Here is a 57,671-nt window from a genome sequence, read left to right as displayed (position 1 = left end):
GGTGCTAAAGGTCGTTTGAACTTTATCCATACTGAAAAGCATCTGTTTATTGATGATACTTACAATGCCAATCCGACTTCCATGCGTGCAGCGGCAGAAGTGCTTGCTCAGCAGGAAGGTGTCAAGGTGATGGTGATTGGCGATATTGGTGAATTGGGTGCAAGTGCAGCCCAGCAACACTATATGCTGGGCCGTGACCTGGTTTCGGTACAGGGCGTTCACTTCGTGGTTGCCGTGGGTGAATTTGCGCCGGCCACACAAGAAGGCGCGCGCAGTACCCAGTATGGCAAAAAATTGCAGGCCTTTTTGACTCAGGCACAAGCTCTTCCTTTCTTACTTGGTTTAATTGAAACACATCAACCTCAATCCATGAGTTTCCTGTTTAAAGGTTCTCGCTATACCCACATGGAAACATTGATGGCTGATTTGATGGAGAAAATTTAATGCTGTTATGGCTATTTGAACAACTGGCGGGCTATAACAGCTCGTTTCAGGTGGTTCGTTATTTAACACTACGTGCTTTGCTCAGTGTATTAACTGCATTGACTATTGGACTGGTTTTGGGTCCAGTGATGATCCGTAAGCTACAAGCACTCAAATATGGCCAAGCAGTCAGTTCGTTTGCTCCTGAAGGTCATGCCAAAAAAATGGGTACACCGACCATGGGCGGGATTTTGATCCTACTCTCGATTGGGATATCAACTTTGCTTTGGGCCGATTTATCTAATCCTTATGTCTGGATTGTGCTTGGGGTGATGGTGATCTTTGGTGCCGTAGGTTGGGCAGATGACTGGATTAAAGTCCGTTATAAAGACAATGCCGGCTTGCCTGCACGGAAAAAATTCTTCTGGACTTCAGTCGGATCATTAGGCGCCGGTATTGCGCTGTATGTAATTGCTACTCAGCAGGCCAATCCTATACATACCGCGAATATGCTGGATTTATTAATTCCGTTCTTTAAAAATCTGTCTATTCCATTCTCGGTTATTCCTTTGGGAATTGGTTTTATTATCTTTACTTATTTGGTGATTAACGGTGCCTCCAATGCGGTCAACCTGACCGATGGTCTGGATGGTCTGGCAATTATGCCAATCGTTCTGGTTGCAGCAGGTTTGGGCGTGTTTGCCTACCTTGCAGGGGATGTTCGTTTTGCCAATTATCTACACATGCCTTATGTGAAATATTCCTCTGAATTGGTGGTGATCTGTGCTGCCATGATTGGTGCGGGCTTGGCCTTCCTTTGGTATAACGCCCATCCTGCCCAAGTGTTCATGGGTGATGTCGGTGCCTTATCCTTAGGTGCGATGCTGGGTACCATTGCAGTCATGGTTCGTCAGGAAATCGTATTTGCGATTATGGGTGGGGTTTTTGTGGTAGAAGCCATTTCGGTGTTCCTGCAGATCGGCTCGCTACGTATGCGCAACAAGCGGGTTTTCCTGATGGCGCCGCTGCATCATCATTACGAGAAAAAAGGCTGGCGTGAAACCCAGGTGGTGATTCGTTTCTGGATTATCACAATTATGCTGGTAGTTTTAGGCTTAATGACCTTAAAATTGCGTTAAGCAAATATTCGAAAGAGCCGGCATTTGCTCCCACATCTGCCGGCTTTTTTATCGCCTGATTTCAGGCACTGGAGAAAAATATGAATCTGCTGATGTGTCCTGTCTGTCATGAAGCATTGAAACTGACCGAAAAAACATGGCACTGTGTGAATAACCACAGTTATGACGTGGCAAAACAAGGCTATGTGAACCTGCATGTGGTGCAGCATAAGCACAGTAAAAATCCGGGTGATACGCCTGAATCGGTACAGGCGCGTCGTGCATTTTTAAGTGCAGGTTTTTATGCGCCTTTACAACAGGCAGTGGTTGAAAAAATTCGCGATTTACGCATTGAAAATCTGCTGGATATCGGTTGTGGTGAAGGTTATTACACCAATGCCATGCAGGCGGAAGTGCTGCAATGTGTGGGGGTGGATATTGCGAAAAATGCAGTTCAGGTTGCAGCCAAGCTGAATAAAAATGTGACCTGGGTGGTTGGAACAGGTGCAACATTACCTGTTTTAGATGCATCGATCGACTTGTGTACCAGCTTGTTTAGCCCCATTCCAAAACAGGAAATATTGCGTGTACTTAAGCCGCATGCCTATTTGATGGTGGTCACGCCTGCAACAGAGCATTTATATGCCATGCGCGAGGCGCTTTTTGAAGAAGTGAACCCGCATGAACCGCATAAGTTTGTAGCTCAATTGGAAGATGTATTTGAGCTGGTGGAGGAGAGCATCGTGGAAGCGCCCTTTATTTTGCAACAGGAAGATTTAAAGCATCTGATTGCCATGACGCCTTATGCCTATAAAGCCAAGCCAGAACGTCGTCAGGCATTAGAACAACTAAAACAATTTGAGTTAAAAGCCCAATTCCAGATTTATTTATTCAAAAAGAAATAGATTGAGTAAATAATAAAAAAGCCCTCAACTGAGGGCTTTTTTAATGCTATTCAAATACATCAATCAGATTATCCAGTGCATCCGGTTTGTTGTTTTGTTTTTGCATGTTTGGAGCGGTGGCATTATTCGGAACCAGGATTTCCTCTCCAGGAAGATCATCAAAGTCACTTTCTGGTGCCCGTGCTGGAGCAACAGGTGCCGGACGATACAATGGACGAGCCAATGGGGGAGATGAACGATCTGTCGGTTCACCTACAATAATTGTCTGGTTGTGGTTGGTGGGTGCTTTGGCATTTTTGTCAAAATGAACCCAAGCTGCTGGCGTGCCTTTTAAGGCATTGCCCATAAAGTTGGTCCAGATCGGCAAGGCGGCAACACCACCATACTCACGGCGACCCAAGGTGGTAGGCTGGTCAAAACCGACCCAGGCAACCGTCACCAGTTTGCCATTAAAACCGGCAAACCAGGCATCTTTGGCATCATTGGTGGTTCCGGTTTTACCACCAAGGTCATCACGGCCAATTCTTAGTGCGGCACGTCCGGTACCATGCTGAATCACATCACGTAGAATATTGGCCATGTCATATGCAGAGCTTGATTTCAAGACACGCTGTGCCTGACGATACTGGCTTTTTGCTTCATCCAGTTCAAGTTTGGCCAGTTCTTTTTCTTCTGCTAAGGTCTGATTGGTGACGTTAATTACTTCATCATCAGGTGTCACCGGTTCTGCAGATTCAGTTTCTTCATCAGTTTGGTTGATGCAGGAAATACATGCATAGTCTGGGTTACTTTGATAAATCACTTTGCCATAAGCATCTTCAATACGGTCAATAAAGTGCGGCTGAATACGGTAACCGCCATTGGCGAAGGTGGCATAGCCTGTGGCCATTTGAATCGGAAGAACTTGTGGTGTACCTAAAGCAATGGTGTAATTTCGAGGGATCTGATTTTCATGCAAACCGAAATCCATCAGTAATTGTCGGGTACGCTCAATGCCGACTGTTTGCAGCAGGCGAACCGACACTGTATTTCGTGATAAATACAAGGCGCGACGTAATGGAATCATGCCAAGATAACGACCATCCGAGTTTTTCGGTGACCATTTTCCAATCGTGATCGGACTGTCATTGACCATGCTGTAGGGGGTCATACCACGCTCAAGTGCCAATGCATAAACAAAGGGCTTGATGGTAGAACCTGGCTGACGCCAACCTTGCAAGGCACGGTTAAATTTGGACTGGTAAAAATTATATCCACCGACAATGGCTTCAATTGCGCCGTTGTTGGGATTTAATGCAATGAGCTGACCTTGGGCTTTAGGAATTTGTACCAGTGCCCAAGAGGTTTTATTGTCATTCGGGCGTAATCGAATAATATCGTTTACTTTAACAATTTGGGAAGCTGTGCGTGGAGCAGGCCCTACGCTGTTGGCATTTCTGTAAGGAGAAGCCCAAGACATGCCCGACCACGGTACAGTCACGCTAGAGCCATCTTGCATCAATGCTTCAAAAGCATTTTTATCGACTTTAATCACCTTGGCAGGATAGGTATTTGCATACGCCATGAATTCGCTCAAGGGTTTGTCATGTGCTTCAGCACCTCTCCAGCCATGTCGGCGGTCATAGGCTTCGAGACCTTCTTGTACCGATTGTTCTGCGAAGGCCTGACGTTGGCTATTGATGGTGGTATAGACTTTATATCCAGAATCAATTGCTTGTTCACCAAACTTTTCCATCAATTCTGAACGTACCATTTCGCCCACATAGGGAAATTTATTATTGATGCCACGTTCAGGCATATCGAGGTTAATCGGTTCGGCAATAGCCTGTTTATACTGAGCCTGATTGATATAACCTAGCTGTAGCATACGACCCAGAATCCAGTTGCGACGTTCCAGGGCGCGGGTAGGATTGACCACAGGATTGTATTTTGAGGGTGCTTTGGGCAGCCCTGCAATCATGGCCATTTGAGCAATACTGAGCTGATCCAGATTTTTGTTGTAGTAAATTTTTGCAGCTGCAGCAATGCCGTAGGCATTTTTACCCAAGAAAATTTTATTCACATATAAGGTGAGAATTTCTTCCTTGGTCAGGTTCTGTTCAATTTTACGTGCTAAGAAAATTTCAGTCAGTTTACGTTTTAGGGTGCGCTCTGGTGTCAAATAATAATTTTTGGCTACCTGCATAGTGATAGTAGAACCACCGGTTTGTACATTGGAACCGGTAATGGTTTCACTGACCGCACGTCCTAAACCTTTGAAACTAATACCGCTATGTTCAAAGAAGGATGAATCCTCAGCAGCAAGAAAGGCCGAAATAAAGGGTTTTGGAATCTGTTTGTATTCCACAGGAACGGATAATTTTCCGCCATACTCAGCAATAAGCTCATTATCGACACTATATACTTGTAAGGGTTTTAATAACGGCGCCTTTTTTAAGGTGGTCATTTTAGGTAGGGATGGGGCAATATAGAGATACATGCCATAAAATCCCATCGGAATTGAGACCAAAACTATAATTATGATCAAAAAAAATGGATGAACATGGCCCGAACGTGATAGCTTTTTCATAACAAGTAAGTTTTAATAAGAGCTAATGGCAAACTAATTAGCGGTCAGTATAGCCTTTACACATGCAGATTGTTAGATGAGTTATTGTATCTGTATAAAATTATAGACCAACACTGATTAGTAGGTTACTTTTATTGGGGATAAAAAAATAATAGGAATTATATTGTGCTCAGGTTATATCGTAAGCCGAATAAGGGGTTAGTAGGAGTAGATATTAGTTCTACTTCTGTTAAATTGTTGGAACTTTCTGTTAAGAGCGGTAACAGGTACTGGGTTGAGAGCTATGCGCTGGTTCCCTTACCTGAAGGTAGTGTTGTTGAAAAAAATATTTTAAATCCAGAAGCAGTCGGAGATGCACTAGAGCGAGCCCTTAATCTTGCCAATACGCAATCTACAGCTGCAGCCCTTGCCATCCCAACTTCACTGGTGATTACCAAAACCATTGAAATGGATGCAGATATGACGGATGACGAACGTGAAGTTCAGATCCGTATGGATGCAGAGCAATACATTCCGTTTCCTCTGGATGAAGCCAGTCTGGATTTTGAAGTATTGCCGGATCGTTTGGCTAATCCGAATCGGGTCAATGTGCTGTTAGTAGCAACGCGTCTTGAGAATGTAGAGGCTCGTGCTGAAGTACTGGAGCTGGCTAATCTGACGCCAAAAACGGCAGATGTTGAAAGTTTTGCTATAGAAAATGCCTATAAAGTATTTTCCGATACTTTGCCTATGGGCGTGAATACGGTCGGTATTTTAGATATTGGTCATACCATGACCACCTTATCTGTGATGCAAAATAATAAAGTGATTTATACGCGGGAGCAGGTGTTTGGTGGTAAGCAGCTGACTCAAGAAATTCAAAATCGTTATGGTTTGTCTTTTGAAGAAGCTGGTCGTGCCAAGAAAAGTCGTTCATTACCGGATGACTATGATGTAGAGGTTTTAGAACCCTTCTTGGAAGCCGTGGTTCAACAAGCGGCAAGATCATTGCAATTCTTCTTCTCATCTTCACAATTTAATGAGATTGACCATATTTTATTGGCTGGGGGAAATGCCAATATTCCAGGGCTCGCGAAATTACTACAACAAAAATTGGGTTATCGCGTGACTATTGCCAACCCATTCTTGCAAATGGGGTTTTCTCCACAAATTGATATTAAAAAAATAGAAAACGATGCTTCCTCTCTCATGGTGGCATGTGGTTTGGCATTGAGGAGTTTTGATTAATGGCAAGAATTAACCTGCTCCCTTGGCGTGATGAGCTAAGAGAGAGACGAAAAAAAGAATTTATAGCAATTTGTATTGGGGCTGCTGTAATCGGGGCTTTGGCTGTGGCATTGTCATGGTTTTACTATGACCATAAACTCGAAGATCAAGAACAGGCAAATCAACTTATTACCAGCACAAACCAGAATCTGGATGTGCAATTAAAATCCTTGGAAGGTTTAGAAGCGCAGCGTAATGCAATTATTGAACGAATGAAGCTAATCCAGGGTTTACAGGGACAGCGTCCAATTGCAGTGCGTCTGATTGATGAATTGGTACGGGTAACGCCAAGTAATTTGTATATTACTAAATTTGTGCGTTCCGGCGATAAATTTACTATCGAGGGGAAGGCGGAAAGCCCAAATACTGTTGCAGAGTTTTTGCGTAATTTGGAGTCATCTGCCTGGTATCGCAACGCTTTTATGAATTCTTTTTTAGCAGTTGAAGAGCAAAAAGATAAAGCACCGAGTTCAGTCGTTCCGCGTGTTGAAGAAGGTTATGGTTCATTTGTGGTGACTGCTGACTTAGATGAAATCGCACAACCTGCTGCAGCAGAAGCACAACAACAAGCACAATCCGATACAGCTAATTCAACCGTGGAGGCAGCAAAATGAGTCTCGATGAACTAGATGAATTAAATCCAAATGAAGCTGTGGTCACTAAAAAGAAGATGACGCTGGATAAGTTCCTTCAGCAGTTCAACACCTTGGATATGAATAACTATGGCAGTTGGCCATTGTCCGTCAAAATCACCTGCTGGATTGCGATTGTGTTGGCGATCGGTATTCTGGGTTATTTTTTAACAATTAAAGGCAAATTGGAAGATATTTCCAATGCTTCTGCTCAAGAGCAAAACTTGCTCAATGAATTTCGTGAAAAAGATTCCAAACTTCGTAACTTGCAGTTGTTACAAGCGCAGTTACAAGAAATGGAAGCGAATTTTAACCAGCAGCTGGAGCAATTGCCGAAGGAAACTGAAATTCCAGGTTTGGTTGAAGATATCAACGTGACTGGTGTAAATTCAGGCTTGAAATTCAAAAACATCCGTTTGGAAGGTGAAATAAAACAAGAGTTCTTTATTGAGCAACCTATTTCGATTGAGGCAACAGGTGACTATCACGCTTTTGGTTCTTTTGTGAGCGGAATTGCTGCACTGCCACGTATTGTGACTTTGCATGATTTTGAGATTACGGCATCGGAAAATAAAGAGAAAAAATCTGATATTCCTCAGGTAAATTATAACGTTAAAGCAAAAACATACCGTTATATTGGTGCTGCCGATGCTCAAGCGACAGAAACGCAAGCTGCAGATGCTAATTCAGCTGCTACGGCTGGGGGGACACAGTAATGAAAATACAAAAAATCTCTCTAAGTCTGATGCTAGGTGTGTTGCTGGTTGGTTGTGATTCGCGTATTGATGCTGTGAATGAGCAAATGGCTAGTATTCGCAATCAAGCCCCATTACCAATTGAGCCTGCACCAGTTTTTCCACCTGTACCGACATTTAATTATTCGGCACACCAGCTGAAAAGTCCTTTTTTACCGAGTTCTCTGGCTGCTGAATTGAAAATTATGTCGGGAAAACGGGTCTATCCTAATTTATCACGCCAACTGCAACCTTTAGAAAGTTATGCAATTGAATCCTTGAATATGAAAGGAAGTATGCGTAACCAGTCTGGACAGATCTTGGCATTGATTCAGACTCCGGATGGTGAAATAGAGCGGATACAGCGCGGCAGTTATATGGGGATGAATCATGGTCGTGTAATCAATATTACGCCGACGCAGATTGATCTGGTGGAAATTATTCCAGATGGGCGAGAAGGATACGTGGAACGTCCAAGAAGTCTGGTATTGCTTGGACCAGCGCCTTAAGTTTAAAAGGAATAAAAATGAATAATAGTTTTAAAGATTTTATATTTGGGGATGGCAATACAATGAACCATTTGTTTCGTCAATTTTCTATGGGTGCTGTTGCGATCGCGATCATGCAGGTTGCAAATGCACAAGTCAGTATTACCAATATTGTGCCGATGCAGATTGCAGGTCAAGGTACAGAAATCCGTGTGATGTTTAACGGTTTACCACCACAGCCGCAAGCTTATCAACTTGAGCAGCCGTCACGTTTAATTCTTGATTTTGATAAAGCACAACAAAATTTAAAGCAAAATAGTATTTCTGTTGCAACGAAAGAGGCAACTTCTGTCGATGTGAGTTCTGATGCGCAACGTTCACGTTTAACTGTGAACTTGGCTGATGCAGGTGCCTTTACTACACGTATCGAAGGTAATACCTTTATCTTAAAAATTAATTCTGCGACAGCGAATGCTTTTACATCGCAGCAAGTTGTTGCCCAAAAAACTACACAGGGTATTTCCAATATCGGTTTCCAGCGTGGCAGTCAGGGTGAAGGTCAAATCGTAGTCGATTTATTGGGGAGTAACACTCCGGTAGATGTACAACAGCAGGGCAGCAAAGTAGTGGTACGAACTTTGGGTAACAAAGTTCCTGCACATTTGGCACGTCGTTTAAATGTCAATGATTTTGCAACTCCAGTATCCACGGTTGATGCTACCAATGACGGTGGTAATGGCGTGATTACCATTCAGACCTCTGGTAGCTATGAATATATGGCTTATCAGACTGATAACAAATTGACTATCAGCTTAAAACGTCCAGAAGATAAGAATCCATTAAAACCTAAGGCGGCAAATGCTTATACAGGTAAAAAGATTTCTTTAGATTTCCAAGATATTGAAGTACGTCGTGTACTGCAATTACTGGCAGATTTTACCGGCATCAACATGGTGACTGCGGATAGCGTTCAGGGCAATATTACCCTGCGTTTAAAAGATGTCCCATGGGATCAGGCTCTTGATATTATTTTGAAAACCAAAAATCTGGATAAGCGCCGTAATGGCAATGTGATCTGGATTGCACCGGTATCAGAATTGATCAAGTCGGAAGAAGAAGAGGCTAAGGCTCTAGCTCAAAGTGTAAAATTGGCACCGATTCAAACTGAATATTTAAAACTAAGTTACGCTAAAGTCACTGATATTGAAAAATTGATTACTGACACGAAACAGTCGAATAATTCGGGTGGTAATGGAGGTGGTAGATCAAATGATAATTCAGTAGAGACATTATTAAGTCCACGTGGTTCAATTTCGGTGGATGCGCGTACCAATACCTTGATTATTAACGATACTGCTCAAAATATCGATAAAGTTCGAAAAATGGTCGATTTACTTGATATTCCTGTGAAACAGGTGATGGTGGAGGCACGTATTGTTCGTGCTTCAACAGAGTTTAGTAAAGAGATGGGCGTGAAGTGGGGTATTTTGTCGCAAGGGATAAACCAGAATAATGACCTGTTGGTCGGTGGTAGTGATACAACCTTATGGGATTTAAAAACACCTGATGATGACGGTAAATATACGATTCAACGTCCACAGAACTTAAATGTGGATTTAGGCGTAACCAGTCAAGGTGCAAGTCGAATTGCTTTTGGTCTCATCAGCTTGTCTGACTTTATGCTGGATTTAGAACTTTCAGCCCTGCAAGCAGATGGTTATGGCGAAGTTGTTTCTACCCCTAAAGTGTTAACAGCGGACAAACAGAAAGCTAAAGTTGCATCAGGTACACAGGTTCCTTATCAATCTGTAAGTGGAACGGGATCCAACGCAACTGCGAGTACTCAATTTAAAGATGTGTTACTAAGCTTAGATGTTACTCCAAGCATTACACCGGATGGTAAGGTTCAAATGAATCTTGATATTTCAAGTGATTCTATTGGATCGGTTGCGCCAAATGGTGAGCTGACTCTAAACAAAAATGAAATTAATACCAATGTATTGGTGGATAATGGTGAGACTGTGGTATTAGGTGGTATTTTTGAGCAAATAACACAAAATACACAAACCAAAGTACCATTCTTGGGCGATATTCCTTACGTAGGCCGTTTGTTCCGTAAAGATTTGAAATCGGATAACAAGCGAGAGCTATTGATTTTTGTTACACCACGAATTGTTAATGACAGTGTTTCAAGAAATCATTAATATATTTTGAATTTAGCAAAATAAATAGGTGACTCCTTGCCAAGCAATGAGTTTGAAACCCTGCCAAATGTCTATTTGGTAGGGCCAATGGGGGCTGGGAAAACAACTGTTGGTCGTCATTTAGCGGAACTGTTGGGGCGAGAGTTTCTTGATAGTGATCAGGAAATTGAGCGTAAAACAGGTGCGACAATTCCTTGGATCTTTGAAAAAGAAGGTGAAAAGGGATTTCGTAATCGTGAAACAATGGTGATTGATGAACTTACTGCTCGTTCACAGCTGGTTATTGCAACCGGTGGTGGGGCGGTGACCCAGTCACCTAATCGTGAATTCTTAAAACAACGTGGAATCGTTGTTTACCTTTATACTCCTGTCGAAATTCAATTACAGCGCACTTATCGGGATAAAAACCGTCCTTTACTGCAAGTTGAAAATCCTGAACAAAAGTTACGTGATTTATTGGCTATTCGTGATCCCTTATATCGTGAAATAGCAGATTATATTATTGAAACGAATCAGGGTGCTGCTCGTGATTTAGCGCAAAAAATCTTACATATGATTGTTTCTCAAGAAGCAAAGTTAGTCTAATTAACGGTTTTAATTTCATGCAAACTTTACATGTTGAACTCGGTGATCGTCGCTATCCTATCTTTATTGGCAGTGATTTAGATCCTCAATCATTACTTGAACCGTATATCCACGGAAAACAGGTGATGGTAGTGACCAATACCACGGTGGCGCCTTTATATCTGGAGCATTACCTCAGTGCGATTGAAGGTTTGGGTAAAACGGTTGCGACATGTATCTTGCCTGATGGTGAAAAGTATAAAAATATTGAACATTTAAATCTCATTTTTGATGCCTTGCTGGAAGCGGGTTTTAATCGGGATGCGACAGTACTGGCTTTGGGTGGTGGAGTTATTGGTGATATGGCAGGTTTTGCATCTGCATGTTTCCAGCGTGGCGTATATTTCATTCAGGTGCCGACGACGCTTTTGTCACAAGTCGATTCCAGTGTGGGCGGGAAAACCGGGATCAATCATCCACTCGGTAAAAACATGATCGGGGCTTTCCAGCAACCTCAAGTTGTGCTTGCCGATATGTCACAGCTTTCGACCTTGCCTGACCGCGAGTTATCTGCGGGCTTAGCAGAAGTGATCAAATATGCCTTATTGGGCGATCGTGATTTTTTAATCTGGCTTGAGCAAAATATGGATGGTCTGGTTGCACGAGATGCGAAATTACTGGCCGAAGCTGTATATCGTTCTTGTGCCCATAAAGCACGCATTGTCGCCAATGATGAAAAAGAACAAGGCGAACGTGCCTTGCTGAATTTAGGTCATACTTTTGGCCATGCAATCGAATCCTATTTGGGTTATGGAGTATGGCTGCATGGGGAAGCTGTGGCTACCGGTATGGTGATGGCGGCTGATTTATCACAACGTATGGGCTGGATTTCACTTGAAGATCTAGAACGTACAAAAAAAATCATTCAACGTGCTCATTTGCCAGTAAAATGCCCAGCTATTCCACTGGATGAATTTCTTGCCTATATGGCGCATGATAAAAAAGTGCTGAATGGTCAATTGCGTCTGGTGCTGATGAAGTCACTCGGACAGGCAATTATCAGCAAAGAATTTGATGTGGAATTGATGAAACAGGCGATTTTAGCGAATCAAGAAAAGGCATAATTCATGGCAACCCTCCGTACACAATGGCAACGTATCCAAAACTATATCTGGCTGGTGTGTGGGGTGGCGTGTTTGTTTGCAGCACTTGTTTTTTGGGCAATCACGGATAGCGATGCTTTAGTTGAAGTGGAAAAATCTGCGGAAACGGAGTCTGAGCTACAAATTCAACCCGAAAAAGTTGCTGCAACGAACTTGCTTGGTGCGCTACAGGATGAAGTTCGTCCTTTAGAAATGACTACACGTGTAGTGACTACTGGAAGTTATGAACCGGAATTTCGTGGTAGCAAGTTTATTAATGATAATAAGAACGCAAGCAGCATCGAATTGTTTCGTACAACCAAAGATGAGGTGATTCGCAGTTTTTTAAAAAAACAATCCACTCGCAAGAACTTTTTTTATATACGTTTGAGTGGTGAGGATCAGATTGAACAATATGTACTTCTTTATGGTATTTATCGAAATAAAGATGAAGCTCAACGTGTATTAGAGCAATTGCCGCTACAATTTCCAAAGTCTGTTCAGCCTAAAGTGCAGGATATTAAAAATTATGTCTCTTTAGTGAATGACATGGGTGCAGATGAAATGGGCACCAATCATAAGCTGTATGCGGTCAATCTGAAATCTGCGCCATTACCTAAAGTGGATGAAAGCTTATTGTCTTTACCAAAGCCTAAGCCAACTGTAGCTGAGACTGATGCTAAAAATGCAACCACCACAACAACAGTAACGCGACGTGATGAGCAGGGTAATGTGGTAGATGTTCAACAGTCACATTCGGGTATTGAGAATGCACCGAAACAAAGCGGAAACAAGATTCCGGAAAAAGAAATTAGTGACCCATTTAATTAAAAATATAGTTCTAAAATAGAGCAATTTGAGTTATAAAATTATTTATATGCACAAATATAGTGCGAAATATGTTTCTTGAAAATTACTCTAAAGTTAATGGAATTTTAATATTTCTATATTTAAAACATTTAGCACTTTAATTTTTGGTTTGGCATAATTTTTGCTTTATTGGTGCATGAATTGAGTTAATGTCCCTGTTTTGGCGCGAAAAGATTCAATGATTGTGCGAAATCGTCAAATATGCCTGCTTTAAAAGAGTGCGTGAACGAAGCAAAATATTTTTGCAATTAATTCATGTACAGAGATTAAAATCGGATTATCTTAAGCATGATGAAAAGATTTTGCTCAGCATTGATCTTAAAGTGAGTAAATTGGACTAAATCGCAAAGAAGATATTTGATTGTTAGATGCCCGCTTTATGGGCCATGTTGAAAAGAAGGGTACGCTATGCACATGCCATCGCCTAATACTGTAGCTCCCGCTCAAGGTTTATACCAACCGGATGAGTTTAAAGATAACTGTGGTTTCGGTCTAATCGCCCATATGCAGGGTGATGCTAGCCATGATCTCGTCAAGACCGCTATGCATAGTCTTAGCTGCATGACACACCGTGGTGGTATTGCCGCAGATGGTAAGACAGGGGATGGTTGTGGTCTGCTCTTGGCAATGCCGAAGAAATTCTTCCGTGAAGAAGCAAAAAAATTAAGTGATATCACTTTAAGCGAAATTTTTGCTGTCGGTACCGTATTTTTAAATGTAGACCCAGCAATTGCTGCACATTCTAAACAAGTGTTGGCCAAAGAAATTGAATCTGAAGGTCTTAAAGTTCTCGCTTGGCGTGTTATTCCAACCAATAACGATGCGCTTGGTGAAATTGCAATGCAGTCTTTACCTGCATTCGAACAGATTATTGTCAATTGCCCGATGGGTGTGACTGAGGTCGAGTTTAACCGTAAATTGTTCTTGGCACGTCGTCGTGCAGAACAACAGTTAACCAATGATCCATCATTCTATGTGACTACTTTGTGTTCTACAGTGATTAGCTATAAAGGCTTGATGATGCCTGAAGCGATTGCTGACTTTTACACAGACTTGGCAGATGAACGTCTGGAATCTCATATTGTGGTGTTCCACCAACGTTTCTCGACCAACACTTTACCGCGTTGGCCTTTAGCACAGCCGTTCCGTTATCTGGCGCATAATGGTGAAATTAATACCATTACTGCAAACCGTAACTGGGCAATGGCCCGTACACCAAAATTCGAAAACCCGCTATTACCTGGCTTAACCGATCTTAACCCGATTGTAAACCGTACCGGTTCAGACTCTTCAAGCCTGGATAACATGCTTGAGATTCTTGTCGGTGGTGGCATGGATCTGTTCCGTGCACTTCGTATGCTGGTTCCACCGGCTTGGCAAAACGTTGAAACTTTAGATGCTGACCTACGTGCATTTTATGAATTCAACTCTAAACACATGGAAGCCTGGGATGGTCCGGCTGGCTTGGTAATTCAGGATGGTCGTCATGCGATCTGTATGCTGGATCGTAATGGCTTGCGTCCAGCACGTTGGGTGATTACTAAAAATGGTTACATCACGCTTGCATCAGAAATTGGTGTTTGGGGTTATCAGCCTGAAGATGTAATTTCTAAAGGTCGTGTTGGCCCGGGTCAAATTCTGGTTATCGATACTTTCACTGGCAAAATGCTTGACACTAAAGATGTCAGCAACCATTTGAAAAAAATGCGTCCTTACCGTGAATGGTTACGTGAAAATTCCGTACGCGTTCAAGGTAGTCCAGAACTGGAAGAATATTTATGTGATCAAGGCTTAAAAGGCGATGAGCTAAAAGCTTCACAAAAAATGTTTATGGTGACCTTTGAGGAGCGTGACCAGTTGCTTCGTCCAATCGCAGAAAGCGGTCAGGAAGCTGTGGGTTCAATGGGTGATGATACTCCAATGGCGGTATTGTCTCGCCAGGTGCGCCATGTATCAGATTACTTCCGTCAACAGTTTGCACAGGTAACCAATCCGCCAATCGACCCATTACGCGAATCGATTGTAATGTCATTGGAAACTTGCCTGGGTCGCGAACAAAACGTATTCGAGCAAAGCCCTGAACATGCAGACCGTTTGATCATCTCCAGCCCAGTGCTTTCAAATTCGAAAATGCATCAAATCCGTACCCTTGGTCGTAAAGGTTACGAAATTGCAGATATCGACTTGAACTATGCTGAAGATGAAGGTTTAGAAGCTGCAATTGCACGCATCTGTATCGAGGCTGCTCAAGCCATTCGCGATGGCAAAACTTTACTTGTACTTTCGGATAAGAAAATCCGTCAAGGTTTCTTGCCTGCCAATGCACTCATGGCAACAGGTGCGGTACATCACCATTTGATCAGTGTTGGTCTGCGTACAGATGCCAATATTATCGTTGAAACTGGTTTGGCACGTGATCCGCATCAATTTGCAGTGATCTTGGGCTTTGGTGCAACTGCGATTTATCCTTACCTGGCTTATGACGTCATCAATGACTTGATCGCGAAAGGTGAACTGCTGGGTGATCCAATCCATGCACAGGCGAACTTCCGTAAAGGGATTGAGAAAGGCTTATTAAAAGTACTTTCAAAAATGGGTATCTCGACTGTTGCTTCTTACCGTGGTGGTCAGCTATTTGAAGCAGTGGGTCTGTCAACTGAAGTGGTTGATAAATGCTTCACCGGTGTACCAAGCCGTATTAAAGGCGCAACTTTTGCCGACCTTGAAAATGATCTGAAAAAACTGGCGTCATTGGCGTGGAAATCACGTAAGCCAATCGATCAGGGCGGTATGCTCAAATTCGTATTCGACAAGGAATACCACGCCTTTAACCCGGACGTGATCAATGCACTGCATAAATCGGTTCGTTCAGGTCAATATGCTGACTTTAAAGAATATGCGGAACTGGTGAATAACCGTCCGGTGGCCACGATTCGTGACTTATTGAAATTGAAAACAGATAATTCAATTGCACTGGATCAAGTTGAATCGGTTGAAGATATTCTGCCACGTTTCGACTCTGCTGGGATGTCTTTGGGTGCGTTGTCTCCTGAAGCGCATGAAGCCATTGCCATTGCTATGAACACCATTGGTGGTCGTTCAAACTCTGGTGAGGGCGGTGAAGATCCAGCGCGTTATGGCACCATCCGTAACTCGAAAATCAAACAGATTGCATCTGGTCGTTTTGGTGTAACACCTGCGTACCTGACTTCTGCTGAAGTATTGCAAATTAAAGTTGCACAGGGTGCAAAACCGGGTGAAGGTGGTCAGTTACCAGGTGGTAAAGTAAACGGCTTAATCGCACGTTTACGTTATTCAGTTCCAGGTGTAACCCTCATTTCTCCACCTCCGCATCACGACATTTACTCAATTGAAGATTTATCACAATTGATTTTTGACTTGAAACAGGTCAATCCTCAAGCGATGGTGTCTGTGAAACTGGTATCTGAACCGGGTGTAGGAACCATTGCTGCCGGTGTAGCAAAAGCATATGCTGACTTCATTACCATTTCTGGTTATGACGGTGGTACAGCTGCTTCTCCATTGTCTTCAATTCACCATGCCGGTTCGCCTTGGGAACTGGGTTTAAGTGAGGCGCATCAAGCCCTTCGTGTGAATGACTTGCGTGGCAAAGTCCGTGTACAAACCGATGGTGGTTTGAAAACTGGTCTGGATGTAGTGAAAGCTGCGATTTTGGGTGCAGAAAGCTTTGGTTTCGGTTCAACGCCAATGATCGCATTGGGTTGTAAATACCTGCGTATCTGCCACTTAAACAACTGTGCAACCGGTGTTGCGACTCAACAGGATCATTTACGTCAGGAACACTATATTGGTGAACCTGAAATGCTGATCAACTTCTTCCATTTCATTGCGGAAGAAACCCGTGAATGGTTGGCAGCGCTAGGTGTTGCAAGCTTGAAAGACTTGATTGGCCGTACTGACCTGCTTGAAATGTTGCCAGGTGAAACGGATAAACATGCTCACTTGGACTTGAGTGCATTGCTTGAGTCACATCCGTCAGCTGAAGGTAAGGCGCAATATTGCCAAGTTGAAGGTAATGCGCCGTTCGACAAAGGTATTTTGGCTGAGAAGATGGTGGCAGAAATGTTGCCAGCGATTGAAGCGGGTATCAGCGGGGAATATAGCTTCACGATTGGTAACTGTGACCGTTCGATTGGTGCGCGTATTTCAGGTGAAATTGCACGTCGCTATGGCAACCTCAGTATGGAATCACATCCTGTTAAAGTAAATCTAACCGGTACTGCAGGTCAGTCTTTAGGTGTATGGAACGCCGGTGGTTTACATATTAAACTTGAAGGTGATGCCAACGATTACGTCGGTAAAGGTATGGCGGGCGGTCGCGTGTCCATCTTCCCACCGAAAGGTTCGCCGTTCCAAACTCAGGAAACAGCGATCATTGGTAATACCTGCCTATACGGCGCGACTGGCGGTAAACTGTTTGCTGCAGGTACAGCCGGTGAGCGTTTCGCAGTACGTAACTCGGGTGCGTTTGCTGTCATTGAAGGCGCGGGCGATCACTGCTGTGAATACATGACTGGCGGTATTGTGACTGTACTGGGTAAAGTAGGTCATAACTTCGGTGCAGGTATGACGGGCGGTTTTGCTTATGTACTTGATCTGGATAACGACTTCGTTGACCATTACAACCACGAGCTGATCGAGTTAAACCGTATTTCTACAGAGGCGATGGAAGAACATCAAGAATTCTTGCTTCGTATCTTGGATGAGCATATTGCTGAGACAGGTAGTGCGTGGGCGTACAAGATCCGCAATGAGTTTGATTATTACAGCCGTAAATTCTGGCTTGTAAAACCAAAAGCTGCTAATTTGCAAACGCTTTTGAAAACGACCAAAGCTGATCCACAATAATTCCACTACTTGCAGATTGATAGGCAGGTGTAGCGGATAAATAAACCGACTGCACCTACCCACGGAGAGAGACATGGCAGAGCGCCTAAACAATGACTTTCAATTCCTGGATGTCGCACGCCAAGATCCAGAGAAAAAAGATCTAACTGTCCGCAAAGCAGAGTTTGTGGAAATTTATAAACCTTTTACAGCGGAAATTGCGGCAAACCAAACGCATCGCTGTTTAGGCTGTGGTAACCCTTACTGCGAATGGAAATGTCCGGTACATAACTACATTCCAAACTGGTTAAAATTAATTGCTGAAGGTCGCATTTTCCAAGCGGCTGAACTGTGCCATCAAACCAACACACTTCCTGAAGTTTGTGGTCGCGTATGTCCGCAAGACCGTTTGTGTGAAGGGGCGTGTACCCTGAATGATGGTTTTGGTGCAGTGACCATTGGTAATGCCGAAAAATACATTAACGATACCGCTTTTGCTTTGGGCTGGCGTCCAGACATGTCACACGTCAAGTGGACAGATAAAAAAGTCGCGATTATTGGGGCGGGTCCTGCGGGTCTAGGCTGTGCAGATATTCTGGTACGTAATGGTGTAAAACCGGTGGTCTTTGACAAACGTCCTGAAATTGGTGGTCTACTGACTTTTGGTATTCCAGAATTCAAGATGGAAAAAGACGTGATGAAACGTCGCCGTGAAATTTTCACCGGCATGGGCGTTGAATTCCGTTTAAATACTGAAATTGGTACAGATATCACCATTGATCAGCTACTTGCAGACTATGATGCTGTGTTCATGGGTATGGGTACATACACTTACATGAAAGGTGGGTTTGCCGGTGAAGATTTGGATGGGGTTGTCGACGCGCTTGATTTCCTGATTGCCAATGTTAACCGTACCCAAGGTTGGGAAAAAGATCCATCTGAATACATCAGCGTTGAAGGCAAAAAAGTAATTGTGCTTGGCGGTGGTGATACGGCAATGGACTGTAACCGTACTTCAATCCGTCAAGGTGCTGACTCAGTTGTCTGTGCGTACCGTCGTGATGAAGAAAACATGCCGGGTTCACGTCGCGAAGTGAAAAATGCGCGTGAAGAAGGGGTGGAGTTCCAGTTTAACCGTCAACCTATCGAAATCGTTGGTGAAAATGGCAAAGTGACTGGGGTTAAGTTTGTTACTACGCAATTGGGTCAACCTGATAGCCGTGGCCGTCGTAGTCCTGAACCTGTACCGGGTTCTGAAGAAATTCTACCTGCAGATGCCGTACTTCTTGCCTTTGGTTTCCGTACCAGTCCGGCAGATTGGTTCACCGATGTAGAAATCAATCTGGATGGTTCTGGTCGAGTAGTGGCAGCTGAACAGCAAGAGTTCAAATTCCAGACTTCGAATCCTAAAATCTTTGCTGGTGGCGACATGGTTCGTGGTTCTGACCTGGTTGTGACTGCCATCTGGGAAGGTCGTCAGGCTGCTGAAGGTATCCTGGATTATCTAGATGTATAATCTGATTTAAATTTCAGATGAATTTTGAAAAACCCGCTTAGGCGGGTTTTTTATTTTAGAGAAGGTTTATAACTGAAATATGATTTTGTGCAATTCATTAAATACGTAAAAGTTCTCTCTCCTTAGGGAGAGAGTTAGAGAGAGGGGGATTTCAAAAGTAGATTGTGAGTATGTGAAAATACCTTTCACTTGCGGGCTGAAAATATATTCTGAGGATTCTCATCTCCCAAAGGGAGAGGGAACTCTTTACTTTTAAGTATTGGGATTTAATACAGAATGAACCTTTTCGCAAATCCAATAAGCATTCTTGCCATATAGCTATGGAGATTTAGTTTGCATACTTGCTGATAAGCCTATTTATTAAAAAAGGTAACAGCATGACCCAAGTGACGGCAAAAAAATCATATCAAAATCGTCCAAAAGCTATCGGGATTACGGTGCGTAAACCGCAATTTAATCCCAAAGCGATTCGTCGACATTACTTTGCCAATTCACCCATCATGTCGCATTTGCTGACTGCGTTATCTTCCACTTTTCCGATTGGGGAGCAGTTCTTTGTACATAGTGTGCGTAATGTACGCGATAAAGTGAAAGATGAAAAACTTCAGGCACAGATCGCTGCATTTATCGGACAGGAAGCCATGCATTCCAAAGCACATGCAGAGTTTAATGCTGCGTGGCGTCGTGATGATTATCATCTGGATCGTTTTCAAGCCTGGCTGGAGCGTAAAAACAGTTATGTAAAAGGACTGCATCCAAAAATCCAGCTGGCGATTACCTGTGCCTTTGAGCATTTTACCGCTTTGCTTGGTGGATATATTTTGCGACATCCTGAAATTTTGGCGACGATGGATGAAGATACGGTCAAGCTCTGGGTTTGGCATGCAATTGAAGAGATTGAACATCGCGCGGTAGCATTTGATGTTTATCAGGCGGTTTATGGTGATGATAAAATCCGCAAGATGATTATGCGCAGTGTCACCACCGGTTTTGCCAGCTTGACCTTCTATTCAGCCACACGGTTATTTTGGCAAGATAAAAAGCAAAGCCTGCCTAAAGTGGGGGGTAATCTTCTAGGGATCTATTTAATTGGAAAAATGTTCGTACAGTTGTTACCTGAATATTTATCCTATTTTAAAGCCGATTTTCATCCTTCTGAAATTGACTATACAGATATTGTTAATGAGTGGAAGCAGCGACTGGCGACAGAATATTTACATCCAGAATTTCAAAAAGAATTTTCAGCAGTCGCGTATAGCTGATCATAATTTTTGTTGATTAAGCTCGATTGATGATCGGGCTTTTTTATTTTCCCCAGTAAAAGGTTTGAATGCTAAATAAATCAAACAAAACTGAAGGGTAAATATGTTTACAATAAAATTATTTAAACAAATACAAATAAATAATTGAGGAATAGCACAATGAATTTTATGAAAAAAACATTTGTTACTTTGGTGCTGGCCAGTACGCTGACCTTATCAGGCTGTGGCTATAACACTTTACAGGTGAAGGACGAGGCTGTAACCGCTTCTTGGGCAGAAGTGCAGAACCAGTATCAACGCCGTGCAGATTTGGTTCCTAATCTGGTCAATGTCGTCAAAGGCTATGCCACGCATGAAGAGCAGGTATTGACTGAAGTGACTCAGGCACGTGCCAATGTGGCCGGTTTAAAGGTAGATAAAGAAGTATTGGAAGATCCGGCTTTATTCCAGAAGTATCAGGAAGCTCAGGCACAGATGACCACTGCATTGTCACGCTTGATTGCTGTATCTGAAAATTATCCTGACTTAAAGGCGAACGAGCAGTTCCGTGATTTACAGGTACAACTGGAAGGTACTGAAAACCGGATTGCGGTGGCGCGTAACCGTTATATCACCACAGTTCAAGATTTTAATGCTTATTCACGTCAGTTCCCGCAGGTGATGACAGCCAAAGTGATTGGCATGGATCCCAAACCGAATTTCAGTGCCGAGCAGGGTGCACAAACTGCACCTAAGGTGTCATTTAATTAAAAGCGTATTTGAATAGAAAAGGATGCATCTATGCTTGCTCCAGAAAAGAAAAATTCTCTCGCTATTGTTTTGCAACTGCTGATGCTGTGTTGTGTAGTATTGTCTAGCCCATTTGCTTTAGCTGAAGTGGCAACGGCTACAGATAACGAAGAAGCAGTGATTGTGGGGAAAGTTATTCAGGAGCAACAGGCGACCAATCAAAAGCAGCAAACACCTTCACCACCAGCTGAACAAGCCCAGCAAGCTCAAATTGCCAATGATATGGCAGAGGGTGAATCGATACGTGGACTGCCGACTTTAAATGAACCGGTTGTGGATCAGGCAAATTTGCTTAGTGCTGGTGAAAAGCAGGAGATCAGTCAACGGATTCTCAACCTGCATGAACAGGGCAAGGCGCAAATTGGTGTGGTGATTGTCCCGACGACAGGTCAGGAAGATATTTTTGATTTTGCCATGCGGGTGGCTGAAAAATGGCAACTTGGATCTGCCAAGCAAGATAATGGTCTGCTTATGACGATTGCGGTGAATGATCGCCGTATCCAGATTTTAACCGGATATGGGCTGGAAGGTGTACTGCCGGATATAATAGTCAGTCGGATTATTAATCAAAAAATTACACCTTATTTCAAGCAGGCTCAATATGCCCAAGGCATTGATGCAGGTTTGGCCGAGATTGAACGTATTTTAAATATGGATCCTGAAGTTGCAGCGAATGCTGCGCAGGAACTGAAAGAACGGCAAGAAAAAGCCTTGCATGAACAACAGGCGAAAGAGAAAACTTTTAGTACAGCCCTGTTTATTTTAATTGCGGGCATTATAGGTTCGTTTATTGTGGGTAAACCTTTAAGTGCATCTACTGCTGCTGTTGCAGGAACTGTCGCCGGTCTGGTCAATGGCGCAGGTATTGTGACAAGTTTATTGATTGGTGGTGGGATTTTCTTTTTACTGATTACTGCTATTGCACAAACCATTTTCCAGCTTGTACTTTCATCTGCCGGTCGTGGAGGGGGTAGAGGAGGTGGCGGTTTTGGCGGTGGTTATAGCGGCGGTGGTGGCGGCTTTGGCGGGGGAGGCGCATCAGGATCATGGTAACAAAAACAGATACGACAGAGATTGTCACACAACCTAAAACAGCAGAAGTGAATCAGCCCAGTTTTAAGCGCTGGTTGAAGCATTTTTTATATATGCCTGCCACGAAGCGCTATTTTTCCAAACAGGATCAGGCTGCTATCGCGCAAGCGGTGACTGAGGCTGAACAGGGGCATGTTGGTGAAATACAGGTGGTGATAGAAGGTCATTTACCTGTTAATCAAGCTTATTTTCAGAATACTCGCATGCGCGCACGACAGTTGTTCGCTGAACTCGGAGTGTGGGATACTGAATTTAACAGTGGTGTACTTCTTTACATCAATTTATGTGAAAGAAAAGTTGAAATTGTGATTGATCGCGGGATTAAAACTGCTACTCAGCAAATAATCTGGGATGAAATTTGCCAAAATATGATTGCTCAACTGATTGAACAACAGTTTCGCCTGGCTGTGGTGATAGGAGTGAGGCATATTGGTGCAGTGCTCACCCAGTTTTATGCACAATCTGTTAAAGAGCAAAACAACGAGTTAGAAAATAATCCGATTATATTGGACTAGAAAATAGGTGGATTAGTGACACAAAATGTCACTTTTTTACCAAAAAAAACATAAAAACTACGTTGTAACAATTTTATTTTTTTAAAGTGCTGTTTTTTTTATTAATTTTATTATAATCAATCTTGGCACAATTAGTGCTAAATATAAATTAGCTTACAAAGCTTATAAATAAACAAAAAAACATTTGTGGAGAATGTTATGAAATCAATTCAAAAGGGTTTTACTCTTATCGAATTAATGATCGTTGTTGCGATTATCGGTATTTTGGCTGCGATTGCACTTCCTGCTTATCAAGACTATACCATTCGTACCCGTGTGACTGAAGGTTTAACAGTTGCTGGCGATGCACAGAAACAAATTGCGAGTGCTCCAACTTTAGTTGATTTAGGTGTTGTTGTAGATACTTGGAATGCACAAGCTAATAATACTGGTGCAAAATCTAAGTATGTAAATTCAGTGCAAGCTGTAAGAACAACAGGTGTAATTACAATCACTTATAATCCAACAACAGTGGGTGTAGCTGCAGCAGAAAATACTATTGCTTTAAGTCCATATGTACAAACTGGTGCAACTCCTGTTCCAACTTTAGCCGCGGCTTTAGCTGCAGGTACAACAGGTAACGTAGATTGGGCTTGTGCTTCTGCTACAAATGCTACTGCTACTGCTCAAGGTTTAGTTACTCCTACAGCTGGTACATTGCAAGCTAAATATGCACCTTCTCAATGTCGTTAATATTGAGTTAAGCAAAAAACAGCCTTCGGGCTGTTTTTTTGTGTACTAAATCTCATTTTATGAAATAAAATGTGAATAAGTGACAAAATTTGCATTTATAGTTAATTGTTTTTTTATTAAGTAATTGAAAATAATAATTAAAATTTATTGGTATGTTTTTTGAAAAGAAAATGAATAATAACTATATGGGGCGAGCTTATGCAACGCGGATTTACTTTAATTGAGTTAATGATCGTAGTAGCGATTATCGGGCTGCTTGCTGCTATTGCTTTGCCTGCGTATCAGGACTACAGCATACGGACACGTGTACTGGAAGGTATTACTTTAGCGGATAGTGCAAAGGTGAGCATGGCAGCAGAGGCGATAGTGTCCTCTGGTGATCTGGATCGGGTCGCGAAATCATGGAATGCCCAGGCCATAAACAAAGGTGCAAGCAGTAAATATGTAGAGAGTGTGTTAGTTGATCCACAGAGCGGAGAAATCAGTATCATTTTTAAAAGTGCGATGGTAGGTGTGGCTCCCACAGAAAATTTGCTGATTATTAGTCCTTTTGTTAGAGTCAACGGAAATGTAATCAAGCCCTTAAAAAATGCTCTGGCTGCAGGTGAAAGTGGAGTGGTAGATTGGGCATGTTCTTCAAAAACTCAGCAGACCGCAATTTTAAATGGTATGACAGGTGCAACTTTGGGTACAATGCAACCTAGATTTGTTCCTTCTGTTTGTCGTTAATAAATAAAATTTTTTTTGGAAATATGTTTCAGGTAAAACATGAAAACAGCTAAAGCCAGGTTTGTTACTGCACACTTAATCGGTTCTATATGCGTGGGGTGCATAGCTGCAACGATTGTATTTTTTTGCTGGTATCCCTTTCCTCTCAATAAAGCGGTAGGCGTGACTCATATTTTCCTGATGATGCTAGGTATTGATATGGTATTGGGTCCATTTTTTACCTGGCTAGTATATAAAGAAGGGAAAAAAACTCTTAAATTTGATTTAATTGTAATTATATTGATACAAATCATGGCTTTGGCGTATGGTGTATATAAAATTGCCGATGGTCGTCCAGTTTGGTTAGTTTATAATGTTGACCGTTTTGAACTAATTAAAAACAATGAAATTGTGATAGAAAATCCTGAAAAAATTCAGCCCCAGTTTATGCAACCTTCCTGGGTTACACCACAGTTTGTTGCTGCCGAGTTCGCAAAAGATAGGAAACAGAAAAATAAGGAAATGTTTGCGGAAATTGGCTCTGGAATTTCAATAGCACAAAGACCTGAACGTTATGTCCAATTGAAACAGGCAAAATCAAAAATTCAAAGTCGCGTACAAAATTTAGAAGATCTTAAAAAATATAACAACCAAAAACAGGTTGAGAATACTTTGGCGAAATATCCTGAAGCGAACGCTTTTGTACCTTTAAAAGCCACTGCTGTTGATATGACCGTCTTAATCAATAAAGAAAAAGGCGAAGTAGTTAAAATTGTCGACTTAAGACCATGGAAATAAACTTGGTTGTGTAAGAAAGTAGCGGTATAAGCTAAAGTAAAAAGCAGATTATCAATTGATCTGCTTTTTTATTATTATATGCCCATTCTACTTTCACTGATTTAATCATGAAATTCTTGCTCCTTCTCTTAGCCAGTGTCTTTATCTCACTGGCTTGGCTTCTGCCTATCCATTATCGCCCTTGGGTTACCTATACCGGTGAACTGTTTGCCTTTTTATCTCTGTTTGTCCTCGCCGCCATTTATTTAAAAGACAAAATTAAATTACCGGTGATTAGCCTGCCATTATTGCTTCTCGCGATGATCCCGCTGGTTCAATATGGGGTAGGAGAGCTGTTTTTCTTTGATAAAGCCTTTATCTGTACGTTATTTGTCCTTGGTTTTTGGCTGAGCACGGTGGTTGGCTATAACTTATCAAGCGAAAAAACAGACCGTGAAAGTATTTTTACTGGGTTCAGTTACGTGTTTTTAATGGCAGGCACAGCGACAGGTATTATTGCTATCTGCCAATGGACCAATTTAGATGCTCATTTGCCCGGTATGATCAACATCCAGGGCAATACACGTCCATATGCAAACTTTGCCCAACCCAACAATATGGCCACTTTTCTACTTATGTCATTAATGGCATGTTTGTATCTTTATGAAAAGAAAAAAGTCCAAACCAAATGGTTGGTCGCTTGCGCTTTACCTATACTCATAGGCGTGGCTTTAAGTCAGTCGCGTACTTCCTGGGTGGCCTGTCTGTGTATTTTAGCCTATTTGGCTTATCAACAATATCGTGGCTTGATTCGCCTTAAATGGTCTTGGACAATCGGCTGGTTTATTTTATTTGTCGGATTCGTTATGTTGGCGCCAATATTGAGCCAGACTTTGGCGCAACTGACGGATGCAAATATTGTTCAAAGCCGCGATGTAGTACAGCGTGCGACAAGAGGAGATATGTCGCGTCTAGCCATTTGGCAGCAAATGTTGCATGCAATTGCTGACCGTCCATGGTTTGGCTATGGCTGGAACCAAACCAGTGTTGCGTATACCCTTGTTAGTGACCATTTTCAGGGGCCGGTGTGGATTCGAAGCGCACATAATTTTATTCTCGATTTTATCCTTTGGAATGGTGTAATTATTGGTTTGCCATTTTTGGCCTACTTTGGCTATTGGGGTTATCAGCTGAATAAGCGGGTCAATTCGGTAGAATCAGTAATCGGAATTTTGATGGTTGGCGCAGTGCTGATTCATTCAATGCTGGAATTTCCGCAGTACTATGCCTATTTCCTGCTTCCAGTGGGTTTTATCATTGGCTTGATTCAGTCACAACAGAGTGATACCAAGGTCCTGACCCTTTCACCCAATTATATGCGGGTGGCTTATGGCCTATCTTTCTTGCTGCTGATTCTGATCGTGCGGGATTATTCGGTGATGGTCCCTAAACTCAATCAAACGCTACGCTACGAAAAAGCGCCGGAAAAAATTACCAATCAAGATCAGATTTATTTGCTGGAAGAATTTAACCGGCGTATAGACTGGATTCGTATGAATCCCTATAGCAAGGTGAGTGCACAGCAACTTGAAGAAATTAGGGAGATGGTGCTCAATTATCCGACCGCCTATGATCTGCTTAAATATGCCAAAATACTGGCTTTTAATGGCTATGAGCAGGAGGCTAGACATCAGCTCCGGTTATTAAAAAAACTACGTAAAGTTGATCTGGATTACGCCTCATTGGCCCAACCCGTTGCCAAAAAATAGGACGCTTAAAAAGCGAATCTAACAACTAAAAAGCCAGTCAATCGACTGGCTTTTTAAACTTAAATCTGGCTTTGAATATAGTTTTCAATACCCACTTTCTCTACCAGATCAAGCTGGGTGGTGGTCCAGTCTAGATATTCCTCTTCTTTTTCTAGAATTTCCTGAACAAGGTCACGAGTCACATAATCCATTTCCTGCTCGGCCAGGCCGACCGCTTTTTGCAGGGCTTCAATATTTTCGTTGACTTTACGCACATCACAATTCAGTACTTCAACAGTATGCTGACCTATATACAACTTGCCTAAATTTTGTAAGTTAGGCAGGCCTTCAAGGAATAAAATCCGTTCAATAATTTTATCTGCATCTTTCATTTGCTGAATCGATTCTTTGTATTCTGCCGAACCCAGTTGTTCAATTCCCCAATCGTTAAACATGCGTGAGTGCAGGAAATACTGGTTAATGGCAGTCAACTGATGGTAAAGCACCTGGTTTAACTGATTAATGACGTCACGATTGCCTTTCATTGTAAGTTCTCCATCAACAATTTTTGCCTTCACAACGGGTCAGGCAATCAAAAAATTATTATGTCAATTATCTTAAACAAGAAGCAAAACAATGGCGAGTAGTTTATTGAACAGCAAATGAAAATCGCAATCAAGAACGGTAAAAAGCTGCAAGCTAGACAGGGCGCATAAAAAACCCGCCTAGAGTCATAAGCGGGAGAGGAGAAATGATCTTTTGACCATTAAATTTATCATTATGATTATCGGGTTTAAGCCGCTACCGAGATACGGGCTGCAATTTCTGAAAGTTCTTCACTAATGATGGCGCGTGCTTCTGGTGCACAACGACCACAGCAGGTACCTAAATCAAGTAGATCGCGAATTTCACGATAGCTTTCTGCGCCATTTGCGACTGCATCTTTAATATCTTGATCTGTAATACCACGACATAAGCACACGTACATTTGAACTAGCCATAATAAATAGTGAAATGGGATAAGTGATATTATTGATAATTATTATCGTTTGTCAATGAAATTCATTTGAAATATCATTTATTATGATTGAGTTTTTGAATAAAAAAATACCACCTGAGCGGAAATCCGAGTGCTGCTCGGATTCTCGCGCAAGATGAATTGATCATTTAGAACTGAGTTTTGAAACTTGGATATTTAATGAATTTTCTAACTAATTGAAAATTATTTATTAATAATGACGATGCCATCCATTTCCACTAAGGCATCTTTAGGCAAGCTTGCTACCCCTAAGGCTGCACGTGCTGGATAAGGCTGGGCAAAATATTCACCCATAATCTGGTTGACTAACTGGAAGTGTGAAAGATCGGTCAGGAAAATATTCAGTTTGGCGATATCTGCCAATGAGCCACCGGCTGCTTCACAAACGGCCTTTAAATTATCAAATACACGACGAATTTGAGCTTCAATACCTTCAACCAATTCCATACTATAAGGATCTAAACCAATTTGACCTGAAAGGTACAGGGTATTTTCAACTAAAATCGCTTGAGAATATGTACCAATGGCTGCAGGTGCATTTTCAGTATGGATTACTTGGCGTGACATTGATTTCTCCTTATATCATCTTTATACATCATAGCGTATATCAGTCAAAAAAGTTGCATATGATTGAATTAACTTGCTTTAGATGCTTCGGTAATGTTGATTGGCTGGGCTAAACGGGTTATGCGTGGAAAACCAAAGTGCATGCGTAAATCGCGAATAATTTGAGCAATTTGTTTGCGGTTATGTACCACAATGTGGACGTAGGTTTTGCCTTCATGGGCATGAACCATTTCTACACCGGTTTTTTCTTTACGGCACTGATAAATCAGGTCAGAAATTTGTTCATCATTCATTAGCATATCAATACTTAAATAGGCAGTGAAACTAATGTCATTGACATCTTCAGCAGTCCAGTGCAATGGCATAATATTTTCTGGATGCTGATGCTGTTCATGTAAAAGATTATGACAACGAGCACGATGCACAATTAAGCCACGGCGTGAGAGGTGTCCCTGGATCGGATCGCCGAGTACCGGGTTGCAACAATGCGCATATTTGACATCAACACCTTCCGTCCCTTGAATCAGGCGGGTTGAAGGTTGTGGTTCCAGACTTTGACCTTGTGCAAAAAGATGGTTGGCCACCAGTTGTGGAAGTAAGTCTCCCACCGCAATCTGCTCGAATAACTGTTCTTTGGATTCAATATGACGCCATTGCAGGATATCCTGCCAATCTGCTTCAGTTAAGTCTTTTACTGAGTGATTAAAGAGTTTAAGAGCGCGGTTAAGTGCCTGCTGGCCAACTAATTGTTGTTCTTCGATGTCTTGGTCACGCAAAATATTTTGCAAGGCACGACGTGCTTTTTGAGTATTAATAAAGCTCAGCCAATCTGGATTTGGTGTCGCCAAGACATCCGTAATAATCTCAATCACTTGCCCGCTAATAAGTGGTGTTGAAAGAGGGCGGGTTTCCCCGTTGATTTTTGCTCCCACAGCATGGTTGCCTAAAAACAGGCTGGCTGAATAAGCAAAATCGACCGCAGTAGCCCCTTGTGGGAGTTCATGTAAATGACCATGCGGGGTATACACCCAGATTTTTTCCTGGTGTAAATAATCTAATAGATCGCTAAAAGTGGTTTTGGCACATTCACCATCCACCAGCACATTCAGGTTCTGCATAGAGGCCTGAATGGCTGAACGGCAGGCTTGCGGTGCATTTTCACCTAACACCACGCCAAAACGGGCAGCTTTACGCATTAGCTCGGTCTGGATGGTCAATGATAGGGTGGTTTTTTCGCCTTTTAAACGCATCATTAACGACTGGTTGCCGCCAGGTAATGGACGGCGAATATGATCTTCATAATGTAAAATCTGGAAATTTTCGCGCAGGATTTCTGCCAGACGGTCACAGTCGGCAATGCTTTGCAGAATAATCTCAAAAGCATGACTATGGGTCAGCTCCTGTAAATCAATATCGTTTTTTACAAAGTGACGCAGTAATTCAATATTGTTATTTTTCTTTTTAATACGGCCGCCAATCTGGTGCTGTTGCAGTAGTTCAGTGAGATTTTTTTCCCAGATGCTCTGATATTCACAGCGTTTGGGCTTGGTTTGTAATAAGGCATCCTGAACATTGTTAAACATGTCCAGATCAAGATTCTGATAGCACAGATGCTCCAGATTATCGGCCATCTCATTCATGCCGACAATACGCGCCATGGGCACAAAAATATCGAAAGTTTCCTGGGCAATACGCTTACGTTTATCTGGACGTAATGAATCCAGGGTGGTCATGTTGTGATAACGGTCTGCCAGTTTAATAATAATGACACGGGGATCTTGTAAGGTGGCTTGCAGAATTTTACGGAAGGATGCAGCTTTATTATATTCTTTATCACTGGAATGACTGAGTTTGGTGACACCATCGACCAGTTCTGCCACCGTGCGTCCAAATTTTTCCGTGATGTCTTCTTTGTTAAATTCGGTATCTTCAATCACGTCATGCAGCAGGGCGGCCATCAGGGTTTCAGCATCCAGACGCATATGTGAAAGAATGCTGCTGACTGCAATCGGATGCAGGATATAAGGTTCACCGCTTTTACGCGTGATGCCGTCATGGGCAATATCGGCATAATCGCAGGCCACAAGCACGCGCTCGACATCACTTGCACTTAAGTAAGCGTCGATAATAATTTTGAGCTGTTGTTTGGCTTGGCTGACCTGTGGGCCTGGCATATAACACCTTTACTACTTCAGTTTCTACAATTTAAATCGCTAGAGCTTTAATGAAAAGCATATTGCATGACTTGTCAATTTTTTCATTTAAAAAAAAGCAAAAAGATACATCTTAAATAACGTATCTTTATACCTATGTTATAACGTTTATTGGGCAAATATAAAAGTTATGCAATAAAAAAAGCCTAGTTAAAACTAGGCTTTTTCTCAGATATTTTTTCTTATTGGAAAGAAAAGCCATCTAAATTCAGATTGTTTGCAGAAAGTGCCAGGTCAAGGCTAGAAGCTTGATAGTCTTGATCACGTTGTTTCAAGATGTCTTTAGATACATGACCAGCAGCAATTTCACGCAAAGAAACCACAGTCGGTTTATCGTTATCCCATTCTACAGTAGGTTCGATCCCTTGGCGTGCCAATTGACGCGCGCGTTTGCTTGCCACTAGTACAAGCTCAAAGCGGTTGTCTACATGGTCTAAACAATCTTCAACGGTTACGCGTGCCATAAGAATTCTCGTTTGAATATTAAATTTGAACAGACTGGGCAGTATAAAATGCTTTGCCTGTAGACTCAAGTTTTAATCACGGTTCAACAGGAGTAATTAATTTTTCAATCAATTGCTGATGACGAACAGCTTGCTGTGATAACACCAAACGATTGGCAATAATCACGCATTCCAGATCATGCAGTGCTTTATTAAAGTCATCATTAATAATGATATAGTCAAAGTTGCTATATTGCTGCATGTCTTCAACTGCACAGCCTAAACGGCGCTCAATTACTTCCACTGAGTCTGTGCCACGATTAGAAAGACGTTGGCGTAAATCGAACTGGCTAGGTGGGAGAATAAAGATTTGACGTGATTCAGGAAAAAGTTTGCGAACTTGCTGAGCACCTTGCCAGTCAATTTCAAGTAGAACGTCATGCCCCTTGGCAAGTTGTTGTTTTACGGTTGCTTGAGCAGTACCGTAATAATTGCCAAACACTTCTGCATATTCAATAAAACCGCCTTGCTCAACTAGAGCAAGAAAATCTTCTTTTTTTGAAAAATGATAATGCACACCGTCGAGTTCGCCAGGACGTTGGCCGCGCGTGGTGTGAGAAACAGAAACATGTAGATTGGTTACACGGTCAAGCAGGGCTTTAACGAGGGATGTTTTGCCTGTTCCAGATGCAGCAGAAACGACAAACAAGAGACCCGACATGATATTTTTCCTGATATGATAAAATATCTTCTCTATTTTAGAGCAGACGACCCGCAAACAAAATAGCCAAGCGTCTTTTTGTTGGCATTTATTTCAAATTATTCCGCTCAACTTCGGGTGAACATTGAGGATCTTATGGAAATTGTATTGGCCAATCCACGTGGTTTTTGTGCAGGTGTCGACCGAGCAATTGCGATCGTCAATCGGGCACTAGAATGCTTTAATCCACCTATTTATGTGCGTCATGAAGTGGTGCATAACAAGTTTGTGGTGGATGATTTACGTCAGCGTGGCGCAATCTTTGTCGATGAACTGGATGAGGTTCCCGATGATAATATCGTGATCTTTAGTGCCCATGGTGTATCGAAAGCGGTACAACAGGAAGCGGAACGCCGGGGTTTAAAGGTATTTGATGCAACTTGTCCGCTGGTGACCAAGGTGCATATTGAAGTAACCAAATATGCACGTGAAGGTACGGAAGCCATTTTGATTGGCCATGAAGGACATCCCGAAGTGGAAGGCACCATGGGTCAATATGACAAGAAGAATGGCGGTCATATTTATTTGGTGGAAGATGAACAAGATGTAGCTGCTTTAGTGGTACAGCATCCTGAAAAAGTGGCTTTTGTTACCCAAACGACGCTATCCATTGATGATACTGCCAAAGTGATTGATGCCTTGCGTAGCAAATTCCCTTACATTCAGGGACCGCGTAAAGATGATATCTGCTATGCCACTCAAAACCGTCAGGATGCGGTACGTGACCTGGCAACGCAATGTGATGTGGTTTTAGTGGTGGGTTCGCCTAATTCATCCAATTCTAACCGTTTGCGTGAGCTGGCAGAGCGTATGGGCAAACAGGCCTATTTAGTCGATAATGCAGATCAGCTGGAGCAAGCCTGGTTTAATGAAAATACCAAAATTGGGGTGACTGCTGGTGCATCAGCACCCGAGATTTTAATCAAGCAGGTGATTCAGCGTTTACAGGACTGGGGCGCGAAAGCTCCGCAAGAGCTGGCAGGGCGGGAAGAAAATATTACTTTTAGCTTGCCGAAAGAGTTACGTATTCCTGTAACACAAGCTTAAAGCGTGAATGATTTAACATTCTGAAAATTTTTAAAAATTGACAGATAATTGCTTTTTGGCAATTATCTGTTTTTTTATGCCTTTTATCCTTTTGTGTGCTTAATTTGTAATTAAGTTCGATATTATTTTAAATAGGGTAAAGTTTTGTTGCGTTGGGGGGAGTATGCAAAGAAAAGAACAAAGAAAAGAACAAGGATTCACCTTAATTGAACTGATGATAACAATAGCTATATTTGCAATTATTGCAACGATGGCTGCTCCTTCTTTTAGTGACATGATGTTAAGTCAAAACTTAAATAAAAGTACACAAGATTTAATTTTGACTTTAAACGAAGCGCGTTCCCAAGCAGTCACTAAGCGTATGCCGATCGAAATTTATATAGCAGCTGAAAATAAAGATTATAAAGATATAGTTGATAATAAGTTAACAGCCGTTCAAAGAGATAATCTAACAAGAAAAACGTTTTTTCTTTGGAAACCTGAAGGTAAAGCACAATTAAAAACAGGAGTACCTATTTCACTACTATTTGATTTCAATGGAGGCGTTTGTATTTCAGATTCAGGTAATCCAGCAAAGTGTTTAAGACCACTTGATCAGAATACTGATGTATTTCAGATTTGTAATAAATCAGGCGGTACAAAATCGAAAACAGTAAGTCTTTCTAGAATGGGAACAATTCAGCAGATCACAGAGGGGACTTGCTAGTGAAATCAATGACAACACAGAAAGGCGTCGGCTTGGTTGAAATTCTTGTAGCTCTATTAATATTGGCAATAGGCGTACTCGGTTTTGTCGCATTGCAATATCGTGCAGTAGAAGCAACTTCTGAGGCCAGTTCACGTGTACAGGCAATTAGTATAGCGAGAGATCTGGCTGAAAGAATACGAGTTAATCGTTTTGCTGTGACAACGTATGAATCTGAAATTAAAACTCCTGCAAATCAAAAGGCATATAAAACGAATTGTTTTACTTCTAATTGTTCTGAAACAGATCTTGCAGATTTTGATGTAGCTCAAGTCACGAATAGGGCTGCCTCTTTTGGTATGACCATGAATATTATGAATTGTCAGGGAAATAATAATAATCGTAGTTGTGTATATGTTGCTTGGGGAGATTCGAGCGCTACCAATGGAACAGGAACAGGAGATTGTACAAATGGTAATGCTTATAATCCTGCCTCAACCTGCGTGATTATGGAGGCGTATTAAAATGATCAGACAATCAGGTTTTACTTTAATTGAGCTGATGCTTTCTTTAACATTAGGTTTGATTATTACTGCAGCTGCGATTCTATTGTTTTTAACAAGTCAAAGAAGCTTGTCCATGCAGCAAGGTATGTCTGATATTCAAGATAATGCAAATTTCGGCTTAAATTATTTAACTAAAGATATTCGAATAACAAACCTAAATAATCAAAAATCAATTGTAAATGATGAAACGGCATTTGGTGGAATTGTCCTTACTTCTTCAGTAAATGCAACTAAAGATACAAAAACTACTCCTGCTACACCTTTAAGTAATTTTGCTAATACTATTGTAGGTAATACGGCTGCAGTCAATTTACTTTCGAGAAGTAATGGTATGTCGGTAAGTACAGCTCCGGCTTGGTCTGGGGCATCAAATGTTCAAGTTAATGGTTCGGATATATCTAGTGACCAACTGGTAATTCAATATATTCCTCAATACATTATAGATCAAAAAAATACGCCCACCGATACGAGTGATGACGTTTTATTTGGTGGCTTTGATTGTGAAGGTAATCGCTTAGAATTTCTATTAAATGATCCTAAGCCTACAGAACCAGATCCAACAAAAAAAGCTGCATTTGGCCCACAAGTCATTGTTCAACGTTATTTTTTACGTGCAGATACGAACAATCAGAAAACTGAACCTAACCAGCCTTTGGCACTTGCCTGTGATGCAGGATTCTATTCAACTACAGGTAATCCTGCTGCTATCACCAGATATGGGGATGCAGGTGAAATTATGATGAAACGAGTTGACCATTTTCGTGTGCTATTGGGTGTTCAAAATGGTACCCAGCATAGATATGTATCGATAAATGATTATATGGGCCTAGCTGCGCCAAGACCACGAATAACTTCACTACAGATTGGATTATTAACCCGTTCTTCTCAAAGTGTCGGAAATGATTCTTTGATTAAAAGCGATCAAGACTTTGTTGTGTTAGATCAAACTGTAAAAGTGAAGAAACCTGCCACAGCAACAAAATACGTGCGTCAAGTTATTTCACAAACGGTGGCTTTAAGAAACTCTATAGGGGAGCGCGGAAAATGAGAAAAACTCAATCGGGAGCCGCCTTGATCGTGGTACTTGTTTTTCTTGTGGCTATTACGGTGATTGGAACCATTGCGATTCGTCAAAGTATGGTGGGCTTAAGTATTGCAACAAACAGTCAGGTTCAGCAGTTATTAACTCAGAACTCGGATTCAGCATTTTTTAGTACAGAAGATATTAATAATTTAGCTCAAGCCTTGAGTGGAAGTGGCATGTTTGGCTATGTGAGTAATGCTAACGATAAAAATAAGGAGCTAGTCTTTTGTTATCGAGGAGACCAGACTGACTTCTTTGATATTGGTCGAGCAAATATCATTGAGTGGGAGCCTGCTGGGACGAAACCAACAAATAATAACTTCGGTGTAAATGGGTATTGTGATGCTACTCAAAGTAGCAGTAACAACTGGTTTACCAGTGGACGACGGGCAGTGATGACCCAAGTTTCAGTCAAATTTTCAACGGCTGAAGAGCTGGATCCTTTTTACGACCGAACGCGAGCTACAGATACCAAAACAGGGCAAGTCGAAGAGGCTAAAAGGGTAAAAATATTTTCAGTTTCTCTTATGCCTGCACTTACAAATGCTTCTCGTACGGATATTAATACCTGTCTTCAATCTCATATGAATGAGGTCACTATACCTAGTGATACCACAAAACCAACAGTTCCTTCAGAAACAGCTGTTAAGGATAATCCATTAACGAGTGTAACCGATTGTTTAACCAGTTTAAATGTACCTTTCACAACTCAGGTGAGTGAGTACACCATTGCGCAGAACTTTACATAATGGGAGAAGGGGAAATGAAGAGATTAAATAATAAAATGAAGTTTAAAGAATTTAGTCAAAATTTATTGGCAACAACAACGACTGCATTTTGTACAGGTCTTATTATTAGCAGCACTGTTCAGGCTAGTGATATTGATATTTATCAGCAAGCAAAGTCGGGTGACATTACACTTATGCTTATGCTGGATATTTCTGGAAGTATGGATACCCGATCAATTAGTAATGACTATGGAATTAGTAATAACTGTACTACAGATACGGCTCCTGGTGGCTATACGCGTAATTACTGTTCCATTAGTGCAAGCAGTGCTTCAGCCACAGTAAAAAATACAAAAACTGGATGTACCTTAGTAGGTACTTCTTACCGTTGCTATGATCGGATTTCAAGACTTAAAGATGGTGTTTTTGATCTTTTACAGGGGAATACAACTAAAGGAATAACTAAGCTTGATGATCGGAAAATTATTGGGCTTTCAACACTTGGGGTTTATACCAGCAGATACTATGATACGGGACGCGTGTTAGTACCAGCACGAGCTTTAGGGGTTGACGTAGGAAGTCAAAAACAACGAGATATTTTATTAAGTTACGTCAAAGGACTTTCAGCATCTACCAATACACCAACAGCTCGATCTTATGCTGAAACTGTATCATATTTAATGGGTACTACAACTGCCTCAAGACAGCGAACTGTAGCTGATATGCCTTATTATCGATCGTACGAGTATAGATCTAAGACGACTAATCCCTGGGTGCAATATGTGAGTAAGTGTACAGCATGGAATACGAGTTATTCTACGTGTAATACATGGAGTAGTTTTTCTAGTGCGGAAAGCTTACCAGAACTAAATGATTCTATTAACAGTTCCGCGTGTGCCATTAGTACTTCAGGTAGCTCTTATCAAAATAAAACTTGTTATAATTATACAGGGGTAATTGATATCGCGAATAGTAATTCTGGTTTTACTTATTCGACAACCGATACGAAAAATGTAGATCAAACTTTATATAGTTCACCAGCTTCTTTAACTCAAGAAGAAGATATTAAAAAATGTAGTGGGCAAGGTGTTTATGTTCTGACTGATGGTGATCCATCAGAAGATACTAACTCATTACCTCTAATGCAGGGTGCATTAGGTTTGCAGGGACAAAATTTCACTTGTGATAACAGTAGTTATGATTGTCTGAATAAATTAGCTTTAGTTTTACTTGATCCTACTAAAAACCCGGCAAACATAAAATTTAAAACAGCAGTTGTAGGATTTGGAAGTAGCTTTAATAATGTTGCTTCTTTTAGTAAAAATTTAACCCAAGAACAGAATATTGCTAATTTAGGTACAATTGATACTAATGTAAAACGAGCTGCTTATTGGGGAATTATTGGTGAGGGGGGATGGTACTCGGGAGCGAGTTCACAGGACGTTGTGGATAGTGTGAATGAATTTATCAGTAGTTTGAGTGCAGATATCCCTGCAGTTACTACAGGTTCACCAACAGTACCTAAAGACAGTCTTAATCCATCAGTTTTACAAAAAGAAGCTTATTATCCTCAATTTCAACCCACACCTGATAAAACCTATCAACTTTGGGCGGGTAATCTTAAGAAATACAATGTGATTGAAGGGGTGTTAAGAGACAAAGGTAGTAATAAAATTGTCGATAATAAAGGCCGTATTATTGATAACTATGACCTATGGGCACCTGCTGTTGATGCAAGTGTTAAGGATGCAGATGAGACCACTTATGGTAGTACCAAATTTGCATTAATGGGTGGGGTAAAGTCACAACTTAAATTACGTACCGAAGCAAACACACAAAATCGTAAGCTGCTTACAAATCGTATAGCAAATGGTACTGGAGCCACAGCAACTTTTGGCAGTAGCACAACTTTACGTCAAGTCAGAGTTACAGATTTAACCGATACGACTTATAAAAATGATTCGAACCGCGGTTACCTCATCAGTTTGTTAGGTTATGGTGTAGATGCAGCTAATCCAACAGCGATTAATTTGACAACAGCGCCAGAATTACGTCAGGTTGGTGCGGTCATGCATTCCTCACCTTTACTGGTCACTAATAAAGGTAAAATTACATATACAAATAATATTTTAGGTTCTACAAATCGTGAGGATTATGTTTTATTTGGTACGACTCAAGGACTTTTACATGCGGTAGATGCAAAAACAGGTAAAGAGAAATTTGCATTTGTACCCAATGAAATGGTCGAAAACCAAAAAGAGGCATTCCTGAAATATGACAGTACAACTGGTGGTTTAAATAAACTGTATTACGGTATAGATGCTCCATGGACCACTTATACTGAATATGTGGTTGATAGCTCAAATAACTTGACGGTCGGTACCGGTCGGAACTTGCAAAAAGGTAAACAGATCGCTTATGGCGGTTTGCGTATGGGAGGACGTAGTTATTATGCTTTAGATCTAGCAGATATGAATAACCCTAAACTGCTATTTCAAATTTCTCCTTCAGATCAAAAAGTGTATTACAACGGAAGCAGTAAATCAGTACCTGCCTTACAATATATGGGACAAAGTTGGTCTAAACCCGCCATTGCCTGGGTGAAATGGGGTAAGAGCCGCAAACGTGTCATGTTTGTAGGTGGTGGATATGATGCAGGGGGCGACGATGGCGATGCTCGTACCAATGGTGTTAAAGGTCCATATGCGGGTTATGAAAGTGATACATATAATCAAACCAATGCCAAAGGTGGCGGTGTTTATATGTTCGATGCCGACACCGGTGATTTGCTGTGGTGGGCGAGTAAAAATGCAACGACAACAACTAGTGGTGTAATTGGATTAAATGATGCCAATTTAAAATATAGCGTAGTCAGCGAAATACGCACTGAAGATAGAAATGCTGATGGTTTGGTTGATCATCTTTATTTTGGTGATTTGGGTGGTCAATTGTTCCGTATTGATCTTGATAATAATGCAGCAACACTAGGTGCATTTGCAAAGACTCCGAGATTGTTACTGAGTTTAAATGCTGCTGAAAAAAGCCCAAGATTTTACGAAATGCCAGGTTTCTCTATCTATGATTATGCAGGAAAAACCTTTGCTGCAATTTCTATTGGAACGGGTAACCGGAGTCAACCTTTAAAAGATTATACGGTAGGAACTTCTGGCTATGATTATGATGCAGTTTATAATATTTATGACAAAGATGTGACGCGTAAAGATTTATATACTGCTACTACCTTTACCAAGACATTAACAAAAGCTGATTTAGGTGAAATTACTCAAACCAATCGCAATGATGCTACAACACTTGTTGCACCGTATACGAGTTACGGGTGGTTCTATCGTTTTAAATCGTCAGGTTCAGCTGCGAAACTACAAAGTGCGAAGGTCTTCGCTACTCCTATCGTTCTAAATTCAAGAATGTTTGTTTCAATATTTGATGGTAGTAAGCCGGGTTTATCGGGCGACTGTGGTGCTGGGGTTAAAGGTGAAAGTTTCTTACAGCAGTTCTGTATGCCATATGGCCAATGTGTTCCAGTAGGTGGAACACCACCAGAATGTACATCACCAGATGGTTGTTCAACGGGCTCAGGTATTCAAACGACAACTATCGTTGATGATAAGAAATGTAACCCTGCGGTTGAAACGTGCGAGGACTTTCCAAATCCAAATCCAAATCCAAATCCTGAGCCTGATCCAACTAAGAACTATTGTATATCTACAGGGAATCGGGGCGCGACTACCATATCCGGTATTATCTCGGCAGGTAGCAGTAAAATTTGTCTGGTACCACAACGCTGGTATGAGTTCTCTGGTCTTAGATAAGGGTGATACATGATTAATTTTAAAAAAAAGCATCCTGTATCTGGTTTTACACTCATTGAGTTAATGATCGTGGTTGTAATAGTCGCAATTTTTGCGGCTATTGCTATCCCCGGTTATCAGGAATATGCACGACGTACATTTGCTACCCAGACTCAACAGGAAATTCAACAGCTAGCAAATTTACTGGAAAGAAATAAAACACGTAATTTTAATTATTTGGGTTTTTCAACAACACCTGATCCATTTATATTACCCATTGGGGCTACAGGCAGTGCTATTAAATATAGAATTACTGTACGAGATGGAGAAAATACTACAAGAACTCTGACCAATAATGCTGCTGCTGGGCAGAGCTGGGTAATTCGTGCTGAAAGCACTGATCCAAAAAACTATAGTTTTTTGATGACGAGTGCAGGTTTACGTTGTAAAAATAAAACGGTAGCAAATATTACTGCAACAAGTATTACAGATGCTACCTGTGGAACACTTGCGACAGGACGTGAAGAATGGTGAAAAATCTAAAAGGCTTCACTCTCATTGAGCTCATGATTGTGGTAGCTATTATTGGTATCATTGCAATGATTGCATATCCTACATATCAAGATTCAGTGCGTAAGACCAAGAGAACAGATGCTCAGGCTTCAATGCTGCAAATTGCGGGGCAATTACAGCGTTATAAGATTGCAAACTTTACTTTTTTTAAGGCTGGAACTACAACACCAATAACATTGGCAGATGCGGGAATACCTTCAGTATTACCTACATCATCTTCACCATTGTACAATTTAACCTTAAGCAATGTGAATGCTGGAACATGGACTTTGACGGCAACCCCAAAGTCTGGATCGGCACAATTGGGAGATGGCCATATTGTTATTAATCATCGTGGAGAACGTTGTTGGACCAAAGGTAGCGATAAAAATGGTGGAGTAGCTTGCGTCCCTTCAGCCACCTCAAATTGGGATGGCAGATAAATCTAAATTCAAAATTGTGGATAAACACTTTTTGATCTTTCCCTTTAGGCGAATATATCGTAAAATATTCGCCTTTTTAGTTCATTCGAACTTAAAAAGCTTTTTTAACATGTGAGAGTATTAACATGGTCGTAATTCGTCTAGCACGCGGTGGTGCTAAAAAACGTCCGTTCTATCAAGTTATTGTAACTGATAGCCGCAATGCGCGTGACGGTCGTTTCATCGAACGTATTGGTTTCTTTAACCCTACAGCTCAAGGTAAAGCAGAAAAACTTCGTTTAGATGCTGATCGTTTTGCTCATTGGGTTGCTCAAGGCGCTCAACCGTCTGAACGTGTTGCTTCTTTAGCTGCTCAAGCTAAAAAAGCTGCAGCTGCTGCTTAATTGTAGTAGGTAGCCCATGACACCAACACAGAATGTTCCCGAAGATCGTATTCAGATTGGACAGTTACGTTCAGCATATGGATTAAATGGGTGGCTCTGGGTCTATTCCAATACAGAACCTATGAGCAACATCTTTGACTATCTTCCTTGGTACATAGAGACCAAAGCAGGTTGGCAAACAATAGATGTAAAACGTTGGAAACCGCATGGCAAAGGCCTGGTTGTTTCGTTGAAGGGTGTGAGCGATCGCACAGCAGCGGATGGCTTGGTTGGCGCAAATGTCTGGATTTCAAAAGCGCAGCTTCCGAAAGCAGGAATGGATGAGTTTTACTGGTCGGATTTAAAAGGCTTAACCGTGTTGGGTCTTGATGAAAACGAACAAGAAGTGAATCTCGGTAAAATCCATGAAATGTTTGAGACGGGTGCCAATGATGTGATGGTGGTTCACGCAACACCGGACAGCATTGATGCTGAAGAACGCATGATTCCATGGCATAAAGATGTGGTACAGCGAGTTGATCTTGAAGCTGGTCGTATCTACGTAAATTGGGGCGTGGATTACTAAATATTTAAAAGCTTGTCCTTTAAGGATAAACGCAGCAGGAAAGTAGAGGAGTCTGCGATGTTTTTTGCAGTCATTACGCTTTTTCCTGAAATGTTTGAAGCGATTACAGCCTACGGTATTAGCGGGCGTGCGGCAAAACGTGAAATAGTGCAAGTTACTTGCATTAACCCTCGCAATTATGCTGAGGGCAACTACAAAAGAGTGGATGAACGTCCATTTGGTGGTGGTCCAGGTATGGTGATGATGGCAGAACCTCTGTCCAAAGCAATCAACCATGCCAAAGAGCTTGCAAAGCAAGCAGGATGTGTTCAGGTTCCTGTGGTGTATATGTCGCCGCAAGGAAAAACCTTAAACGAACCTGCGGTACAGCAGTTTGTCGAATATGATGGACTGATTGTGTTGTGTGGACGTTATGAAGGGGTCGATGAACGTTTGATCCAGCAATATGTTGATCAGGAATGGTCAATTGGAGATTACGTGTTGTCGGGTGGTGAACTGCCTGCGATGGTTTTATTGGACAGTATCATTCGGAGACTTCCGGGTGCCATGTCAGATGAACAGTCCGCCGTGCAAGATTCATTTGTGGATGGTCTGTTAGATTGCCCACAATATACCAAGCCAGATCATTTCGAAGGTTTGGATGTGCCTGAAGTACTTAAATCCGGGCATCATGCCAACATTGAAAAATGGCGGTTTTTGCAGCGCTATCAACGAACCCTTGAACGCCGACCTGAGTTGGTGGAAAAAGCAGAGTTGACCAAGCAGCAAAAAAAATGGCTAAAAGATTTGCATACTTAAATTCCATTTAAGTATTAATGAATAGGCTCTTTATTGGCTTGAGTATCTGCTTAAGTAATAAAGGGAAAGATAAACGGGTCGATACGCGATTTAGCCTCTATCCCCAGCGGTAGCACAGACCTCTTCTGTCCCGCACATATTGGAGATTCCCACAATGAGTGGTAAACATCCTTTAGTTCAAATTATTGAAAATGCTCAGTTAAAATCAGATATCCCTGCTTTTGCTCCTGGTGATACTGTAGTAGTTCAAGTAAAAGTAAAAGAAGGTGAGCGTGAACGTCTTCAGGCATTTGAAGGCGTTGTAATTGCTAAGAAAAACCGTGGCTTGAACTCTGCGTTCACAGTACGCAAAATCTCTAGCGGTGTTGGTGTTGAACGTGTTTTCCAAACACATTCACCAATCGTTGCTGGTATCGAAGTGAAACGTCGTGGTGACGTTCGTCGTGCTAAACTTTACTACCTACGCGAATTGTCTGGTAAAGCTGCACGTATTCGTGAAAAATTGCCAGCTCGTAAAGTTAAAGCTTAATTTTAAGTTTTATACGAGTGAAAAAATGCGCCCTTTGGCGCATTTTTTTATGCTTGAAATTGGCTATGTAAATTTATAGCCCTTGCAGTTTTAAGCGGTTGGCATGTTGCCTGAAGATAGCAACGGGATCTTGGGTGAACATGCCTTGTATTCCAAAGAAGTGATTAATCTCATCAAAGTGATTGTGTCTATAATCTTGACGAATCACCTCCATAACGGCCACTATAGAGGGAGACAAGGCCATTATGGTCTTTGCTTTTTAATAAAGTTGTACCTAGCGCGACAATCGAGGTATCAATCACATCTAAAGGGTTGGTGATTTGCTGATTGCCCATCCACGAATAATGATAAATACCATCAGCAGTCAGCTTTTGCCCCCTGACTATTACAATCTTTGGGAATGGCTGCTGAACCATATTTCGCATTAAATTCGTTAATCCCTGTTGTGCTTAAGGATTGCATCGAGCCTTCATAATCAACGCTAAGTTCTGGATTTGACTGGATCAGCGCAATCCCTTTACCGAGTAAACCAAAAACCACTTCTGCAATCGGATCGAGAAATTTACTTTCTACAATCACATCCGCCAGTTTCGTGCCTTTCATGGCACCTGCGACCGCTGTCATGGAGGCAACTTTTTCGGGTGCAACACCTTCAATATACTGAATGGTCGGGCCACCATGACTATGCCCAATCAAATTCACTTTTTTTCTTGCCGGTGAGGGCAATCACTTCATCGACTTGTTGTAAAAGCTGCTCACCACGAACTTCCGTAGATTCCACAGCGGACATTTCAGCTGCATAAACTGCCGCACCATTACGTGCTAAGTCTGGCAAAATTTGATACCAATAATCTAAGCCCAACATCTGTGTACCAATACGCGAAAAGCCCAAGCCAAAGCCATGTACCATCACTAAGGGGTATTGGGTAGCGGCGTAATTCGATATAGCTTTTGCTTGATATTGGGTTAAACCGGCAACTTGCGCAGGTAAATGCACGAATGCAACACTACTCAGTGCAGCGAGGACGATGTGTTTAAGTTGCATGGAATATCTTTGATTATTCTTTTAACACTCTTATTTTTTGACAATATTAATTGTCATTATTGAGTAACATATCAATAATGTAAGGAAAAAAAGAAATGATAGAAGACAAATGGTAAATCATGATTGAGACGTAATGCTTTTTTATAAAAGATTTGAAGCAGACCAGATATAACCTAGGTTTTATGTGTTAATAAAAAAGGACGATAATTCGTCCTTTTAAATATGATGAATTATAAACCCTGTAGTTTTAAACGGTTGGCATGTTGCCTAAAGAGAGCAACAGGATCAGGTGCGAACATTCCTTTTAAACCAAACATCATATTGGCCAGATCGGTGTGATTAAGGTTGTAATTATCACGAATGACTTGACCGATATGCGAACTACAACGAGCCACCATGCCATCATTGTCCTTGTTGCCATAAGACAATGGGCCAAGTTGCATCAGAATCGTATCAATGTCTAAAAGATTGGTGGTTTGTGCGGTACCACCCCAAGAATAATAATAGATTCCCTTATCCACTTTAGCGCCACTCTTGTTACAGTCAGAAGCTAAAGCCGTAGTCGGGAAGCGCTTATTAAAGTTTGCAGATTCGACTTCAGTCAATGATTTCATTGATGCATCAAAGTTAACGGGAATATCGGGATTCGCTTGTGCCCAGGTTAATATCGGCCCAATCAGATATTGTCCCAGGATATTGAATGCGCTACGGCTGAGGGTATTGTTTTGAATATCATCGGCGACTTTAGAACCGCGATATGTTCCGCCCACGCCTGTTACCGATGCTACATACTGCGGTTTTACAGCTGCTACGTATTGTACGGTTGGGCCACCATGACTGTGACCAATCAGGTTGACTCTGTCCTTACCGGTGATCGCGAGTACTTCTTCTACTTGAGCAATCAACTGTTCACCACGGAACTCGGTAGTATTGGCAGGGGATAGCTGCGCGGCAAAAACCGTCGAACCATTGCGGGCCATATCAGGCAAAATCTGGTACCAATAATCAAGATTGAAACTGTCATCACCGATGCGTGACCAGCCTAACCAGCCATGGACCATGACAATAGGATACTTGGTCTTGGCATAGTCAGACTTTACCGTTTCTTTAATTTGTAAAATTCCTTTTGAAGCTTGAGTTTCTGCAGTAACTCCTAGAGCTAAAGTAGTTATCACAGCAAGCATGATGGCTTTTTTATTGTTTAAAGTTTTCATCAACTTTTCCTTAAATGAAGTTTTTTCTTTGAAGCTTGTTTTTATTAAAGGTGGTGAATAGTTCCTCCCGTGATCATTAGGTATCCATGCTATGGACGAGCTGTTTTGGGGACAGCAATAAAGTGCTCATTGGAGTGCTGAATAGTGCATGGAATTAGTCGCACTGATCGTCATGCTTGATACTCAGACGATGGCATAAGCACAAGCTGCACTTATGCCAATATTTTTATAAACCCTGTAGCTTCAAGCGGTTGGCATGTTGTCGGTAAACAGCAACCGGATCAGGTGCCAAGAAGGCAGTTAAACCAAAGAATTGGTTAATTGCATCTAGATGATTCCAGTTATAGTTATCGCGAATGGTTTTACCATATTTAGCACTACAGCGAGAAACCAGACCGTCATTGTCACCCTTAAGATCAGTAAGCAGTGCCGTTACACCCAAGAGCATGTCTGGGTCTTTTGTATTGGTCACGGTTCCTACACCCGAGAAGGAATAAAAATAAATGCCTTTTTCAGTGGCAGCCCCTTCACCGCATGCGGTTTTTGGCATTCCTAGAGGATATTTGGCCTGGAATGCTGCAGAGCCTGCCAGACTTAAACTCTTACCCGCACTTAATGAGTCATGCGGGAAGGAGTTTGGATCGAGTCCTTGTGCCCAAACCAGCATTTTAGAAGCAAAATTTACGACATTGACTAAAGGTCCTTCTAGCTTGGTTCCTTCAGCAGAAATAATCAAATCTGCGACTTTAGAACCTTTCAGCGGGCTAGAGATAGCCGTAGCTGAAGCTACCTTCTGTGGAGCCACATTTGAAACATAGGCAATACTGTGACCGCCATGACTATGTCCTAATAAGTTGACTTTCTGCGCACCGGTTAAGGCCAGAATCTCATCTACTTGTTGTAGCAGTTGTTCACCGCGAACTTCTGATGCGTTAAAGGGTGAAACACGAGTTGCCCAGACATTTGCTCCATTACGAGCCAAATCTGGCAAGATTTGATACCAGTAATCCACACCCAGTTCATCAGTTCCTGCACGAATCCAGCCGCCCATACCATGAGCAAACACCAGTGGATATTTGGTTTTTGCATAGCTGGTGATCGCATTTCCTTGAATTTGCGATGTATTGCCCGCTACAGCCATTTGGCTGGATGCAATTGCAGCACCAGATAAAATTGCGCAAATTAAACGCTTTGAGTTCCATTTCATTTTGTTTATCTCACTTTTTTTATTTTTAACCCTGTCCCCATTTTTTAAACTTTAGCTGGTACAGGTACTGAATAAGAGGATCGATCTGATCGCCTTATTGGTCTACATTGCGATTACTCGCTATATGGTAATTTTCCTCCCTGATCATGGATGGTTTCAAAAGTCCCTACTCGAAGTTGTTCTTCTGGTTTTTTAAAATGCTGAGTCCGTAATTTCTGCACGGCTTGTTGCTTGGCTTCATCACTCATGCCGCTTTGCATGATGCTGTCCCGTTCATTCAGATATTGATTGACCTTATCTTTCCAGTCAGTGCGTTGACTATCTAACGCTTCTAAACGTTGGGTGGCCTCGGGACCTACCAGGTTGGTACGCATCTGATGAATTTCTTCCGCTGAACCGCCACGAGCCTTTATGTCTGCGGTGAGTTTGCGCAAATCTTCCAGTTTATTGAGTTGTTCGAGGTTTTCTTTCCAGTCTTCAGGTAATTGATTAAACAGATCTTTTAATTTTTGGGCTTTTTGTGCTTCGGTTAAGCTCTTGTCTGCCAGAACGGCCATGCGATTGAGGGTATATTCATGATAGCTATCTTCAGTACCAAATAAGCCTTCAATTTCGTAGTCAGAGAAAAGTTGTTTACGCAAATTTTTCATATTCGCAAAAACGCTTTGATAATATTTAGGATCTTCCTTATCGATATTAGGTGCCTGCAAATCGCCCAGTTTTTCCCGGTAGTCCATGTAGCGATTCCACAAATCAATAATTTGCCCTAAAGCGGGTTCTTTATGGTTAAGCTGGATGTAGGCTTTGAAATCGTGTTTGATTTGCTTGAGATCTTTTTCGCCATACTCGGTAATGAAATATTCAAAACAGTTGCGTGTCTGTTCATTCACAATTAAACGATTGGCATTGTCCAGGCGTAGTTGACAGTTTACTTCTGTATCTTGCTGGCTATGACTGACCAAAGCCCGACTTTGATCTGTAGTGGCTGGCATAGATGATGTTAAGGCATTATTCTGCACATCAGCCGTTTGAGCAGCCTCTGTTTGTTCTGCGGTAGACTGGGACGGTGCGAGCCAAAATAACAGCACGCCTAGACACACCAGAATCACCACCAAAATAATCCATAATTTATGATGTTTCTGCATTTCCTATGCAACCTTCTTTTTCTGTTTTTTGTAGGTCTAAAAAGAGAACTGAAAAAGAATTTGCCATAAAAAAATGAATAAAACGTAGAAAAGTTGTAAAAAATGACAAGCGGTTGCTAACATAGCAGCCGTTTGAACTTGTTTGATTTTCACTATGAAAAAGACTTCACCTAAAATTCAGCGCCGTCATATCAGCGGCGTATTTTTACTGAATAAGCCTTTGGGTATCAGTTCAAATGCGGCCTTGCAAAAAGTACGCTGGTTGTATCGGGCACAAAAGGCCGGGCATACCGGGGCTTTGGATCCACTGGCTTCAGGTTTGTTGCCAATCTGTTTGGGTGAGGCAACCAAATTTTCCCATTATTTGCTCGATTCAACCAAGCGTTACCAAACTACCATTCATTTGGGGCATAGCACCACGACTGGAGATGTCGAAGGTGACGTGCTGCTGGAACAGGCTGTGCCTGCATTGTCTGAAGAAAAAATTGCCCAGGTTCTGGCAAAATTTGTCGGCGATATTCAGCAAGTGCCACCCATGTATTCGGCATTGAAAAAAGAAGGACGTCCACTGTACGAATTGGCGCGTAAAGGGATAGAAATTGAACGGGAAGCACGTCCGATCCATATTTATGCCATCGAATTACGCTCTTTTACTGAAAATAGTATTACCCTTGATGTGACCTGTTCTAAAGGTACATACATTCGTGTATTGGGTGAAGATATTGCCCAAGCCTTGGGTACATTTGGTCATCTGACCTATCTGCATCGTATCAAAACCGGTCATTTCGACCTGATCCCAAGTTATACCATTGAGTATCTGGAAAGTTTGACTGAACAGGAGCGAGAGGCTTTGTTGTTACCGGCTTATGCACCTGTGGATCATTTTATCAAGGTACAAGTGCCAGAAGGACGTGCTGAATACTTTAGCCGTGGTATGGAAAGCAATATTGAGCATGCAGCAGAAGCCCAAGTGTTGGTGTTTGATGGTGAAAAATGTTTGGGTCTGGCTGAAATTACCGAGCGTAATCGTCTGGTGCCTAAACGCGTGTTAAATCTCGAGTAATTGTTGAAGTAGATCCATGGAAATTGAAATTATCTTAAGCCTTCTGTTTTTTGCATTTTTTGCAGGTGCGATTGATGCAGCGGTAGGAGGTGGCGGGTTAATTCAAATTCCGGCCTTAATGAATACTTTTCCGCATATGAACACCGCAACGCTGTTCGGTACCAATAAAATGGCATCCATTTGTGGTACTGCCTCAGCGGCATGGTCGTATTTACGCCGTGTCAAACTTGCCTGGAAGTTACTGGCGGTGATTGGTGTCGCTGCCTTTATCAGTTCTTTTGCAGGGGCTGCCTGTGTCAGCATGATTCCTAAAGAAGTACTGCGTCCGTTTGTATTGGTGATGCTGATTGTGATTGCGATCTATACCTTTATGAAAAAGCAGTTCGGTCAAGTGCATTTTCAGCAAAGTATGACCAGAAAAACCTTAATATTGGCCGGAATTGGCGGTTTGATCATTGGTTTCTATGATGGAGTTTTTGGCCCGGGAACCGGCAGCTTCTTTATTTTCTATTTTATTCGTTATTTAAAAGTCGATTTTCTACATGCCTCTGCCTTATCTAAAATTGGCAATTTTATGACCAATTTTGCCGCCTTAAGTTTCTTTATTCCAACAGGGCATGTGCTGTTCAGTTTAGGTTTGATGATGGCAGTGGCCAATGTGGCAGGTTCAATAATCGGTGTACGGGCGGCTTTAAAATACGGTAGCGGTTTTATTCGTATTCTGTTTTTAATTCTGGTGAGCATATTGATCTGCCGTTTGGCCTATCAAACATTTTTCTCATAAATCATTTTCGATATTAAACTTTTTTATACAAATTGCTTCATCTAGTCACCCACATGTGGGGCATTTGCTTTTAAGATCGTAAGCAGAATGTCTTCAAAATAATGATAAACAGTCTTTTTAATCTATAGCGGCTGTAGCAAATAAAAGGGTGATGTAGATGAATATTTTCGAAGCTTTACGTGCAAGTCATGAAATTCAGAGGGAACTTTCTGAAAAATTAATCCAGACCTCCGGGAATACCGAAGAGCGTCATGAGTTATTTGAACTGCTTAAAAATGAACTGTTTGCCCATGCAGTTGCCGAGGATCGTTATTTTTATATTCCTTTAATGATGACCGATTCTGGCCTGAGCATTACCCGTCATGCCTTGGCGGAGCACCATGAAATCGATGAGTTACTTGAGCAATTAACCGACACTGAAATGAGTAATCATGGTTGGTTGGCGATCGCCAAGAAACTTTCTGAAAAAGTACATCATCATTTAAAAGAAGAAGAGCATGGCTTTTTCCAGCAGGCCGGGAAAATTTTGGATGATCAACAAAAGCACAATTTAGCCAAGAAATATTTAGCCGAATATAAAAAGTATAAAAAATTAGATAAAGACAGTTTGACCAAAGCTTAGGATATAAAAAAGATGGCAAAAACCATCTTTTTGAATTTAGCGATTTTAAGACCCGACTTTTTGGCGGGATCTGAATGTCACCCCAACCGATGCCAGCATGACACACATCAGGGCAATCCACTGTAACATTCCTATTTTTTCTCCAAGCAAAAGCAGTCCGGTAAGTGCAGCCAGAGCAGGAGAAAGACTGGAGAGTGTACCGTAACTGAGTTTGCTTAAAGACTTAAGCGCTTGCAGATCTAGCGCATAAGGAATGGCGGTTGCCAGTACTGCAATGGCCAAGGCTTTGCCCCAGTACTGGGTTTCAAATAATGCCGGTGCATCATGATATAGACCGATCGGTAACAAGCTGACAGCTGATAGGGCGATGGCAATGGTTAAGGCATGCATACCGATATTTTGATGTACGACTTTTTGTCCAAAATAAATATAAAAGGCCCAGCATAGTCCTGCACCAAGTGCACAGGCAGCACCAATGAGTGAAAATTGCTCACTTTGCGTTTGTCCCCATGGCACCATCAAGGCAATGCCTAAAATGGCCAGTCCGACCCAAATATAGTCACTACGTTGTTTAATCGACAGTAAAGCCAAACCTAAAGGCCCGATAAATTCTAGACCGACGGCAATACCTTGAGGAAGCTTGCCAAGTGACATGTAAAACAGCACATTCATCAAACATAATGCTGTGCTATAGCACAACAAGTCACGCCATTTTAAAAAGGACAGACGCTTTAAGATGTGCCATGAACGAAACATGATGCAGACAATGACGGAGGCAAAACACAAGCGTAGAATCGTGACGGTGAGAGGATCGAGAACCATGAACAGTTGTTTGGCAAACGATGCACTGATTTGATAGGAAATCATGGACAGAACCATGAAGACTACGGCAAGAAGTTGAGAGTTTGGCATGAGGCACGCAGTTAGATAGTCCTTTGAATAGACCATGTTTCAGGTGGGCACAGTATAGCGGTTAATGGTGATTTTTTGAGTTTTGACTGCGGGGAAATTTTAAATTCAAAACTTTAAATTTAATCAATCATTGAGGCAGGATGGTTTGATGGGTTCGAATTTAAATTACCCGGTTTTTAATTTGTCTGCGGTTTTGTTTTTGGCTTTTTGCGTGGTAAAGGTACATCCAATCGATGCGGTGATAATGGTGACTAATGCTAGCCACTGATTCCAAAGCAGCTGTTCGCCTAAAAATATAAAACCCGACAGTGCCGCAATGGCAGGTTCCACACTCATTAAAGTACCAAAACTTAAGGCGCTTAAATTGCGTAAGGCAATCATCTCTAAACTAAACGGCAAGGCACTCGCGAGCACAGCCAAAGCCATAAAGTACATCAGACTGTTTGGCTCGAAAGTATGGGCAGGCATACCCGAGAACAGTGCAATGGGCATTAAGACTAGCATGCCAATAAACATTCCTAAGCACACGGTATGATTACCTGAAACACCTGAAGGTTTTTGTCCGGCCACAATATACAATGCCCAACATGCCCCGGCAGCCAGGGCAAAGAAAATCCCGAGCAGGTCTAAAGACTGGGCAGCCTGAGCAAAGGGAAACAGTAAAATTAAACCCAGAATGGCCAGCCCAACCCAGATAAAATCGTATTTTTGCCGTGCATGATAAAGCGCAACGCTGAGCGGGCCAATAAATTCGAAAGAAACCGCAATGCCAAGCGGAAGGCGATCAATCGACAGGTAAAACAGCATATTCATACCCGCCAGAGCAATGCCATAGCTGATAATGGCCGACCATTTAACCTGCCGGAAATTAATCTGCCAGATTTTAAAAATCAGCGCCAGGATCAATGCGCCTAGAAGTAAGCGCATTGCGGAAACAGTCAGGATGGGAAATTGTCCAAATAAATACTTGGCGAAAGAGCCACTGCTTTGCATGCTCATCATTGCAATCAGCAATAACAGCAGTGCCTGAACATGGGGCGTATTTTTTAAATTCAACATTTATTAAATGAACTAAATTTGTTTCGATTTCTCGAATAGCGGGAGATAAGCAAAGGCTTAATAAATATTTCCGAATATGAGTGAAATAATAGAGGAACGACGGCGTCTTAGCATTGAGATACTTATTTCATCTTTAGCTTATTGTTACTTTGGTTTTGTCTTGAGAAGCATTGCTTCGTAAGACCAAAGCCACCTTACGAACATTTTAAACATGTTTCAAATGTTCTCATCGCAGAACTCGACAGATTGAGATATTTAAATAAATTGTTCGCAGAAACATTAATTATTTAATCTCGGTCTGCCTCGAACAGCTGCGAATGGCGACATCGCGGAATCGATATTTTTTACATTCACACTATAAAATTTAAAAAATAAAAAAACCACAGCACGAATGCTGTGGTTTTTTAATAAAATTGAATTAGAACAATACGCGAACGCGGATTGTACCTTCAACTTCATGAAGTGTATCAAGCGCTTCTTTAGATGCAGTTGCATCTACATCCATAACAAGATAGCCCACATCACCTTTAGTCATTAATGATTGACCAGAGATGTTGATGCCGTGTTCAGCAAACAGGTTGTTGATTTTAGACAATACACCCGGGATGTTTTTATGGATGTGAAGTAAACGGTGTTTACCTTCAGTCAACGGCAACGCGATTTCCGGGAAGTTCACCGCAGATAAAGTCATACCTTTATCTGAGTAAGCAACAAATTTCTCTGCAACCTCTAAACCGATGTTCGCTTGCGCTTCCATGGTTGAACCACCCACGTGAGGAGTCAAGATCACGTTGTCCAGGCCACGAAGTGGAGAAACAAATTCTTCACCGTTGGCTTTAGGTTCTTTAGGGAATACGTCAACTGCAGCACCTGCAATGTGACCAGACTTGATCGCATCAGCAAGATCTTCAATGATCACACAAGTACCACGTGCAGCATTGATGAAGATCGAACCTTCTTTCATTTGTGCAAATTGATCTTTGCCAAAGAAGTTACGAGTAGATGGAACGTCTGGAACGTGTAGAGATACAACGTCTGCATTTGCAAGAAGTTCACCCATTGAACCTACTTGACGTGCATTACCCATAGGAAGTTTAGTCACGGCATCATAATAAATGACGTGCATACCCATGCTTTCAGCAAGTACTGAAAGTTGCGAACCAATTGAGCCGTAACCAACGATACCTAAAGTTTTACCACGAGTTTCAAATGAACCTACTGCAGATTTGTTCCAGCCACCACGGTGAGTAGAAGCAGATTTAGCAGGTACGCCACGAAGCAATAAAATTGCTTCAGCAAGTACCAGTTCAGCCACTGAACGTGTATTTGAATATGGTGCGTTAAATACTGGAATACCGCGAATCATCGCAGCATTCAGGTTCACCTGGTTAGTACCGATACAAAAACAGCCAACAGCGATGAGCTTGTTGGCTGCTTCAAATACTTCGTCAGTTAACTGAGTACGTGAACGAATACCAATGAAGTGGGCATCTTTTACCGCTTCTTTCAACGCTTCACCCTCAAGCGCAGTTTTACGGTAATCGATGTTGGTGTATCCAGCAGCATTTAATGTGTCGATTGCGTTTTGATGAACGCCTTCTAACAACAAGAAACGAATTTTATCTTTAGGCAGTGAAAGATGTTGGCTCATTACGGCTCCGCTACAAAGGCCAAATTTAGTCGCGATATGATAACATACGAGAAGGGTCTATATACATTTCCTTTATGACGGAGACCATAGGTATTTTTGCCATACATATGCCGTGAACGAAAAATTTTGGTCTAACTAAGGCTGTAATTTTTAAGGCTAGATTGTCAAAATGCTTATTTCCTCAGGGTTTCAGTGGAAAATGCCTTATAATGTCGGGCAGTGAAATCGATCACAGTGCTGCTGCTGGTTTTATGTTCACGCCCGGTTCAAAATTACATTTTTCTTGTGAATCTTTTTACAAATGAATGCCCTATAGACCATCCACCACTTGTATATTTCTTGCTAGGTTTGCAAACGATGAATGCTCCAGTCGCTTTAACACCTGAGTTATTAACCCAATTGACAGCTATTGTGGGTGAAAACCGCATTAAAACAGATGCGGATAGCCTGCAAAATTGGGGTCGGGACCACACTAAACATTTCGACCCGAACCCGTCGGTCATCGTTTTTCCATCTAGCACGGAACAAGTGCAACAGATTGTAAAACTTGCCAACCAGTTTAATGTGGCAATTACACCGTCTGGCGGTCGTACCGGTTTATCTGCGGGCGCGGTTGCGGCCAATGGTGAAATTGTCGTTAGCATGGAGAAGATGAACCAGATTCTGGAATTCTTCCCGGCAGACCGTATGGTACGTGTACAAGCCGGTGTAGTGACTGAACAGTTGCAAAACTATGCTGAAGAACAGGGTATGTATTACCCGGTAGATTTTGCCTCTTCAGGTTCTTCACAAATTGGCGGTAACATCGGCACCAATGCCGGTGGTATTAAAGTGATTAAATACGGCATGACCCGTAACTGGGTACTCGGTTTAACCGTAGTCACCGGTAAAGGCGACATCCTGCGTTTAAACAAAGGCATGATCAAGAATGCGACCGGTTATGCGCTTCAACATTTGTTCATTGGTGGTGAAGGAACGCTAGGTCTGGTGACTGAAGCTGAAATCAAGCTTGAACGCCAACCACATGACTTGCAAGTACTCGTATTGGGCGTACCTGATTTTGATGCGATTATGCCGGTACTGCATGCTTTCCAGAAGAAAATTGATTTAACTGCATTCGAATTCTTTGGTGAATTGGCGATGCAGAAAGTGCTGGACAATGGTCATGTACAACGTCCATTTGAAACGGCTTGTCCATTCTATGTGTTGCTTGAGTTTGAAGCGCCATATGAACCGATTATGGATGCAGCGATGGAAATTTTCGAGCATTGCATGGAACAGGGTTGGGTACTGGATGGCGTGATGAGCCAAAATCTGGATCAAGTGCATAGCTTGTGGCGTTTACGTGAAGATATCTCTGAATCGATCGCGCCATTTACGCCATACAAAAATGATATTTCAGTACTGATTACTCACGTGCCTGCATTTATTAAAGAAATTGATGCAATTGTGGAAGCGAATTACCCTGATTTTGAAATTTGCTGGTTCGGTCATATTGGTGACGGTAACTTGCACCTGAATATCTTAAAACCTGCTGATCTAAGTAAAGATGAATTCTTTGCTAAATGTCAGGTGGTGAATAAATATGTATTCGATACTGTGAAAAAATATGACGGTTCAATTTCTGCGGAACACGGTGTCGGTATGACCAAAAAGCCATATCTTGAATACTCACGTTCAGCAGAAGAAATTGAATACATGAAAGCTTTGAAACAGGTATTCGATCCAAACGGTATTATGAACCCGGGCAAATTATTTGATCTTTAATTCCTGATCAAAAAATTACTTATAGAAAGGCACATTGAAAAATGTGCCTTTTTTATGATTTTAAAAAATAATAGTAAATTCAAAATGTTGTATGATTGATAAAAATAATCACATATTTTTATGGGGGGATTATGAGTCTACAAAAATGTCCAGATTGTTTAAAAGAATATAGTTTAAGAGCGCCATCATGTATTCATTGCGGCGCACCAAACGAGCATTTTCAAGCAATCGCACAGCCTGTAGCCGCAGAAAAAGAGGATGATAATTCGGTATTGGGATGGATTCTTGCCATTATTGTTGGTGTGGGTACAGTTCTAGCGATGGTACCGGATTTACGAGTTGAAGTTTTGAGGATGTTTAACCCCGATACTGATGTGGTCACTGAAAATGAAATGCGTTCATGTGATTCAAAAGGGGCACAAAATCAAATGAAATCGGCCTTTGATCAAAGCCAATATGCCATGACCCTGAATTTAAAAGCGGTCACAGTTCAAAGTACCTCTTTAGAAACTGAATCAGGTAGTACATTAACCTGCCAAGCAGAAATGATGCTGAATAATAGTGAAACGGTACATTATATTTTTAACTTTACCGAGCAAGGTGATCAATACTTAATTAGTGGTCGTCCATCGTAAATAAGTTAAAGCCTAAGAACTATAAGAACTTTTTGCCGATGACTACATAACTGTTATCGAGTCAGAAAAAAAGGCATGGCATCATAGATGCAATGTCTTTTTTTTATGGGGGAGATTTCCCAATGTTACGTTTACTTTCTACCTCTATACTTTGTTTGGGCTTAATCACGACGGGTTGTGCAACGACAAAAAAATTGGCTTCTAAAGTGAATATTGGTTCGTCTGATACGCCTTTGCAGCAAGTCTTGAAAGAAAGACCTGATTTGCGTAAGGACTCGGCAACAGTTGAGATTCGTCAATTTTTTAATAGTGTAGAGTCTCCGACTGCTGCACAGGTCAAAGTGACTGAAACTGGATTAAAAGATGATTCGGTTCGTTCGATGCGTACGATATATAGTTTTAAATTGGTGGATGGTGACTGGAAGAAGATTGATACAGAGAAGTCGTATCAATGTATGCGCAGCAAAAATACCAAGGCTTTTCAAAAAGCCAAATGCTCTTAATAAATCTTTGAATTATGGTTGAAAAGTAAGCTGTAATGCTGCATAAAAAGCGTATCGATTGATGCGCTTTTTTGCGTTTGGGGATAAAAATGGAATTAGAAAGCTTAACAAATGTGTCAGATAATCTTATCGATAAACTACTTAATGGGGTAGTTAATACTTCGAATTTTTTTACTGATATCTATAGATTTAATTCTGCAAAGAAAAATTATTTAGATAAAATCGCGAAATTACAATATGTAAGAACTATCAATGAATTTGAAGAGACAGTTAGTTTATATGAGTTTTTTGTTGCACCTCATTTAGCTAATGTGAAAGATAAAAATATTTTCAAAGTTAGTGGATTGAGTGATATTAAGGCTCACAGAAAAATTTTAATTTCAGGAATTGTAGGGCAGGGAAAATCTGTTTTAATGAGGCACTTAGCAATTAGTGAGGTTCTAGATCATAATAAGATTCCCCTTTTTTTTGAATTAAGATATTTAGAAAAAGGACAGAACTTAGATATTGTAATAAAAAAAATTTTTGAAGAATGGTTACAGGTGAAAAGTCCAAAAATAATTGAATATATTTTATCTTCGGGTCTGGTTACATTATTTTTTGATGGATTTGATGAAATATATATTGAGGATATGCCTAAAATTATTAAAGGTTTCGAATCCCTAGTACATAAATACCCTAAACTTAATTTTATAGTCTCAAGCAGACCTGAACATGTTGTTGAGTCATGTGCATTATTCCAAAATTTTCAAATACAAAAACTAGATTTCAGTGCTCAAAAAAATATTATTATGGCATTAATTAAGTCAGATAAAATGCAAAAAGCAGTTATTGATGGAATTGAAAAATCAAATATTGCTGTAAAAGAAGCTTTAATAACACCTTTAATGGTTAATTTATTTGTTTTTATTTATAAGCAAGAGCAAATTG

The 57,671-nt window shown here is 41.5% G+C and carries 53 protein-coding genes and 1 pseudogene (2 of these 54 running past the window's edge); 40 read left to right on the top strand and 14 right to left on the bottom strand.

Features of this window, described 5'->3' with window-relative positions:
- The 3 genes from B9T26_RS04810 to B9T26_RS04800 form a co-directional block, all read left to right on the top strand.
- Window positions 1-444, top strand: partial view of a UDP-N-acetylmuramoyl-tripeptide--D-alanyl-D-alanine ligase gene (locus B9T26_RS04810; protein WP_086198626.1) — the 3' end only. Its footprint begins 966 nt before the window's first position; only the last 444 of its 1,410 coding nucleotides appear in the window; the start codon falls outside the window, past its left edge; it ends in the stop codon at window positions 442-444.
- The gene (gene mraY / locus B9T26_RS04805; RefSeq protein WP_086198625.1) at window positions 444-1,562 is read left to right on the top strand and encodes a phospho-N-acetylmuramoyl-pentapeptide-transferase; all 1,119 of its coding nucleotides are present in this window, start codon (window positions 444-446) and stop codon (window positions 1,560-1,562) included. The genes B9T26_RS04810 and mraY overlap by 1 nt, the downstream gene beginning before the upstream one ends.
- A gap of 80 nt (window positions 1,563-1,642) precedes the next feature.
- On the top strand, window positions 1,643-2,446 hold the full coding sequence (locus tag B9T26_RS04800; protein WP_086198624.1) for a putative RNA methyltransferase: 804 nt from the start codon (window positions 1,643-1,645) through the stop codon (window positions 2,444-2,446).
- Window positions 2,447-2,492: 46 nt separating this feature from the next.
- On the opposite strand, the gene ponA is transcribed toward B9T26_RS04800, so the two are convergent.
- On the bottom strand, window positions 2,493-5,015 hold the full coding sequence (gene ponA, locus B9T26_RS04795) for a penicillin-binding protein PBP1a (RefSeq protein ID WP_086198623.1): 2,523 nt from the start codon (window positions 5,013-5,015) through the stop codon (window positions 2,493-2,495).
- A 165-nt stretch (window positions 5,016-5,180) separates the two neighbouring features.
- On the opposite strand from ponA, the gene B9T26_RS04790 reads away from it, so the two are divergent.
- The 18 genes from B9T26_RS04790 (at window position 5,181) to B9T26_RS04705 (ending at window position 26,944) form a co-directional block, all read left to right on the top strand.
- Window positions 5,181-6,242, top strand: a complete 1,062-nt coding sequence (locus B9T26_RS04790; protein ID WP_086198622.1) for a pilus assembly protein PilM — start codon at window positions 5,181-5,183, stop codon at window positions 6,240-6,242.
- On the top strand, window positions 6,242-6,895 hold the full coding sequence (locus tag B9T26_RS04785) for a PilN domain-containing protein (protein WP_086198621.1): 654 nt from the start codon (window positions 6,242-6,244) through the stop codon (window positions 6,893-6,895). The genes B9T26_RS04790 and B9T26_RS04785 overlap by 1 nt, the downstream gene beginning before the upstream one ends.
- Window positions 6,892-7,629, top strand: coding sequence for a type 4a pilus biogenesis protein PilO (locus B9T26_RS04780; protein WP_086198620.1), 738 nt, complete (start codon window positions 6,892-6,894; stop codon window positions 7,627-7,629). Before B9T26_RS04785 ends, B9T26_RS04780 begins: the two co-directional genes overlap by 4 nt.
- On the top strand, window positions 7,629-8,156 hold the full coding sequence (locus B9T26_RS04775) for a pilus assembly protein PilP (RefSeq protein WP_086198619.1): 528 nt from the start codon (window positions 7,629-7,631) through the stop codon (window positions 8,154-8,156). Before B9T26_RS04780 ends, B9T26_RS04775 begins: the two co-directional genes overlap by 1 nt.
- Window positions 8,157-8,218: 62 nt before the next feature.
- A complete protein-coding gene (pilQ, locus tag B9T26_RS04770) occupies window positions 8,219-10,339 on the top strand; it encodes a type IV pilus secretin PilQ family protein (RefSeq protein WP_171262936.1) in 2,121 nt (706 codons plus the stop codon).
- 36 nt (window positions 10,340-10,375) lie between these two features.
- Window positions 10,376-10,924, top strand: a complete 549-nt coding sequence (gene aroK / locus B9T26_RS04765; protein WP_086198617.1) for a shikimate kinase AroK — start codon at window positions 10,376-10,378, stop codon at window positions 10,922-10,924.
- A 17-nt stretch (window positions 10,925-10,941) separates the two neighbouring features.
- On the top strand, window positions 10,942-12,027 hold the full coding sequence (gene aroB / locus B9T26_RS04760) for a 3-dehydroquinate synthase (protein ID WP_086198616.1): 1,086 nt from the start codon (window positions 10,942-10,944) through the stop codon (window positions 12,025-12,027).
- 3 nt (window positions 12,028-12,030) lie between these two features.
- Window positions 12,031-12,876 carry a hypothetical protein gene (locus tag B9T26_RS04755; RefSeq protein ID WP_086198615.1) on the top strand — a complete coding sequence of 282 codons (846 nt, stop codon included), beginning with the start codon at window positions 12,031-12,033 and terminating at the stop codon, window positions 12,874-12,876.
- Between the two features lie 453 nt (window positions 12,877-13,329).
- Window positions 13,330-17,805: a glutamate synthase large subunit gene (gltB, locus tag B9T26_RS04750; protein WP_086198656.1), complete on the top strand. Its 4,476-nt coding sequence runs from the start codon at window positions 13,330-13,332 to the stop codon at window positions 17,803-17,805.
- Between the two features lie 73 nt (window positions 17,806-17,878).
- Complete coding sequence (locus B9T26_RS04745) at window positions 17,879-19,300, top strand: FAD-dependent oxidoreductase (protein ID WP_086198614.1); 1,422 nt, start codon at window positions 17,879-17,881, stop codon at window positions 19,298-19,300.
- 377 nt (window positions 19,301-19,677) lie between these two features.
- Entirely contained in the window at window positions 19,678-20,562 is an 885-nt protein-coding gene (locus B9T26_RS04740) for a metal-dependent hydrolase (protein ID WP_086198613.1), read from the top strand.
- 159 nt (window positions 20,563-20,721) lie between these two features.
- Window positions 20,722-21,312: a LemA family protein gene (locus tag B9T26_RS04735; protein ID WP_086198612.1), complete on the top strand. Its 591-nt coding sequence runs from the start codon at window positions 20,722-20,724 to the stop codon at window positions 21,310-21,312.
- Window positions 21,313-21,342: 30 nt separating this feature from the next.
- The gene (locus B9T26_RS04730; protein WP_086198611.1) at window positions 21,343-22,404 is read left to right on the top strand and encodes a TPM domain-containing protein; all 1,062 of its coding nucleotides are present in this window, start codon (window positions 21,343-21,345) and stop codon (window positions 22,402-22,404) included.
- A complete protein-coding gene (locus tag B9T26_RS04725) occupies window positions 22,398-22,958 on the top strand; it encodes a TPM domain-containing protein (RefSeq protein WP_086198610.1) in 561 nt (186 codons plus the stop codon). The genes B9T26_RS04730 and B9T26_RS04725 overlap by 7 nt, the downstream gene beginning before the upstream one ends.
- 198 nt (window positions 22,959-23,156) lie before the next feature.
- Window positions 23,157-23,690 (top strand): pilin, encoded by a 534-nt coding sequence (locus B9T26_RS04720; RefSeq protein WP_086198609.1) that lies wholly within the window; start codon window positions 23,157-23,159, stop codon window positions 23,688-23,690.
- A gap of 198 nt (window positions 23,691-23,888) precedes the next feature.
- On the top strand, window positions 23,889-24,419 hold the full coding sequence (locus B9T26_RS04715; RefSeq protein ID WP_086198608.1) for a pilin: 531 nt from the start codon (window positions 23,889-23,891) through the stop codon (window positions 24,417-24,419).
- A gap of 39 nt (window positions 24,420-24,458) precedes the next feature.
- Complete coding sequence (gene tfpZ, locus B9T26_RS04710; protein WP_086198607.1) at window positions 24,459-25,196, top strand: TfpX/TfpZ family type IV pilin accessory protein; 738 nt, start codon at window positions 24,459-24,461, stop codon at window positions 25,194-25,196.
- Between the two features lie 107 nt (window positions 25,197-25,303).
- Window positions 25,304-26,944 (top strand): PglL family O-oligosaccharyltransferase, encoded by a 1,641-nt coding sequence (locus B9T26_RS04705; RefSeq protein ID WP_086198606.1) that lies wholly within the window; start codon window positions 25,304-25,306, stop codon window positions 26,942-26,944.
- A gap of 59 nt (window positions 26,945-27,003) precedes the next feature.
- On the opposite strand, the gene bfr is transcribed toward B9T26_RS04705, so the two are convergent.
- The 6 genes from bfr to gmk form a co-directional block, all read right to left on the bottom strand.
- Window positions 27,004-27,468, bottom strand: coding sequence for a heteropolymeric bacterioferritin subunit Bfr (gene bfr / locus B9T26_RS04700; protein ID WP_086198605.1), 465 nt, complete (start codon window positions 27,466-27,468; stop codon window positions 27,004-27,006).
- A gap of 248 nt (window positions 27,469-27,716) precedes the next feature.
- Window positions 27,717-27,911, bottom strand: a complete 195-nt coding sequence (locus B9T26_RS04695) for a bacterioferritin-associated ferredoxin (RefSeq protein ID WP_086174534.1) — start codon at window positions 27,909-27,911, stop codon at window positions 27,717-27,719.
- A gap of 234 nt (window positions 27,912-28,145) precedes the next feature.
- Window positions 28,146-28,529: a RidA family protein gene (locus tag B9T26_RS04690; RefSeq protein ID WP_086174533.1), complete on the bottom strand. Its 384-nt coding sequence runs from the start codon at window positions 28,527-28,529 to the stop codon at window positions 28,146-28,148.
- Window positions 28,530-28,597: 68 nt separating this feature from the next.
- On the bottom strand, window positions 28,598-30,703 hold the full coding sequence (locus B9T26_RS04685) for a RelA/SpoT family protein (protein WP_086198604.1): 2,106 nt from the start codon (window positions 30,701-30,703) through the stop codon (window positions 28,598-28,600).
- A 221-nt stretch (window positions 30,704-30,924) separates the two neighbouring features.
- Entirely contained in the window at window positions 30,925-31,206 is a 282-nt protein-coding gene (gene rpoZ / locus B9T26_RS04680; RefSeq protein ID WP_086174531.1) for a DNA-directed RNA polymerase subunit omega, read from the bottom strand.
- 76 nt (window positions 31,207-31,282) lie between these two features.
- Window positions 31,283-31,906, bottom strand: a complete 624-nt coding sequence (gmk, locus tag B9T26_RS04675; protein WP_086198603.1) for a guanylate kinase — start codon at window positions 31,904-31,906, stop codon at window positions 31,283-31,285.
- A 135-nt stretch (window positions 31,907-32,041) separates the two neighbouring features.
- Here gmk and ispH point away from each other — a divergent pair, with 135 nt between their 5' ends.
- The 12 genes from ispH to rplS all read left to right on the top strand — a co-directional run bounded on the left by ispH (window position 32,042) and on the right by rplS (window position 43,134).
- Window positions 32,042-32,992, top strand: a complete 951-nt coding sequence (ispH, locus tag B9T26_RS04670; RefSeq protein WP_086198602.1) for a 4-hydroxy-3-methylbut-2-enyl diphosphate reductase — start codon at window positions 32,042-32,044, stop codon at window positions 32,990-32,992.
- Between the two features lie 163 nt (window positions 32,993-33,155).
- Window positions 33,156-33,698 (top strand): Tfp pilus assembly protein FimT/FimU, encoded by a 543-nt coding sequence (locus B9T26_RS04665; RefSeq protein WP_086198601.1) that lies wholly within the window; start codon window positions 33,156-33,158, stop codon window positions 33,696-33,698.
- A gap of 8 nt (window positions 33,699-33,706) precedes the next feature.
- On the top strand, window positions 33,707-34,201 hold the full coding sequence (gene pilV, locus B9T26_RS04660) for a type IV pilus modification protein PilV (protein WP_413772759.1): 495 nt from the start codon (window positions 33,707-33,709) through the stop codon (window positions 34,199-34,201).
- A gap of 1 nt (window position 34,202) precedes the next feature.
- A complete protein-coding gene (locus B9T26_RS04655; protein ID WP_086198599.1) occupies window positions 34,203-35,291 on the top strand; it encodes a PilW family protein in 1,089 nt (362 codons plus the stop codon).
- A complete protein-coding gene (locus B9T26_RS04650) occupies window positions 35,288-36,076 on the top strand; it encodes a pilus assembly PilX N-terminal domain-containing protein (protein ID WP_086198598.1) in 789 nt (262 codons plus the stop codon). Before B9T26_RS04655 ends, B9T26_RS04650 begins: the two co-directional genes overlap by 4 nt.
- A 14-nt stretch (window positions 36,077-36,090) precedes the next feature.
- A complete protein-coding gene (locus B9T26_RS04645; RefSeq protein WP_086198655.1) occupies window positions 36,091-39,885 on the top strand; it encodes a PilC/PilY family type IV pilus protein in 3,795 nt (1,264 codons plus the stop codon).
- Between the two features lie 9 nt (window positions 39,886-39,894).
- Window positions 39,895-40,398 carry a type IV pilin protein gene (locus tag B9T26_RS04640; protein WP_086198597.1) on the top strand — a complete coding sequence of 168 codons (504 nt, stop codon included), beginning with the start codon at window positions 39,895-39,897 and terminating at the stop codon, window positions 40,396-40,398.
- Window positions 40,392-40,859 (top strand): type IV pilin protein, encoded by a 468-nt coding sequence (locus tag B9T26_RS04635; protein WP_086198596.1) that lies wholly within the window; start codon window positions 40,392-40,394, stop codon window positions 40,857-40,859. Before B9T26_RS04640 ends, B9T26_RS04635 begins: the two co-directional genes overlap by 7 nt.
- A 125-nt stretch (window positions 40,860-40,984) precedes the next feature.
- Complete coding sequence (rpsP, locus tag B9T26_RS04630) at window positions 40,985-41,242, top strand: 30S ribosomal protein S16 (RefSeq protein WP_068912833.1); 258 nt, start codon at window positions 40,985-40,987, stop codon at window positions 41,240-41,242.
- A gap of 16 nt (window positions 41,243-41,258) precedes the next feature.
- Window positions 41,259-41,807, top strand: coding sequence for a ribosome maturation factor RimM (gene rimM / locus B9T26_RS04625; RefSeq protein ID WP_086198595.1), 549 nt, complete (start codon window positions 41,259-41,261; stop codon window positions 41,805-41,807).
- Window positions 41,808-41,864: 57 nt separating this feature from the next.
- Window positions 41,865-42,605, top strand: a complete 741-nt coding sequence (gene trmD / locus B9T26_RS04620) for a tRNA (guanosine(37)-N1)-methyltransferase TrmD (protein WP_086198594.1) — start codon at window positions 41,865-41,867, stop codon at window positions 42,603-42,605.
- Window positions 42,606-42,759: 154 nt separating this feature from the next.
- Window positions 42,760-43,134 (top strand): 50S ribosomal protein L19, encoded by a 375-nt coding sequence (gene rplS, locus B9T26_RS04615; RefSeq protein ID WP_086198593.1) that lies wholly within the window; start codon window positions 42,760-42,762, stop codon window positions 43,132-43,134.
- 73 nt (window positions 43,135-43,207) lie between these two features.
- On the opposite strand, the pseudogene B9T26_RS15975 reads toward rplS, so the two are convergent.
- The 4 genes and pseudogenes from B9T26_RS15975 to B9T26_RS04595 form a co-directional block, all read right to left on the bottom strand.
- Window positions 43,208-44,179, bottom strand: a pseudogene (locus B9T26_RS15975) (esterase/lipase family protein).
- 230 nt (window positions 44,180-44,409) lie between these two features.
- Entirely contained in the window at window positions 44,410-45,393 is a 984-nt protein-coding gene (locus B9T26_RS04605) for an esterase/lipase family protein (protein WP_086198592.1), read from the bottom strand.
- 226 nt (window positions 45,394-45,619) lie between these two features.
- Entirely contained in the window at window positions 45,620-46,534 is a 915-nt protein-coding gene (locus B9T26_RS04600; protein WP_227518767.1) for an esterase/lipase family protein, read from the bottom strand.
- 179 nt (window positions 46,535-46,713) lie between these two features.
- Window positions 46,714-47,745 (bottom strand): lipase secretion chaperone, encoded by a 1,032-nt coding sequence (locus B9T26_RS04595; RefSeq protein WP_086198590.1) that lies wholly within the window; start codon window positions 47,743-47,745, stop codon window positions 46,714-46,716.
- Window positions 47,746-47,899: 154 nt separating this feature from the next.
- Between B9T26_RS04595 and truB the strand changes: the two genes are divergently transcribed.
- The 3 genes from truB to B9T26_RS04580 all read left to right on the top strand — a co-directional run bounded on the left by truB (window position 47,900) and on the right by B9T26_RS04580 (window position 50,214).
- Complete coding sequence (gene truB / locus B9T26_RS04590; RefSeq protein ID WP_086198589.1) at window positions 47,900-48,808, top strand: tRNA pseudouridine(55) synthase TruB; 909 nt, start codon at window positions 47,900-47,902, stop codon at window positions 48,806-48,808.
- Between the two features lie 16 nt (window positions 48,809-48,824).
- On the top strand, window positions 48,825-49,592 hold the full coding sequence (locus B9T26_RS04585; RefSeq protein ID WP_086198588.1) for a sulfite exporter TauE/SafE family protein: 768 nt from the start codon (window positions 48,825-48,827) through the stop codon (window positions 49,590-49,592).
- Window positions 49,593-49,749: 157 nt separating this feature from the next.
- A complete protein-coding gene (locus B9T26_RS04580; RefSeq protein ID WP_086198587.1) occupies window positions 49,750-50,214 on the top strand; it encodes a hemerythrin domain-containing protein in 465 nt (154 codons plus the stop codon).
- Window positions 50,215-50,259: 45 nt separating this feature from the next.
- Here the strand turns inward: B9T26_RS04580 and B9T26_RS04575 are convergent, their stop codons facing one another.
- From B9T26_RS04575 to serA, 3 genes are all read right to left on the bottom strand, one after another.
- Complete coding sequence (locus B9T26_RS04575; RefSeq protein ID WP_086198586.1) at window positions 50,260-51,126, bottom strand: EamA family transporter; 867 nt, start codon at window positions 51,124-51,126, stop codon at window positions 50,260-50,262.
- A gap of 165 nt (window positions 51,127-51,291) precedes the next feature.
- Window positions 51,292-52,185 carry an EamA family transporter gene (locus B9T26_RS04570; protein ID WP_086198585.1) on the bottom strand — a complete coding sequence of 298 codons (894 nt, stop codon included), beginning with the start codon at window positions 52,183-52,185 and terminating at the stop codon, window positions 51,292-51,294.
- A gap of 418 nt (window positions 52,186-52,603) precedes the next feature.
- Window positions 52,604-53,836, bottom strand: coding sequence for a phosphoglycerate dehydrogenase (gene serA, locus B9T26_RS04565; RefSeq protein WP_086198584.1), 1,233 nt, complete (start codon window positions 53,834-53,836; stop codon window positions 52,604-52,606).
- Window positions 53,837-54,193: 357 nt separating this feature from the next.
- Here serA and B9T26_RS04560 point away from each other — a divergent pair, with 357 nt between their 5' ends.
- The 4 genes from B9T26_RS04560 to B9T26_RS04545 form a co-directional block, all read left to right on the top strand.
- Complete coding sequence (locus tag B9T26_RS04560) at window positions 54,194-55,603, top strand: FAD-binding oxidoreductase (RefSeq protein ID WP_086198583.1); 1,410 nt, start codon at window positions 54,194-54,196, stop codon at window positions 55,601-55,603.
- 131 nt (window positions 55,604-55,734) lie between these two features.
- The gene (locus B9T26_RS04555) at window positions 55,735-56,238 is read left to right on the top strand and encodes a hypothetical protein (protein ID WP_086198582.1); all 504 of its coding nucleotides are present in this window, start codon (window positions 55,735-55,737) and stop codon (window positions 56,236-56,238) included.
- 122 nt (window positions 56,239-56,360) lie between these two features.
- A complete protein-coding gene (locus B9T26_RS04550; protein WP_086198581.1) occupies window positions 56,361-56,741 on the top strand; it encodes a hypothetical protein in 381 nt (126 codons plus the stop codon).
- Between the two features lie 89 nt (window positions 56,742-56,830).
- On the top strand, window positions 56,831-57,671 hold the 5' end (the start) of the coding sequence (locus B9T26_RS04545; RefSeq protein WP_086198580.1) for an NACHT domain-containing protein. Its footprint extends 986 nt past the window's final position; the window shows 841 of its 1,827 coding nt (coding positions 1-841); it begins with the start codon at window positions 56,831-56,833; the stop codon falls past the right edge of the window.

Source organism: Acinetobacter sp. ANC 4169 (genome assembly GCF_002135355.1).
GTDB lineage: Bacteria > Pseudomonadota > Gammaproteobacteria > Pseudomonadales > Moraxellaceae > Acinetobacter.
Note: the sequence above shows the minus strand (reverse complement) of the source record. Positions and strands in the feature narration are given on the sequence as shown.

Excerpts from the sequence above, each read along its gene's own strand:
- B9T26_RS04775 (WP_086198619.1), top strand. The coding sequence starts at position 7,629 with ATGAAAATACAAAAAATCTCTCTAAGTCTGATGCTAGGTGTGTTGCTG.
- B9T26_RS04745 (WP_086198614.1), top strand. The coding sequence starts at position 17,879 with ATGGCAGAGCGCCTAAACAATGACTTTCAATTCCTGGATGTCGCACGC.
- gltB (WP_086198656.1), top strand. The coding sequence starts at position 13,330 with ATGCCATCGCCTAATACTGTAGCTCCCGCTCAAGGTTTATACCAACCG.
- rplS (WP_086198593.1), top strand. The coding sequence starts at position 42,760 with ATGAGTGGTAAACATCCTTTAGTTCAAATTATTGAAAATGCTCAGTTA.
- pilQ (WP_171262936.1), top strand. The coding sequence starts at position 8,219 with ATGAACCATTTGTTTCGTCAATTTTCTATGGGTGCTGTTGCGATCGCG.
- tfpZ (WP_086198607.1), top strand. The coding sequence starts at position 24,459 with ATGAAAACAGCTAAAGCCAGGTTTGTTACTGCACACTTAATCGGTTCT.
- B9T26_RS04740 (WP_086198613.1), top strand. The coding sequence starts at position 19,678 with ATGACCCAAGTGACGGCAAAAAAATCATATCAAAATCGTCCAAAAGCT.
- B9T26_RS04640 (WP_086198597.1), top strand. The coding sequence starts at position 39,895 with ATGATTAATTTTAAAAAAAAGCATCCTGTATCTGGTTTTACACTCATT.
- B9T26_RS04585 (WP_086198588.1), top strand. The coding sequence starts at position 48,825 with ATGGAAATTGAAATTATCTTAAGCCTTCTGTTTTTTGCATTTTTTGCA.
- B9T26_RS04730 (WP_086198611.1), top strand. The coding sequence starts at position 21,343 with ATGCTTGCTCCAGAAAAGAAAAATTCTCTCGCTATTGTTTTGCAACTG.
- B9T26_RS04560 (WP_086198583.1), top strand. The coding sequence starts at position 54,194 with ATGAATGCTCCAGTCGCTTTAACACCTGAGTTATTAACCCAATTGACA.
- B9T26_RS04600 (WP_227518767.1), bottom strand. The coding sequence starts at position 46,534 with ATGGCTGTAGCGGGCAATACATCGCAAATTCAAGGAAATGCGATCACC.
- rpoZ (WP_086174531.1), bottom strand. The coding sequence starts at position 31,206 with ATGGCACGCGTAACCGTTGAAGATTGTTTAGACCATGTAGACAACCGC.
- B9T26_RS04575 (WP_086198586.1), bottom strand. The coding sequence starts at position 51,126 with ATGCCAAACTCTCAACTTCTTGCCGTAGTCTTCATGGTTCTGTCCATG.
- B9T26_RS04605 (WP_086198592.1), bottom strand. The coding sequence starts at position 45,393 with ATGAAAACTTTAAACAATAAAAAAGCCATCATGCTTGCTGTGATAACT.
- B9T26_RS04650 (WP_086198598.1), top strand. The coding sequence starts at position 35,288 with ATGAGAAAAACTCAATCGGGAGCCGCCTTGATCGTGGTACTTGTTTTT.
- B9T26_RS04695 (WP_086174534.1), bottom strand. The coding sequence starts at position 27,911 with ATGTACGTGTGCTTATGTCGTGGTATTACAGATCAAGATATTAAAGAT.
- B9T26_RS04705 (WP_086198606.1), top strand. The coding sequence starts at position 25,304 with ATGAAATTCTTGCTCCTTCTCTTAGCCAGTGTCTTTATCTCACTGGCT.
- rpsP (WP_068912833.1), top strand. The coding sequence starts at position 40,985 with ATGGTCGTAATTCGTCTAGCACGCGGTGGTGCTAAAAAACGTCCGTTC.
- B9T26_RS04725 (WP_086198610.1), top strand. The coding sequence starts at position 22,398 with ATGGTAACAAAAACAGATACGACAGAGATTGTCACACAACCTAAAACA.
- ispH (WP_086198602.1), top strand. The coding sequence starts at position 32,042 with ATGGAAATTGTATTGGCCAATCCACGTGGTTTTTGTGCAGGTGTCGAC.
- B9T26_RS04595 (WP_086198590.1), bottom strand. The coding sequence starts at position 47,745 with ATGCAGAAACATCATAAATTATGGATTATTTTGGTGGTGATTCTGGTG.
- B9T26_RS04645 (WP_086198655.1), top strand. The coding sequence starts at position 36,091 with ATGAAGAGATTAAATAATAAAATGAAGTTTAAAGAATTTAGTCAAAAT.
- truB (WP_086198589.1), top strand. The coding sequence starts at position 47,900 with ATGAAAAAGACTTCACCTAAAATTCAGCGCCGTCATATCAGCGGCGTA.
- B9T26_RS04690 (WP_086174533.1), bottom strand. The coding sequence starts at position 28,529 with ATGTCACGCCAAGTAATCCATACTGAAAATGCACCTGCAGCCATTGGT.
- trmD (WP_086198594.1), top strand. The coding sequence starts at position 41,865 with ATGTTTTTTGCAGTCATTACGCTTTTTCCTGAAATGTTTGAAGCGATT.
- B9T26_RS04550 (WP_086198581.1), top strand. The coding sequence starts at position 56,361 with ATGTTACGTTTACTTTCTACCTCTATACTTTGTTTGGGCTTAATCACG.
- B9T26_RS04780 (WP_086198620.1), top strand. The coding sequence starts at position 6,892 with ATGAGTCTCGATGAACTAGATGAATTAAATCCAAATGAAGCTGTGGTC.
- serA (WP_086198584.1), bottom strand. The coding sequence starts at position 53,836 with ATGAGCCAACATCTTTCACTGCCTAAAGATAAAATTCGTTTCTTGTTG.
- ponA (WP_086198623.1), bottom strand. The coding sequence starts at position 5,015 with ATGAAAAAGCTATCACGTTCGGGCCATGTTCATCCATTTTTTTTGATC.
- B9T26_RS04665 (WP_086198601.1), top strand. The coding sequence starts at position 33,156 with ATGCAAAGAAAAGAACAAAGAAAAGAACAAGGATTCACCTTAATTGAA.
- pilV (WP_413772759.1), top strand. The coding sequence starts at position 33,707 with ATGACAACACAGAAAGGCGTCGGCTTGGTTGAAATTCTTGTAGCTCTA.
- B9T26_RS04555 (WP_086198582.1), top strand. The coding sequence starts at position 55,735 with ATGAGTCTACAAAAATGTCCAGATTGTTTAAAAGAATATAGTTTAAGA.
- bfr (WP_086198605.1), bottom strand. The coding sequence starts at position 27,468 with ATGAAAGGCAATCGTGACGTCATTAATCAGTTAAACCAGGTGCTTTAC.
- rimM (WP_086198595.1), top strand. The coding sequence starts at position 41,259 with ATGACACCAACACAGAATGTTCCCGAAGATCGTATTCAGATTGGACAG.
- B9T26_RS04715 (WP_086198608.1), top strand. The coding sequence starts at position 23,889 with ATGCAACGCGGATTTACTTTAATTGAGTTAATGATCGTAGTAGCGATT.
- B9T26_RS04655 (WP_086198599.1), top strand. The coding sequence starts at position 34,203 with ATGATCAGACAATCAGGTTTTACTTTAATTGAGCTGATGCTTTCTTTA.
- B9T26_RS04635 (WP_086198596.1), top strand. The coding sequence starts at position 40,392 with ATGGTGAAAAATCTAAAAGGCTTCACTCTCATTGAGCTCATGATTGTG.
- aroB (WP_086198616.1), top strand. The coding sequence starts at position 10,942 with ATGCAAACTTTACATGTTGAACTCGGTGATCGTCGCTATCCTATCTTT.
- B9T26_RS04755 (WP_086198615.1), top strand. The coding sequence starts at position 12,031 with ATGGCAACCCTCCGTACACAATGGCAACGTATCCAAAACTATATCTGG.
- B9T26_RS04800 (WP_086198624.1), top strand. The coding sequence starts at position 1,643 with ATGAATCTGCTGATGTGTCCTGTCTGTCATGAAGCATTGAAACTGACC.
- B9T26_RS04735 (WP_086198612.1), top strand. The coding sequence starts at position 20,722 with ATGAATTTTATGAAAAAAACATTTGTTACTTTGGTGCTGGCCAGTACG.
- B9T26_RS04570 (WP_086198585.1), bottom strand. The coding sequence starts at position 52,185 with ATGTTGAATTTAAAAAATACGCCCCATGTTCAGGCACTGCTGTTATTG.
- B9T26_RS04685 (WP_086198604.1), bottom strand. The coding sequence starts at position 30,703 with ATGCCAGGCCCACAGGTCAGCCAAGCCAAACAACAGCTCAAAATTATT.
- B9T26_RS04785 (WP_086198621.1), top strand. The coding sequence starts at position 6,242 with ATGGCAAGAATTAACCTGCTCCCTTGGCGTGATGAGCTAAGAGAGAGA.
- B9T26_RS04720 (WP_086198609.1), top strand. The coding sequence starts at position 23,157 with ATGAAATCAATTCAAAAGGGTTTTACTCTTATCGAATTAATGATCGTT.
- mraY (WP_086198625.1), top strand. The coding sequence starts at position 444 with ATGCTGTTATGGCTATTTGAACAACTGGCGGGCTATAACAGCTCGTTT.
- gmk (WP_086198603.1), bottom strand. The coding sequence starts at position 31,906 with ATGTCGGGTCTCTTGTTTGTCGTTTCTGCTGCATCTGGAACAGGCAAA.
- B9T26_RS04580 (WP_086198587.1), top strand. The coding sequence starts at position 49,750 with ATGAATATTTTCGAAGCTTTACGTGCAAGTCATGAAATTCAGAGGGAA.